We start from the raw sequence: 57,671 nt of genomic DNA on the forward strand, positions 1-57,671 counted from the left end.
GTTTTACCGTGGTCAACGTGGCCGATTGTACCTACGTTTACGTGCGGTTTCGAACGTTCAAACTTTTCTTTTGCCATTTTCAAAATTCCTATAAAGAAATTAAAGTCCGACCCGAAGATCGGACCGAACTCAAATTACTTAACAGCGCGAGCTGCAATAATTCCATCAGCCACATTTTTAGCCGCTTCTGCGTACTTGAGGAATTCCATCGAGTACGAGGCACGACCTTGTGTAGCTGATCGTAAGTCAGTTGCATAACCGAACATTTCTGAAAGCGGTACTTCGGCATTCACTTGTTTTAAGCCGCCTGGTGCCTCTTCCATTCCTTCGATCATACCGCGACGACGGTTTAGGTCGCCTACAACATCACCCATGTTTGCTTCAGGAGTGATCACTTCTACCTTCATGATAGGCTCTAACAACACGGGGTTCGCTTCAAGCGCGCCGTTACGCATTGCCATTGCACCTGCGATCTTAAAGGCCATTTCGTTGGAGTCGACATCGTGGAACGAGCCATCGAATAACGTCGCTTTAACGCCCAGAAGCGGATAACCAGCAAGAACACCTTGCTCCATCTGCTCGTGGAGACCTTTTTCTACCGCTGGAATATATTCCTTCGGTACAGTACCACCAACGATTTCGTTAACGAACTCGAATGTTGGTGCTTCTTCATCGCTAATATCAAGCGGTTCAAGTTTGACCCAAACATGACCATATTGGCCACGACCACCCGATTGACGAACAAACTTACCCTCAACCTTAACGGCTGAACGAATCGCCTCACGGTAGGCAACCTGAGGTTTACCAACGTTACATTCAACTTTGAATTCACGCTTCATACGGTCGACGATAATATCGAGGTGTAATTCACCCATACCAGAGATAATAGTCTGGCCAGATTCTTCGTCTGTTTGTACGCGGAAAGAAGGATCTTCTGCCGCTAGTTTACCTAGCGCGATACCCATCTTTTCCTGGTCTGCCTTGGTTTTGGGCTCTACCGCAACAGAGATCACCGGCTCTGGGAATTCCATACGCTCTAGCGTAATGATTGCATTCCCGTCACACAGGGTATCACCTGTTGTTACGTCTTTGAGACCAATCGCAGCGGCGATATCGCCGGCACGAACTTCTTTGATCTCTTCACGTGAGTTTGAGTGCATCTGGACGATACGACCGAAGCGCTCACGCTTTGATTTAACTGGGTTATATACCGTGTCACCCTGGGCAACTGTGCCTGAGTACACACGGAAGAAGGTTAGCGTGCCTACGAACGGGTCGGTAGCAATTTTAAAGGCCAATGCTGAGAAAGGCGCTTTGTCATCTGCTGGACGCGTGTCTTCAGTCTCGCCATCATCAAGAACACCTTGAATCGGTTTAACTTCGGTAGGTGAAGGCATGTATTCAATCACGGCATCAAGCATCGCTTGCACGCCTTTGTTCTTGAACGCACTGCCGCAACTCATCAGCACAATTTCGTTGCTTAGAGTACGAGCACGAAGGCCTTGCTTGATCTCAGCTTCGCTGAGCTCACCTTCTTCTAAATATTTGTCCATTAGCTCTTCATTGGCCTCAGCCGCCGCTTCCACAAGAAGTGAGCGGTATTCTTCGGCTTGGTCTTGAAGCTCTGCCGGGATCTCCTCAAATGTAAATGACATCCCCTGGTCCGCTTCGTTCCAGTTGATGGCTTTCATCTTGATAAGATCAATTACACCTTTAAAGTCTTCTTCAGCACCAATAGGCAGCTGAATCGGAACAGGAGTTGCACCCAGACGGGTTTTCACCTGATCTACAACCGACAAAAAGTCGGCGCCAATACGGTCCATTTTATTTACGAAGATCATACGTGGAACTTCGTATTTATTGGCCTGACGCCAGACGGTTTCTGTCTGTGGCTGTACACCTGATGAAGCACAAAGCACGACAACAGCACCATCAAGTACACGCAGTGAACGCTCAACTTCAATGGTGAAGTCTACGTGTCCCGGAGTATCGATGATATTGATGCGATGGTCGTCAAATTGCGCGTCCATCCCTTTCCAGAAACAAGTGGTCGCAGCAGACGTGATAGTAATACCACGCTCCTGCTCTTGCTCCATCCAGTCCATAGTTGCAGCACCATCGTGTACCTCACCAATTTTGTGAGATAGGCCCGTGTAAAAAAGTACACGTTCCGTCGTGGTGGTTTTACCTGCATCTACGTGAGCACAAATACCGATATTGCGGTAGCGCTCAATTGGAGTTGTACGTGCCATATAATCCTCTTAAAGGTTAAGGACAGATTACCAACGGTAATGAGCGAATGCTTTGTTCGCTTCAGCCATACGGTGAACGTCTTCACGTTTCTTAACCGCAGTGCCTTTGTTATCAGCTGCGTCGATCATCTCTTGAGCCAGACGAAGGCCCATAGATTTTTCACCACGCTTACGTGCAGCTTCAACCAACCAACGCATACCTAGTGCGTTGCGGCGAACTGGACGAACTTCAACTGGTACTTGGTACGTTGAACCACCTACACGGCGAGATTTAACCTCTACCTGTGGGCGAACGTTTTCAAGTGCAGACTCAAAGATTTCTAGGTGCGGTTTGCCTGATTTCTCAGCAGCCACGTCTAGCGCACCATAAACGATGTTTTCAGCAGTAGACTTTTTGCCGTCAAGCATTACTACGTTGACGAACTTTGCAAGTAATTCTGATCCGAACTTAGGATCTGGAAGAATTTTACGTTGACCTATTACGCGTCTTCTAGGCATTTTATCTCTCCGATTTCTTCAGGTCTGTTTTTTGAACAGATTCCCAAAACTAATATTTAATTAAAACTTAAGTGCTTGGCCTTACTAACGGAGAACCATTAGCCCTTAGGACGTTTTGCACCGTACTTAGAACGACCTTGTTTACGGTCATTTACGCCGGCACAGTCAAGTGCACCGCGAACAGTGTGGAAACGTACACCAGGTAAGTCTTTAACACGACCACCACGGATAAGGATTACACTGTGCTCTTGAAGGTTGTGGCCTTCACCACCGATGTAAGATGTTACTTCGAAACCGTTTGTTAAACGTACACGGGCTACTTTACGTAGAGCCGAGTTTGGTTTCTTAGGAGTAGTGGTATATACACGAGTACATACACCACGCTTTTGTGGACATGCCTTAAGCGCGGCTGAGTTACTAGTTGTAACCTTGCTGCGACGTGGCTTGCGCACTAGCTGGTTAATAGTTGCCATCAAATAGCTCCTGATGAAAAATTAAAGTTACTACTGAAATTAAAAATTCCGCCCAATTTACACACTGCGATAACACCAGCGAGTAAAAGGGTGGCGGAATTTTAATGAGCAAAGTTTAGCCTGTCAACCAAAACAACGCCGAGAGCGGTATTATACCGCCCTCAGCGTGACTTAATTATGAAATTAAGCGGTTATTCTTGGTCGCCAGACAAATCTGCATTAAGTGCATCAGTCAGTGCTTGGGTTGCTTCCTCGGCACTTACTGTTGGCTCAAGCAGTTCCTCTGCATTCTGTTTACGACGATTTTGGCGATCTTGGTGATACGCAAAGCCAGTACCGGCTGGGATCAAGCGACCCACGATTACGTTTTCTTTCAGACCGCGAAGTTCATCGCTCTTACCATTTACAGCGGCTTCAGTTAGGACACGTGTCGTCTCCTGGAACGAGGCTGCTGAAATGAATGATTCGGTTGCCAATGACGCTTTGGTAATACCCATTAGCTGAATTTCATACTTCGCTGGGATCTTACCTTCGGCTTCAAGTTCACGGTTTGCGATGCTTACGCGTGCAACTTCAACCTGTTCACCGGCTAGGAATTCAGTGTCGCCACCGTCGAGGATGATACATTTACGTAGCATCTGACGAATAACAGTTTCGATGTGCTTATCGTTAATCTTTACACCTTGCAGACGGTAAACGTCTTGCACTTCATTAACGATGTAGTTAGCAACATCGGTCACACCACGTAGACGAAGGATATCATGTGGAGACTCTGGACCATCGGCGATTACTTCACCTTTGCTCACTGTCTCACCTTCGAACACGTTAAGCTGACGCCACTTTGGAATCATCTCTTCGTATGCATCACCTTCCGCTGGGGTGATTACAAGACGCTTCTTACCTTTGGTTTCTTTACCAAAGCTTACCGTACCTGAGATCTCTGCTAGGATGGCTGGATCTTTCGGCTTACGCGCTTCGAATAGGTCAGCAACACGTGGTAGACCACCGGTAATATCACGAGTTTTCGAACCTTCCTGCGGGATACGTGCAAGCACATCACCTGGGTTCACCGTAGCGCCATCGCTCACCTCAATGGTGGTGAATGACGGTAGGCGAATCTCTTGCAGGCCGCGCTCTTCATTCTCAATGATAAGCTTAGGCTCTTTCGCATTCACCTTGGCTAGGTCTTTAACAACCACACGCGTTAGACCAGTCAACTCGTCGGTCTGAGCTTCGGTGTTAGAGTCATCGATATCGCTGAACGATACTTTTGACTCGTGCTCGATGATGATTGGGTGACTGTGCGGGTCCCACATCGCTACGATGTCGTTGCCTTTCACTTCGGCACCATCTTGTACCGTTAACACTGCACCGTAAGGTACTTTATAACGCTCTTTCTCACGACCATGCTCATCAATGATGGTGATCTCGGTAGAACGTGAAGTGATAACGATCTTGCCTTCTGAATTCAACACATATTTCGCGTTGTGAAGTTTCAGACGACCATTGTTTTTAACTTGTACGCTGTTCTCTGCAGATGCCCGCGATGCTGCACCACCGATGTGGAAGGTACGCATGGTAAGCTGTGTACCTGGCTCACCGATTGACTGTGCTGCAATAACACCGACCGCTTCACCTGGGTTGATGATATGGCCACGAGCCAAGTCACGACCGTAACATTTAGCACATACACCAAAGTCATTGTCACAGGTGATAACAGAACGAACACGTACTTCATCCACTGAGTGCTCTTCAAGTAGGTCACACAGCTTCTCGTCAAGCATGATGTTACGCTCAACCAACACTTCCTCAGTGCCTGGCTTAAGTACGTCTTCAGCAACTACACGCCCTAGTACACGCTCGCGTAGCGGCTCTACTACGTCACCACCTTCAATAAGTGGCTTCATAGTTAGACCATCTTCAGTGCCACAGTCGCTCTCATTGATTACCAAGTCTTGCGCTACGTCTACGAGACGACGCGTTAGGTAACCCGAGTTCGCTGTCTTCAATGCGGTATCGGCAAGACCTTTACGCGCACCGTGCGTTGAGATGAAGTACTGAAGTACGTTTAGACCTTCACGGAAGTTCGCGGTAATGGGCGTTTCGATGATTGAACCATCTGGACGAGCCATTAGACCACGCATACCCGCTAGCTGACGAATCTGAGCGGCACTACCCCGTGCGCCCGAGTCGGCCATCATAAACACTGAGTTGAATGAGTCTTGCTCTTCTTCGTTACCCTCAGCATTGATGACAGTGTCTTTCGATAAGTTCGCCATCATTTCGCGTGATAAGTTTTCGTTCACACGTGACCAAATATCGATAACTTTGTTGTACTTCTCACCCGCTGTGACAAGACCAGACTGGAATTGTTGGTTGATTTCGGCAACCTCAGCTTCCGCTGCATCGATGATCTCGGTTTTAACCGGCGGGATTTCCATGTCGTTGATGCCGATTGATACACCCGATTTCATCGCATAGTGGAAACCGGTGTACATCACTTGGTCAGCAAACACTACGGTGTCTTTCAAGCCTAGACGACGGTAACACTCATTAAGCATACCGGAGATTTGCTTCTTACCTAACGCACGGTTAACCAGTGAGAAAGGTAAGCCTTTAGGCATGATCAACGAGAAAATAGCACGACCAACAGTGGTATCGATAACGCCGGTCACTTCTTCAGTGCTACCGTCTTCTTCGATTACCGTTTCTGTCATCCGTACTTTTACTCGAGCATGTAGCTCGGCAGTACCAGTACGATAGGCTTTTTCAGCTTCTTTCGCGTCTTTAAATACCAGGCCTTCACCTTTGGCATTAATGCGGTCACGGGTCATGTAGTAAAGACCCAAAACAACGTCCTGTGAAGGTACGATGATTGGCTCACCGTTCGCAGGCGAAAGAATGTTGTTGGTTGACATCATCAACGCGCGTGCTTCTAGCTGCGCTTCTAGCGTTAATGGTACGTGAACCGCCATTTGGTCACCGTCGAAGTCAGCGTTATACGCCGCACACACCAATGGGTGCAGGTGAATCGCTTTACCTTCGATAAGTACCGGCTCAAACGCCTGGATACCCAAACGGTGAAGGGTGGGTGCACGGTTAAGTAGCACTGGGTGTTCACGAATAACTTCGTCTAGTACGTCCCAAACCTCTGGTACTTCGCGCTCAACCATCTTCTTCGCTGCTTTGATGGTTGTCGCCATACCACGGCGCTCAAGTTTGCCGTAGATGAAAGGCTTGAATAGCTCAAGAGCCATTTTCTTAGGCAGACCACACTGGTGTAGTTTCAGTGTAGGACCTACGGTAATTACAGAACGGCCTGAGTAGTCAACACGCTTACCAAGAAGGTTTTGACGGAAACGACCTTGCTTACCTTTGATCATGTCTGCAAGCGACTTAAGTGGACGCTTGTTAGAACCGGTAATAGCACGACCACGACGACCGTTATCAAGGAGCGCATCCACCGCTTCTTGCAGCATACGCTTTTCGTTGCGTACGATGATGTCTGGCGCGGCTAAATCGAGAAGGCGCTTCAAACGGTTGTTACGGTTGATCACACGACGATAAAGGTCGTTTAGATCTGAAGTCGCAAAACGACCGCCGTCTAGTGGTACAAGTGGACGTAGATCAGGCGGTAGCACTGGAAGAACGCTCATTACCATCCACTCAGGGTTGTTACCTGACTGGTGGAATGATTCCATCAACTTCAAACGCTTGGTAATTTTCTTACGCTTGGTTTCAGAGTTGATAGTTGGTAGCTCTTCGCGCATTTCTGCAATCAGCTGACCTAGGTCGAGTTCTTTAAGAAGATCAAGTACCGCTTCTGCACCCATCTTCGCTTCAAATTCATCACCGTGCTCTTCAAGAGCATCAAGGTACTCTTCTTCACCTAAAAGCTGACCACGCTCAAGCGTCGTCATACCGGGTTCGGTTACCACGAATGATTCGAAGTACAGCACACGCTCGATGTCACGAAGCGTCATATCAAGCATTAAGCCGATACGCGATGGCAGTGATTTTAGGAACCAAATGTGTGCCACTGGGCTTGCCAGCTCAATGTGACCCATACGGTCACGACGCACTTTGGTTAGCGTTACTTCAACGCCACACTTTTCACAAATAACACCACGGTGCTTCAAGCGCTTGTATTTACCACACAAACACTCGTAATCTTTCACTGGGCCGAAAATACGGGCACAGAATAAGCCGTCACGCTCAGGCTTGAAAGTACGGTAGTTAATGGTCTCAGGTTTCTTTACTTCACCATATGACCATGAACGCACCATGTCCGGCGAAGCAAGACCAATGCGAATTGCATCGAATTCTTCGGTCTTATTTTGTTGCTTCAGAAACTTAAGTAAGTCTTTCACCTTAGCTCTCCTGTCGGAGGTTAATCTCGAGGGCGGCAAGCCGCCCATTTATTTGTTCGCAGGTTTGGGCGCCTTGCGCCCGACCGGCTTATTCTTCTTCCAGCTCGATGTTGATACCGAGTGAACGGATTTCTTTCAACAATACGTTGAATGATTCTGGCATACCCGGTTCCATCTTGTGGTTACCGTCAACGATGTTCTTATACATCTTAGTACGACCATTCACGTCATCCGACTTCACAGTCAACATCTCTTGCAGGGTATAAGCCGCGCCGTACGCTTCTAGTGCCCAGACTTCCATCTCACCGAAGCGCTGACCACCGAACTGTGCTTTACCACCTAGCGGCTGCTGCGTTACTAGGCTGTATGAGCCAGTAGAACGCGCGTGCATCTTGTCATCAACAAGGTGGTTCAGTTTCAGCATGTACATGTAACCAACGGTTACTTGACGCTCAAACTGATCGCCAGTACGACCATCATACAGCGTTACCTGACCGCTTGATGGGTAACCACCGAGCTCCAACATTTCCTTGATTTCGCTTTCGCGAGCACCGTCAAATGCAGGAGTAGCAATCGGTAGACCGCCTTTTAGATTCTCTGCTAGGCGACGAACTTCGTCATCAGAGAAGCTAGCGATGTCTACTTGCTGGCGACATTCACCCAGTTCGTAAGCTTTCTTGATGAATTCACGCAGTTCGTGAAGCTCACGCTGCTCTTTCATCATTTCTTCAATACGCTCACCGATACCGCGTGCCGCAAGACCCATGTGAGTCTCTAGGATCTGACCGATGTTCATACGCGATGGTACGCCCAGCGGGTTCAATACGATATCAACGGTACGGCCTTTCTCATCGTAAGGCATGTCTTCTACAGGTACGATAGTCGAGATAACACCTTTGTTACCGTGACGACCCGCCATCTTATCACCTGGCTGGATGCGACGTTTAACCGCTAGGTAAACCTTCACAATCTTCAATACGCCTGGTGCTAAGTCATCACCTTGAGTGATCTTGCGACGTTTCGTTTCAAACTTCTTATCGTACTCAGCTTTTAGCTCATCGTACTGCGCTGCTAGTTGCTCAAGTTCTGCTTGCTTGCCTTCATCAGCTAGGCTTTGTGTTAATAGTTTATCAGCAGCGAGGCCTTCAAGGCTGGCTGCATCCATGCCTGCGCCGGTCAATAGACCACGAGCACGGCTTAACACACCTTCTTCAAGGATCTTGAACTCTTCGTTGAAGTCTTTTTTCGCTTCACGAAGCTGCATTTCTTCGATTTCAAGCGCACGTTTGTCTTTTTCTACACCGTCACGGGTGAAGACTTGTACGTCGATTACGGTACCTGATACTGAGTTTGGTACACGTAGCGAGCTGTCTTTAACGTCAGACGCTTTCTCACCAAAGATGGCACGCAGTAGCTTCTCTTCTGGCGTAAGCTGAGTTTCACCTTTAGGTGTTACTTTACCTACTAAAATGTCGCCGCCTTTCACTTCTGCACCGATGTAAACAACGCCAGACTCATCTAGCTTGCCCAGTGCAGACTCACCCACGTTCGGGATATCAGCAGTGATTTCTTCCGGCCCAAGCTTAGTATCACGAGCAATACACTGAAGCTCTTGGATGTGGATAGTCGTTAGACGATCTTCTTTTACAACATTCTCTGAAAGGAGGATTGAATCCTCGAAGTTGTAACCATTCCAAGGCATGAATGCCACGCGTAAGTTTTGACCCAACGCCAAGTCGCCAAGGTCTGTTGACGGACCATCAGCAAGTACGTCACCACGTACAATTGGCTCACCAACCATACAAGTTGGCTTTTGGTTGATACAGGTGTTCTGGTTAGAACGGGTGTACTTAGTTAGGTTGTAGATGTCGATACCCGCTTCGCCAGGTACACGCTCATCTTCATTTACGTTGATAACGATACGGCTCGCATCAGCGTAATCAACCACACCACCACGCTTAGCAACGATAGTTACACCTGAGTCTTTCGCAAGGGTAAGCTCGATACCTGTACCTACTAGTGGCTTATCAGCACGTAGTGTTGGTACAGCCTGACGTTGCATGTTCGATCCCATCAATGCACGGTTCGCATCATCGTGCTCTAGGAATGGGATAAGCGCAGCAGCGACTGAAATAACCTGTTGTGGCGAAACGTCCATATACTGGATGTCATCACGCGGCATCAAGGTCGACTCACCTTTGTGACGACAAGTAATCAGTTCTTCTACAAATCCGTTGTCATCGTTTAAGTCAGCATTTGCCTGAGCAATAACGAACTGACCTTCTTCGATAGCAGAAAGGTAATCAACCTCGTCGGTAACCGCACCATCAACCACTTTACGGTAAGGTGTTTCTAGGAAACCAAAGTCATTGGTACGTGCATACGTAGACAATGAGTTAATTAGACCGATGTTTGGACCTTCAGGCGTTTCGATTGGACATACGCGACCGTAGTGCGTTACGTGTACGTCACGTACTTCGAAGCCTGCACGCTCACGCGTAAGACCACCCGGACCTAATGCAGAAATACGACGCTTGTGCGTAACTTCTGATAGCGGGTTGTTTTGGTCCATAAATTGAGAAAGCTGTGATGAACCGAAGAACTCTTTCACCGCTGCCGAAATTGGCTTGGCGTTGATAAGATCTTGCGGCATGATGGCATCAAGGTCACCAAGGCTTAGACGCTCACGTACAGCACGCTCAACACGAACTAGACCGACACGGAACTGGTTTTCTGCCATTTCACCCACAGAGCGGATACGACGGTTACCAAGGTGGTCGATGTCATCAACATCGCCTTTACCGTTACGGATATCGATAAGCACTTTCATCACAGCCACGATGTCTTCTTTAGACAAGGTGCCTGGGCCTTCGTCGGTGTCATAACCAACGCGGCTGTTGAACTTCATACGACCTACGGTTGATAGATCATAGCGCTCATCGGTAAAGAATAAGTTTTCAAATAGCGCTTCTGCAGCTTCTTTTGTCGGCGGCTCACCTGGGCGCATCATGCGGTAGATTTCTACCAAGGCCTCAAGGCGATTTGTAGTTGAGTCGATACGAACGGTATCTGACATGTAAGAGCCGCTGTCTACTTCATTGATATATAAAGTAGCAATTTCGGTGTGACCTGCTTTAACAAGCTCAGCCATTAGCTCAAGCGATAGTTCATCGTTGGCATTGGCGATTACTTCACCTGTTGACTCATCAACATAGTTTTTCGCTAATACTCGACCGATGACGTACTCATGCGGTACTTCTAGCTGCTTGATGCCTTTTTTCTCGATGCTCTTGATGTGACGCGCAGTAATACGACGGCCTTGTTCTACCAAGACTTCGCCATCTTCGCCTTTAATGTCAAAGGCTGCGGTTTCACCACGTAGACGCGCAGGCACAAGTTCCATGAGAACTTTACCGTCACTCACCTCAAAGGTAGTGGTTTCAAAGAAGATATTAAGAATTTCTTCTGTTGAGTAATCAAGCGCGCGCAAAATGATCGACGACGGCAACTTACGGCGACGGTCGATACGTACGTAGAGATTATCTTTAGCGTCGAATTCAAAGTCGAGCCATGAACCACGATAAGGAATAACGCGAGCGTTATAAAGCACCTTACCAGAGGAGTGCGTTTTACCGCGGTCGTTATCAAAGAATACACCAGGTGAACGGTGTAGCTGAGAAACGATAACACGCTCAGTACCATTGATAACAAAGGTACCTGTGTCAGTCATGAGCGGAATTTCGCCCATGTAAACTTCTTGCTCTTTGATGTCTTTAACTGTGCCAGGTGCTTCTTTGTCCATAAGCACAAGACGAAGTTTTACGCGAAGTGGAGCAGAATAAGTCACACCGCGGATTTGACATTCTTTAACATCGAACACTGGCTCACCAATACGATAACTTACGTATTGAAGCTCAGAGTTGCCCGAATAGCTTTTAATCGGGAAAACGGAGCGGAAGGCAGCTTCCAAACCGAAATCGCCGTCAGCGTCCGGAGTTAAGAATTTTTTAAACGATTCTAACTGCATTTGCAGTAAGAAAGGTACGTCCAAAACCTGTGGACGTTTACCAAAATCCTTACGGATACGTTTCTTTTCAGAATAAGAGTAAGCCATGGGGTTCCTCAGCTTGCTGATCTTTGACCCTACCTGTTCTTGTAAGAACAGACATAACTGGCATCTATGCCAATATTTACAACATTTAGAATTGTTGTTCCTAAATGTCACTGCTATTGCCAATGAAGTTATGTAACCAATTGAAAATAAAAGTGAAATTTAGGTTTAGAGCACCCTGGAGCAAATTTTCGCTCTATAGCGCAAAAGGGCCGGTGATTAAATAATCACCAGCCCTTGCCTGATTACTCAGGCAGCGAACCTAGCATACGCTAGATTACTTGATCTCAACTTCAGCACCAGCTTCTTCAAGATCTTTCTTAAGTGCTTCAGCTTCTTCCTTAGAAACACCTTCTTTGATAGGTGCAGGAGCTGATTCAACAAGTGCTTTAGCTTCTTTAAGGCCAAGACCTGTTGCGCCACGTACCGCTTTGATAGCAGCAACTTTGTTACCGCCAGCGCCAGCTAGGATTACGTCGAACTCAGTCTTCTCTTCAGCAGCTTCAGCAGGACCAGCAGCAACAACAGCAGCAGCAGCAGTTACGCCGAATTTTTCTTCCATTGCTTCAACTAGTTCAACAACTTCCATTACTGACATTTCAGCAATAGCGTCAAGGATTTGGTCTTTAGTTACAGACATTATAAATTTCCTAATATTCTCGAACCCGAGGGTTCATTAAATTCATTACACCGATAAAGAACAATAGCTTATAAATAAAAATTAAGCAGCTTGTTCTTGTTTCTGGTCGCGAACTGCAGCAAGAGTTTTTGCCAACTTGCCTGCAGAAGCTTCTTTCATAGCGCTCATTAGACGTGCAACTGCTTCGTCGTATGTAGGTAGCTTAGCTAGCATATCTACATCTACGATTTCACCGTCAAATACAGCCGTTTTAAGCTCAAATGCTTCGTTACTCTTTGCGAAATCTGTGAAGATACGCGCTGCAGCACCTGGGTGCTCAGAAGAGAAAGCGATTAGGCTAGGGCCTACTAGTGAATCGTTAAGACACTCGTAATCAGTCCCTTCGATAGCGCGTTTAGCTAGCGTGTTACGAACGACTTTCATCCATACACCTGCTTCACGAGCTTCTTTACGAAGTGAAGTGATAGCGTCAACAGTTACACCACGAGAATCTGCAACTACTGCAGATAGAGCACCTTTGGCAGCTTCGTTGACTTCAGCAACAATTGCTTTTTTGTCTTGAAGATTTAAAGCCATGGGTGTTACTCCTGGTTCAGTGAGATACCGAAATACCTCAGTTTTACTCTACTCCATCATCATGACGGAGCTGCTTGTTACGGCGAGAGCCAGAAGATTAGGAAAAATCTAGCTGGGATTCACACCGTCTACGTAGGAAATTAAGCAATACGTGACTGCACCTACGGTCTTGGACGGAAGCCAACAACGTTGGCTTCAACCCGAATTCGTTGATTGTTGAGTGCAATACTCAACAAAATGGCGCGAAATTATAGTATAAAAATCGCGCCACGTAAACTCCTAAATTACGCTACTTGCGTGCTTAGTGAGTTTTGGTCAACAGCAACACCTGCGCCCATAGTAGTCGAGATGCTTACTTTCTTGATGTAAGTACCTTTTGCTTGTGAAGGCTTAGCCTTCTTAAGCGCTACGATAAGAGACTCAAGGTTTTGTTGTAACTGTTCAGCAGTGAAGTCAACTTTACCAATGGTAGAGTGAACGATACCGTTCTTGTCGTTGCGGTAACGAACCTGACCCGCTTTCGCGTTTTTAACTGCTTCAGCAACATTAGGTGTTACAGTACCAGTTTTAGGGTTAGGCATAAGACCACGTGGACCTAGGATTTGACCTAGTTGACCAACAACGCGCATTGCATCTGGAGAAGCAACAACAACGTCAAAGTCCATCTCGCCAGCTTTTACTTTGTCAGCAAGATCTTCCATACCTACGATATCCGCGCCAGCTTCTTTAGCTGCATCTGCATTAGCACCTGAAGTGAATACAGCAACGCGAACGTCACGACCAGTACCATTTGGAAGTACAGTCGCACCACGTACGTTTTGGTCAGATTTACGTGCATCGATACCAAGGTTAACAGCAACGTCAACACTTTCAACGAACTTAGCAGTTGCTAGCTCTTTTAGAAGTGCAACAGCTTCGTTGATTTCGTAATCTTTAGTGACATCCACTTTTTCGCGGATAGTACGCATACGTTTAGTTAATTTTGCCATTATCTTAGTCCTCTACGTTCAAGCCCATTGCACGCGCAGAACCTGCGATAGTGCGTACCGCAGCGTCCATATCAGCCGCTGTAAGGTCAGGTTTCTTCATCTCAACGATCTCTTCAAGTTGAGCACGAGTAACTGTACCCACTTTTTCAGTGTTAGGACGGCCTGAACCAGACTTAATGCCTGCAGCTTTCTTAAGTAGGTAAGCAGCAGGTGGCGTTTTCATGTCAAACGTGAAAGAACGGTCATTGTAAACAGAGATGATTACAGGAACCGGAGCGCCTTTCTCTAGAGATTCTGTACGAGCGTTGAACGCTTTACAGAATTCCATGATGTTTACACCGTGTTGACCTAGAGCAGGACCTACTGGTGGACTAGGGTTAGCCATACCAGCAGCAACTTGTAGCTTGATTAAAGCTTCAACTTTTTTAGCCATGATTATACCTCGTTAGGTGGGTCTTAGCCTCGTGCGCGCGAGGACGCGTACTCAAACGGCTTCCCAATTAATAAAAAACCTATTTTGCAGCCAGCATTTTCAGCTGCTACAAAAAGGCCGCTGATTATAAGTTAGTCAGCGGCCTTTTTCAACATTAGTTTGCGTGTTTTACGAGCAACTTACTTGTCTTGTTCAACCTGACCAAATTCAAGTTCAACAGGGGTAGAACGACCAAAGATAAGTACCGATACTTTCAAGCGGCTTTTCTCGTAATCCACTTCTTCAACCACACCGTTGAAATCAGCAAATGGGCCATCAATAACACGAACCACTTCACCTGCTTCAAACAAGGTGGCTGGCTTCGGCGCTTCAGCATTTTCTTCGAGACGATTAAGAATGCGGTCGGCTTCGCGCTTGCTGATTGGTGCTGGACGATCAGAAGTACCACCAATGAAACCCATCACGCGAGGAGTGCTGTTCACTAGGTGCCAGCTCTCATCATTCATGTCCATTTCTACCAGTACGTAACCTGGAAAAAATTTACGTTCTGATTTGCGCTTTTGACCGGCGCGCATTTCCACTACTTCTTCAGTTGGCACCAGCACCTCACCAAAGCTATCTTCAAGGCCTTGGATTTTGATGTGCTCTTTGATGGTTTGCGCAACACGCTTCTCAAAACCTGAGAAAGCCTGGATTACATACCAACGTAATTTCTTTTCTTTGTTCTCATCCGTCATGGGATTAGATCTCCAATCCAGTTAAAAAGCCCACTAGGCGGAATAAAATTCCGTCCAATCCCCACAAGATAAGCGCCATAATCACTGTCGCGATCATCACGATAAATGTTGTGTGTGTGGTTTCTTGGCGTGTTGGCCAAACAACTTTGCGTACTTCGATGCGAGCTTCTTTCGCAAACGAGATGAAGGAGCGACCTTTGCCTGTCGTTGCCGCAATACCCAGGGCAACGGCGATTGCAGCAACCACGCCAATAGCTCGAATTAACGCAGACTCTTCACCATACATGGTGTTGCCTACTACTGCTGCTGCCAGCAACGCAATGGCGATAAGCCATTTTACCAAGTCCATCGGGCTTGACGAGTTTTCTACATTTGCACTCATAATCCTAATACCTTAAATACAGACACAACAACCCCGTCACACGACAGGGTAAATCTATCCAAATCTAACCTTAAAAACATGCTTTAAAACAGATTTTTAGACTTAGACTTGTCTGTGAAAAGTGGCAGGGGCGGAGAGATTCGAACTCCCAACCGTCGGTTTTGGAGACCGCTGTTCTACCAATTGGAACTACGCCCCTGCAAAGTGGATGCCCATTATACTGACCAGTGACGCTAAAACAAGAGCAAAACAAAGGCCACCGAAAATTAATTTAGAGGTAGTGGCTGTGATTTATTTAGCGCTATAAAGCTGTAATGGCTCATGCGTGCCTTGCCAGTCGGTTAATAGCCAAATTTGTTCGAATGGATGACCTGGTGCAAGGACCAACTGCGGCTTTACTTCAAGAAAGTCTTGATGATGCCAAAGCGTGCTAGCATTACGAATTAGCAGCCATACGCGCTTGCTGTCATAACGTTTGGCGGCCTTGGCACTGAGTAGTTTAGAGAGTGCATAGCGCAGCTGCTCTGTATCTGGGTTTAGTGCCAACTGCGCCAGCTGGCGTTGTATATCAAGGCTCAAAGGTCGACCAAGCACGGCCATCGCTTCATGCTCGTTGGCATACAAATGCGCAATCTCGATATCTAAGCGCTCACTTTCCATGTAGCAACTGACATCGGGCTTCGCTGGTTGATTGTGCCAAATATGGCGCATCGGAATATGATAATAGCGCTCATAGGCGCGCAGAAAGCGTCGCGCAGCATCATGCTCTAGCGCTATTTTTTCCGCTTCACTGTCACTCATAACACGTTGTACAACTCACCCAGTAATGATGATGCCCCGAAACGAAAGTTAAAAGGCGTCAACCATGCTCCACCCATAGTGTTTACCGCCATATCCAGATATAACTGCGCTTGGCTTAGGTTTTTTACGCCACCAGAGACTTTAACACCCACTGCTCGTTCACCGTGCGCAACTTCGTCAAAAATCACCGCGACGGCCTCTGGCGTCGCATTAATAGCCACTTTCCCGGTGCTGGTTTTAATAAAGTCGGCGCCGCCAGCTATGGCAATGCGACTGGCAATGCGTACTTGCGACAAGCTCAATTCGCCACTTTCAATAATCACCTTTAGCTTCGCTTTATTGGCACAGAGTTCACGGCTTTGACATACATATTCTAAAGCTTTTTGCTCGTCGCCCTGCTGCAACGCTCGATAAGGTAGCACCAAGTCAATCTCATTGGCGCCCAATTGCAGCGCTTCACGCGTCTGCGCCAAAACAGTGGCCAAATCCTCGTCACCAGTTGGAAAGTTCGTCACTGTGGCCAACGGAACTTGTTGTAAGTTGCGATTATTGAGCTCGCGACGTGTTAGCTGCAACCATTGTGGGTAGACGCACAGCGCTGCGGGCAGTGCATAGGCGGTATTAATTTGCGCCACAAATTGACACATTGCATCCTCACTGTCGTGCTCTTGCAATCGGGTGTAATCTAAACAAGCGAGCGCTAACTGCGCATCGTGAACGTCACTCATGGTCATCTCCTAGTCCTGCGCTTAGTGATTATATCGCCGTTATCGCTTTCAATTTCATCACTTTAATCTACTTAAAATAGCGCCTTAATATTGATTCTTATTGCCTTAAGCCATTTCACAAGTCGGCATATAACTTTTAGCTATATAAGCTTGGAACAAATTATTTTTTAACCGTTAATGCTGCCTATATCCTTGCATTCTCTAAGCTCAATAAAACATTGTCGCTTTCGGTGTTAACAAATTAGGTGGTGCGTGGTGCAATATTTACCCATTTTTACAAAACTTGATGACAAGCCGGTACTCGTGATCGGCGGCGGCGAGGTCGCACTGCGTAAGTCACAAGCTTTCCTCAAAGCACGCGCTAAAGTTACGGTTATTGCCCCCGAGTTTTGTGCTGAACTTGAAGCCCTTGAAAAGCAGCAAAAATTAACGTTGCAACGAGCTTATTTTCAGCCAGAGCAAGTGCTTGGCTATATGTTGATTATTGCTGCTACTGATAACGATACCGTAAATACCCAAGTATTCGAAGCCGCTGAACAGCATAATATTTTCGTCAATGTTGTCGACGATCAACCTAAATGCCGGTTTATTTTCCCCTCTATCGTGGATAGAGATCCAATCACCATTGCTATTTCCAGTGCAGGAACTGCGCCGGTATTGGCTCGCCGACTACGGGAAAAGTTGGAAACGTTAATTCCTCAGCATATAGGCGCATTGGCCAAATTAGTAGGTAGCTTCCGAAAACAAGTAAAGCAACGTTTTACAAGCTTTGACGATCGCCGTCAATTTTGGGAACGGGTGTTTGATTCCAATGTCGTAAGCACCGTGCAAAAAGGCAACATCGAACAAGCCAGTGACCAGCTCACCACCATGCTTGATGACAACCTACCCCCTCAAGGCGAAGTGTATGTGGTTGGCGCAGGCCCTGGCGACCCTGAGTTATTGACCCTCAAAGCTCTGCAATTGATGCAGCAAGCCGATGTGGTGGTATATGACTACTTGGTATCAGATGAAATTATGGAGCTTGTGCGACGCGACGCTGAGCTCATTTGCGTGGGCAAACGCGCAGGCGACCACAGTGTGCCACAAGAGCGCACTAATGAGCTGCTCGTTGAGTTGGCACAACAAGGTAAGAAAGTGTGCCGCATTAAGGGTGGTGACCCCTTTATTTATGGTCGTGGTGGTGAGGAAGTACAGGTGCTGGCCAGTCACGGTGTAAGCTATCAAATTGTACCAGGCATCACTGCAGCAGCAGGGTGCAGCGCCTATGCAGGTATCCCGCTGACACATCGCGACCATGCTCAGGCCATCCAATTTGTCACCGGGCACTGCAAAAAAGAGGGTCAAGAACTGGATTGGCCCTCTTTGGCTAAACCCAATCAAACTTTGGCTATCTATATGGGTGTGATTAAGTCACCGCATATTCAAAGCCAGCTGCTGGCTCATGGGCGCAGTGCTACTACTCCTGTGGCGATAGTAGAAAATGGCACGCGCAAAGATCAGCGTGTAATCACAGGGCAGCTGGCGCAGCTCAGCGAACTAATCGAAACACATGCGATTCAATCCCCAGCATTATTAATAATTGGCGAGGTCGCTTCGCTACATCAGCAACTTGCATGGTTCGGTGAAACAACGCAGACTAGCAGTTTTGCTCAGCCTCTCACTGATGTGGCCTAACCCTTGGTATTAACAGGTTTATCTAGAAATTAGTAGGACGGAAGCTATGGCTTTAACCCATCTTCAGCAACTTGAGGCTGAAAGTATCAAAATCATCCGCGAGGTTGCGGCTGAGTTTGACAACCCGGTGATGCTTTACTCCATTGGTAAAGACTCATCGGTGTTACTCCATTTAGCACGTAAGGCGTTTTATCCAGCCAAGATCCCCTTCCCTTTGCTGCATGTAGACACTAACTGGAAGTTTCGGGAAATGATTGCCTTTCGCGATCGCATGGCCAAAGAATATGGCTTTGACTTGTTAGTGCATAAAAACCCTGAGGGCTTGGCAATGAATATCAGCCCCTTTGAGCACGGTTCGGCCAAGCACACTGACATAATGAAGACTCAAGGTTTGAAACAAGCCTTGAATCAATACGGGTTCGACGCCGCCTTCGGTGGCGCTCGCCGTGATGAAGAGAAATCGCGTGCGAAAGAGCGAGTTTATTCATTCCGTGACAAGCATCACAGATGGGACCCAAAAAACCAGCGTCCAGAACTATGGAGCACTTTCAATGGTGAAGTAAACCAAGGTGAAAGTATTCGTGTATTCCCACTTTCAAATTGGACTGAGCTGGATATTTGGCAATATATCTATCAAGAGAACATCGAGATTGTGCCGCTGTACCTAGCAAAAGAGCGTCCGGTGGTCGAACGTGACGGCACCCTAATCATGGTGGACGATGAACGTATGCCTCTTAATGAAGGTGAACAGCCACAAATGAAGTCGGTGCGTTTTCGTACCTTAGGCTGCTACCCTCTGACTGGAGCAGTCGAGTCGACGGCTGACTCACTAACGGGGATCATCGAGGAGATGCTGCTATCAACCTCATCAGAGCGTGAGGGTCGGGTCATTGACCATGATTCAGCAGGGTCTATGGAGAAGAAAAAGCGTGAGGGGTATTTCTAATGTCAGCAACTGCTAATGAAGTCAAAGAGCTAGGCATCGAAGCCTATCTAGCACGTCAACAAGACAAAAGTTTATTGCGTTTATTAACCTGTGGCAGTGTCGATGACGGTAAATCAACCTTAATTGGTCGTTTGCTACATGATAGTCACCAAATCTATGAAGATCAGTTAGCCGCACTGCATAAAGACAATGAGAAAGTCGGGAATGCGGGTGAAGAGCTTGATTTAGCGCTGTTAGTCGATGGCTTGCAAGCTGAGCGTGAGCAAGGTATTACCATTGACGTGGCCTATCGTTACTTCTCTACCGCCAAGCGCAAGTTCATCATTGCCGACACTCCAGGGCATGAACAGTACACCCGCAACATGGTAACGGGTGCATCAACCAGCGATCTTGCTGTCATTTTGGTTGATGCTCGCTATGGCGTGCAAGTACAAACCAAACGTCACAGCTTTATCTGTGATTCACTAGGCATTGAACAGTTCGTCGTCGCGATTAACAAAATGGATATTGTCGACTTTGATGAAACTGTTTATGAAAAAATTAAGGCGGACTACTTAAAATTTGCTGAGCAACTTAATGTTAAAGACATTAAGTTCGTACCGATGTCGGCGCTTAAAGGCGATAACGTGGTTACTCGCTCAGAGCATACTCCTTACTACACCGACAAACCGCTACTAGAGCTATTAGAAGACTCGCCTGCAGCAGCGACCGATAACGGCTTTGAGCCACGCTTACCGGTGCAATATGTAGTACGTCCGAACCTTGACTTTAGGGGCTTCCAAGGAACCATTACGTCAGGACAATTTAAAGTCGGTGATGCCGTAAAAGTACTGCCTTCAGGTAAAATATCCAGCGTCAAGGAGTTGGTCACTTTCAATGGTCACCTTGATCATGCTGAGGCAGGTCAAGCTATCACTATGACTTTGAACGATGAAATTGACGTAAGCCGTGGGGATGTCATTGTGCCCGCGCACTCAAGTGCGCAAGCAACCAACCAACTGCAAGCAAAATTGGTATGGATGCATGAGCAACCCTTAGAGTTGGGTAAAACCTATAATTTCAAGCTAGGTACTAAAAAAACCGCAGCGGTGGTGTCACGCATTGACCACACCATTGACGTCAATACTCTAGAAAAGGGTCAAGCTGAAAGCTTACAGCTCAACGAAATTGCCATCGTCACGTTGGAGTTGACCGAGCCGATGATGGCCGATATTTATCGTGATAACCGCGAAACCGGCGCCTTTATTCTTATTGATCGTCTCAGTAACCTGACTGTGGGAGCGGGAATGGTCGAGCAAGTGCTAGCGACTCAAACGTCTCAGCATAACGCTCAGTACAGCGATTTTGAAATCGAGTTCAATGCCTTAGTACGTAAGCACTTCCCGCATTGGCAAGCCATCGATATTAGCAAGTTGAAATAAACGATGGATGTGGTCTTTTATGCAGCGATTATAATCGCGTTGTTTGCCGGGTTGGTACTCACTCATGTACGCCCAGCAACACTCTTTTTCGCTGCATTATTAGGCTGCTATGTGTTGGGGTATATCGATACCCCAACATTACTTGGCAACTTTACTAATACTGGCTTAGTCACTCTGGTGTTGTTAATGTTGGTGTCTATCGCCTTGGAACGCACGTCGCTGTTACAGCACGTTGCTAAAGGTATCGTCAGCCCATCATTGCGAGCCAGTATTGTTAAAGTAAGCACCGTGACCGCTGCCGCTTCAGCTTTTTTGAATAACACCGCCGTAGTTGCTTCATTGGTAGGGCCCCTTACTCGCAATAAGTATCACGCACCTTCTAAGCTACTTATCCCGCTATCCTATGCTGCCATTTTAGGAGGGACAACCACGCTTATTGGTACCTCAACAAACCTCATAGTAAATAGCTTTACGCAGCAATATGATGGCTTCAACCTCGCCATGTTTAGCTTTTTACCCATAGGTATCGCAGTCACCTTAAGTGGAATAGCCGTACTGATTTTATGTCGGCGACTGCTGCCAAACTACCCAAGGGTAGAAGGTGAGCACAAAGAGTATCTCCTTGAAGCAAAGGTCAATGCAGACTCACCACTCATTGGTAAAACCATAGAAAAAAATGGCTTGCGTGATCTTGATGGTCTGTTTCTGGTTGAGATTGTCCGTGAGCGAAGGTTGATAAGCCCCGTACGGCCAGAGAACAAAGTGCGAGCTGGCGATAAGCTTATTTTTACCGGTCATGTGCACAGCGTCGCCGCCTTACAGCGCATCCCGGGCTTAACTTTATTTGCCGACAGCAATGGACTATTGAGCTCGAACCTACAAGAAGTGATTGTCACACACACCTCAACGCTTGTGGGACGAACCTTAAAGGCAACGGGCTTTCGTGCGAAGTTCGACGCCGCTGTGGTAGCTATTCATCGCAATGGTGAGCGCCTCTCCGGAAAGCTTGGCGAAGTGACAATCCGCCCGGGCGATCGCTTTATGCTCGCGGTCGGTCATGATTTTCATAATCGCTCCAACCTGGATAAAAACTTTTATTTCGTCAGTGAACATGAGGTTGATAAAACCTATGGCCGTAAAAGTGAAGCCACTTTATTGGCAGGGTTTGCCGCTGTTATCGCCCTGGCGGCGACGGGGACGATTGCCTTGGTGCAAGGGCTACTGCTGTTTATTGCCTTGCTGTTAGCCACTAAGGTGCTTGATGGCCAAGAACTCAAAAGGCGCTTTCCTTTTGAGCTAGTCATTATTATTGCCTCAGCACTGGGCTTAGCTCATGCTTTCAGCGGCTCCGGAGCAGAGCAAGCCTTACAACAATGGTTGGCTGGCTACAGCGCGCTCACACCGTTTGTCGCGCTGATAGTGGTGTATGTGATCACCGTGGTGATGACTGAGCTTATCACCAATAATGCCGCTGCGGCGCTGATGTTTCCATTGGCCTATGGCTTGGCCAGCTCCTTGGAGGTGAATTTGATGCCCTTTGCCATGGCTGTTGCTTATGGCGCTAGTGCCGCATTTATAAGCCCTTATAGTTATCAAACCAATATGATTGTAATGAATGCGGGGCAGTATCGCTTTGCCGATTTTGCCCGTATAGGCGTGATCATGTCTATCGCCTATGCGGTGGTAGTGCTCAGCCTCATTACTTATGTCTTTCCATTTTAATATCGAGACCGAGAAATGGACGAAAACATTGTGTGGCACCACCATGGTGTCGATAAAACCAAGCGCCAACAGCTTAACAAGCATAAAAGTTGCATTATTTGGTTTACTGGCTTTTCAGGCTCAGGAAAAAGTACCATTGCCGGGGCCTTAGAGTCAGCGCTTTATCATTTAGGTCATCATACTTACTTACTGGATGGTGATAATGTTCGCCATGGTTTGTGTGGTGATTTAGGGTTTAGCGATGCTGATCGTAAGGAAAATATCCGCCGTGTTGGCGAAAGTGCCAAACTCATGGTAGATGCGGGTTTGTTGGTACTGACCGCCTTTATTTCTCCCTTTCAAGCCGAGCGTGATATGGTTCGTAACTTAGTGCAAGAGCATGAGTTTATTGAGGTATACCTTGATACGCCATTGGCAACCTGCGAGCAGCGCGATCCAAAAGGCTTATACAAAAAGGCCCGTGCTGGAGAAATTGCCCACTTTACAGGCATTGACTCCGATTATGAAATTCCACAGCATCCCGAGCTCACACTAAATACCGCTGAGTTGGATGTACAAGCATGTGTCGCCCAGCTCATTGCTCATTTACGTACCCGAAATATCATAGGCTAGAGTATGAACCCTCCAGAGTTGCTAGAAAATATCCTCGACCTTGCTCGTGACGCAGGCCAAGCTGCGATGACAATCTATAATAAAGATTTCGCCGTGGAGTATAAGGATGATAAAAGCCCGGTCACTGAAGCCGATTTAGCGGCTCACAAGGTGATCGTCGCAGGGCTTCAAGCACTGACTCCGGAGCTTCCCATTCTCAGCGAAGAAAACGCGGGTATTTCATGGCAGCAGCGCCAGCAGTGGCAACGTTACTGGCTCGTTGATCCTATCGACGGAACCAAAGAATTTATCAAGAAAAATGGTGAGTTTACAGTCAATATTGCGCTGATTGACAAGGGTGAGCCGGTACTGGGTGTCGTTGATGCACCCGCTCTGGGAGTCAGCTATCTTGCTGCAAAAGAGATTGGCGCCTTTAAACAACAAGGCGAAGAGCGCATTGAGCTTAAAGTGACAGCAAAGCAAAACCAAGGGTTAATAAGAGTGGTCGGCAGTCGCTCGCACCCATCTGAGGAGTTAGCGCAATACCTTACTCAGTTCGATGAGGTTGATATGGTCGCTAAAGGCAGTTCGCTCAAGCTATGCCTAGTCGCCGAAGGAGAAGCTGATATATATCCACGTTTAGGGCCGACATCCCAGTGGGATACCGGCGCCGGGCATGCTGTTGCCGCAATTGCCGGAGCCCGGGTCACAACGATTGAAGGTGAGCCACTGCGCTACAACCAAAAAGACAGCTACCTTAATCCGTACTTCATCGTTAGCGCATTAAACGACTAATATCGTCTTTAATTCATATTAATAGCAACAAAGGTGCACTTGAATGCACCTTGTGTGCCTGGCAACGCTTTAAGTACATGCGCCGGGCGCTCACCCCGGTAGGTTATCCGCGTGGTACGCTCATAATGAAGGTGGGTATCAACGCCGCTATCGCTAGTTAAAACCACACGGTCACCTTGGCGACGCCAAGTACCAGCGAGAGGTTTTGAGACAAAATCATCAAGCTGCCATCGACCCTCTGGCGTTAGCATTAACGTGCGATAAGGGGTGCAATCCTCGCTCTCCACATACAAAGGCAACCTTTGCTCTTTAGGTAACAATAAATAGACACCGATGTGCCCTTCATAATAAAACTGTTGCTGCTGAGCGAAACGCAGTTCGTCCACCTTGTAATAACCTGCGCTGCGCAGCGCATCCTTTACTAAGCCCAATAACTTGAAGTCAGCAAATGTTGGGCTCATGGTGATGCTTGCCTCATTGAACTCGCTCGGGGCAAGCACTCCTTGAGCAAAGTTAACCTTCAAGTTTTGATCAGCAAAATGCTGTGCTAGCTGCTGCTTTTGCTGCTTATCAAAACTCGGCGCGACTATATGAATGCGAGCACTTTGGCAGCCTGCCAAAACGAAAATACCGATAAATAGTAATAATTCCTTCATTACTCACCAACTGATTACATTTGTAATCAATCAATTTACAGCAATTAAAAAAGCAGCACAAGGTGCTGCTCGTATATAAACTCATTGTTGTAGTGGCTAAAGGTTTACTGTGTTTACACCGTGATTCGCCAACCACTTATTGATGCTATCTTTATGATAAGTCACTTCTTTGAACAACTTATGGTGGCAATAAGTAAGCTCAGCTTCGCCACTGTGCCCTTGGTACAGAATGCGGTTATGATTGTCATTAAAACGAGATAACAAAGTGAAGAGCAACTCACGTTGTGGCGAATTAGCCTTAATAGCACGTGTTAACGATGTACGGACTTGCTCTGCACTGCAATGGTCTGCAAATTTACTACTTAAAAGCTCTTCGAATACAGCTTGTCTTGCGCCCATTTTCTTAGCTCCATTTGTTAAAGTTGGTGGGCCATTACACCTACCTGAAATATTTGGCTGGCACTTACCAGCAAATACTGCGCCAAAATCTCAAAGCGCTATTTTAATAGGCCTCAATGGCACTTTCATGAAGGTCACAGCAATTAGAGTGGTAAATTTTGCATGAGTTCAGTGCAAATTTTCTCATTGTGGTGCAGCCTATCGGGTATACTGTACGTAATAATGATTCGCTTTGGTTCAACTATGAATGACGACATGATTGAAGTGCAATTAGAGGAAGAGCCTATTGAGCTATGTAAGCTCTTAAAAGTGCTCGACTTAGCTGAAGGTGGTGGCCATGCTAAACTACTTATCGCCGACGGCTACGTAGGTGTTAACGGAGAGGTCTGCACACAAAAGCGCAAGAAAATGCGTGCAGGAGACACCTTGTATTTCAATGGCGAGCTATTTGCGTTAAGCGCGGCAGAGAATATGGTGCAACGACAACCTAAGCCCCATCCAGAAGCTAAAACTCACACTCCTGCAAAAAAACAAAAAGCCAAAAAGCCACAACGAGATGAGCGTACCGGACGCAAGCCTATTTCTTTTGGATAACTCTAAGACCCCTTGAAAACATCCTTTTCTACCCCACTTCTAATTTATGACTAAAATTTAGTCATAGTCAAGGGCATTATTCATGTTGGATCGCATCTTGCGTTACCCATGAAGGAATAATGGAAAAATAAAAGGGGTCACAATGAACAACAGCTTCAAAACGCTTGAACAGCTTACTGTTAATGCTGAGCAATATCATATCCACTCTCTTCGTCCGCTCGGTAATGCTGCGAAACGTTTACCATTTTCGTTGAAAATTTTACTCGAAAACCTCCTGCGCCATGAAGATGGCGAAAACATTACCAAAGACGACATTCAAGCTCTGCTTGATTGGGACCCTAGTGCCAAGCCAAGTAAAGAAGTCGCGTTCACACCCGCTCGGGTAGTGATGCAAGACTTCACTGGTGTACCGGCTATCGTCGACTTAGCAGCCATGCGCGATGCCATGGAGCAATTAGGCGGCGACCCCAGCAAGATTAACCCGTTATCGCCGGCTGAGTTAGTCATTGACCACTCGGTCCAAGTTGATAGCTATGGTAAAGACGGTGCCTTTGACCTGAATGCCAAACTTGAATACGAGCGCAATAAAGAGCGCTATGAATTTTTACGTTGGGGTCAAACTGCTTTTGATAACTTGAAAGTTGTGCCACCGGCAACCGGTATTGTTCACCAAGTTAACCTCGAATATTTAGCACGTGTGGTATTTACCAAAGAGGACAATGGCCAGCGCGTAGCGTACCCCGATAGCCTCGTGGGCACCGATTCACACACCACCATGATTAATGGCCTAGGTGTATTAGGTTGGGGTGTGGGCGGTATCGAAGCCGAAGCAGCGATGTTAGGCCAACCAATAAGTCTACTGATCCCACAAGTGATTGGTTTCAAACTCAAAGGCGCGCTCCCCGAGGGCACCACCGCTACCGATTTAGTACTCACAGTGACGCAGATGCTCAGAGAGAAAGGCGTTGTAGGTAAATTTGTGGAGTTCTACGGTGACGGCCTGGCAGACTTGCCGCTCGCTGACCGCGCGACTATCGCTAATATGGCACCAGAATATGGCGCCACCTGCGGTATTTTCCCGATTGACCAAGAAACTCTCGAGTACCTTAAGCTCACAAATCGCAGCGATGAGCAAATCGAACTCATTGAGTCTTACGCCAAACATCAAGGCATGTGGCGAGAGCCAGGCGACGAACCTATGTACACCGACACCTTGGAGCTCGACTTAGGTGACGTTGTACCCAGCTTAGCAGGGCCAAAACGCCCACAAGACCGCATTCCGCTCAATGAAGCGGGTGACACCATTACCAAACATCTGCGCGGCTTCCAAGATGAACGCGCAGAGAAGAAAGCATTGGAAGTTGAAGACGAAGCTCGTATCGTTTCCGAAGGCGGACAACCGAAGCAGTCTAAAACTGAACCTGAGGTCACCGGTGTTGCCAAAGTAAACTACAAGGGTGAAGAATTCGAGTTAAACGATGGTGCCTGCGTCATCGCCGCGATCACTAGCTGTACCAATACTTCCAACCCCAGTGTCATTCTTGCTGCGGGCTTGGTCGCGAAAAAAGCCAAAGAGATGGGGCTAAACGTTAAGCCTTGGGTGAAGACGTCTTTAGCGCCAGGCTCTCAGGTGGTCACTGATTACCTGAAAAAAGCTGAATTAATGGACGACTTGGAAGCCCTTGGCTTTAACCTAGTAGGCTACGGGTGTACAACCTGTATCGGTAACTCTGGCCCGCTACCTGATGAAATTCAAGAAGCCGTTTCTCAGCACAAACTCGTGGTAAGCTCGATTCTTTCCGGTAACCGTAATTTCGAGGGTCGTATTCACCAAGATGTGAAGATGAACTTTTTGGCCTCGCCGCCCTTAGTCGTCGCTTATGCTATTGCCGGGCGCACCGATATAGATGTATACAACGAGCCCCTGACGCAAGATAGCAATGGCGAAGATGTCTATCTAAAAGATATTTGGCCATCGGTTAGCGAGGTGGCTGATTTGGTGAAATCGACTGTCACCAAAGAAATGTTTGCCAAGAGCTACGCCGACGTTTACAAAGGCGACGAACGCTGGCGCAATATTAAGGTGCCAGAGGCAAAGCGTTACGAGTGGAGCGACGACTCAACCTATATCCGTAAAGCGCCTTTCTTTGACAACATGAGTAAGGAAGCCCCAGGTATTCCAACGATTGAGGGCGCGCGCTGTCTTGCCAAGTTAGGCGATTCGGTAACGACCGACCATATCTCACCAGCAGGTGCCATCAAAGCCGATGCTCCCGCAGGCCAGTATTTACTTGAAAATGGCGTAGCTAAAGGCGACTTTAACTCCTACGGCTCACGTCGCGGTAACCACGAAGTAATGATGCGTGGCACCTTCGCTAATGTCCGTCTGCGCAATCAGCTTGCCCCCGGCACCGAGGGCGGTATTACTCGCACTCAGCCCGAGGATGACATTGCCAGTATTTACGATGCTGCGATGCAGTACCAAGAGCAAGGCACGCCATTGGTCGTGCTTGCTGGCGCAGAGTACGGCACAGGCTCGTCGCGTGACTGGGCTGCAAAGGGCTCTTTATTGCTAGGCATAAAAGCCGTGATTGCAAAAAGCTACGAGCGTATACACCGTTCGAACCTAATCGGCATGGGCGTGCTCCCCCTGCAATTTAAAGAAGGCGAAGGGCACGAAGAGCTGGGGCTAACTGGCAAAGAAACCTTCGATATTAATGGCCTATTCGATAAAGCCGATGAACTTGAGATTATAGCCACCGACGAGGATGGCAATAAAACCGAGTTTAAAGCCGATGTAAGGATAGACACGCCCAAAGAGTGGGATTACTACAAGCACGGTGGAATCTTGCAATACGTGCTGCGACAAATGGTCGCTTAAATGCATCAAGCCGCGCATTATGCGCGGCTTTTTATTGCCTCAACTTTATTCACAAAGCGCTGAAAAAGCAGCTGCGAATCTGCCAAGCTAATATTGATCTGCAGTTGATTGCTCAGCAAACAGTGCAAATGATCAACACTGCGTATAGCCTGCTGGTGTTGTTGCCATCGTCCTTGTTTTAGCTCAAAGTGAGTAAAGCTGTCATTGCGCAACAACCACCGTTGCTCAGCAGTAATACGAGACACCACCAGGTTATTGACGAACGCCGCCTTATCATGCCGGTGGCTATAAAAGTGAGCGACTTCACAATCCTGTTCGTAAAATCTCGCCAAAGAAACCTGATATAAGCACACTTGCTCGGGAGCAACCTGCCATACTAAATATTCACCATCTCGTACCTCTACACGATACTGCCGTCCAAAGGCGGACTGTATAGCAGTGTTATCCAGCTCTATTGCTACAGCCGGCGTCAGTACGCCAAAGCCGACATCAACTAGAAAGTTTTTTTGCTGCCACCGTAATACGGTTAAGCGATGGGAACGGGGATTGTCATTGCGACCATTAACCATGACCCTGGCAATCACTGGACGAACCTCATAACCCAAGCTCTGAAGTAACGTGTACATCAGCTTATTGTGCTCGAAGCAGTAGCCTCCTTGGCGCTTGATAACCACTCTTTCGGTTAAATCATCAGGCGCTAAACTCAGCGTTCTACCGAGTAGCGAATTGATGCTGCTAAAGGCAAATTGCTGTAAATGAGAGCGGATCAACTGGTTAACTTGCGCGAATGAATTCTCGTAGTTGCGAACACTTAGTGCCTGTAGATATTGGTTCATAGGGGTCATGCTTCAGTTCCTTTACTATCAGTGTGATAGCGAAACTGTAAAACCTGAACCTAGCTTAAGGTCAAGCGCTTAATACACTAATTCAGATAATTCTTGTGGTGTGAGCCAGTATTTCGGGTCCAGCGTGGGTGTACTATCGGGAAGGAGCGGATTATCCAAGCGAATAAACTCGCGATCAGAGAAGTTAAGCATACGCAACGCATTAATATGGTGTGGGTTATTGAGAATCATAGCTTTTAGCTCGCCGCTTTGCAGCATGGCCACCAGACCATACTCTAAGCGCTGCGCTAATGAGGCATCTTCATGACGCACAAAAAAATAGCTTGCGGCGGGGTAATGAAGCACCCATTTGGAGTCTATAGTCAGCGCATAGGCCGCTAACCCTTCCCCCTCAGCGCCAATTTCAAGGACGCCCCGAGGAAAATAATCAAACTTATCTTCGGCCAGTAATTTATACATACTTTGATGCCAACTTACGCCACGCACTTTAAAACCATTACTACTCATAATTTCCGTATCCGGCCAATCATGGCCTTGCAACGCAAGTAGTTGCTGTAGTTGTGCTTTGCTAGTTAATGTGGCAAAGCGATGGCGATCTCGCTGCTTAATAACAAAGACGCGATAGCCAATGAGTCCCATTGTAAGTGGTATGCGAATAGGTCGGGCGTCAAGCTCACGGGCACGGGACGTCATCGACCACAATACGTCAATATCGGCGCGCGACAATGCGCGAAATTGCCTTCCTTGCAACATAGGTGTATCTATTGCTTGCGCAGAAATTGCACCAAACTTGGCCTCTGACAAACTCAGTGCACGTTTGAGAACTTGGATATGAAAACTGTTATCACTGGTCGCATCGCCAAAAAAGGGCTCGATATATCGCACCGTCTTGGCACTGGCGCTGCCACAGAGCAAAAACAGGATTAAAAAAATAGGTACTGCACTTTTCATCTACACGACACAGCTGTGATTGATAAACTCAGTTTAGAAGTACCATGGCATAATGCCAAGTTAAGCGATATCTGAGGCTATGTCGTCTCGACGCTTTTTGTTCAGGTTAACCACTGTAACTTGCCAGTATCGACAAGTTCGGCAACATAACGCTGCTCTAAGTCCCAAGGGTGCCGCTTCCAACCCTGAAAACCAAACCCGGTGATAGTAACGCGGTGGCCTTGCTGTAAGAAGTGGTCAATCGCTAAGGTACCCGAGCTCGGACAAACTGGCTTATATTGCGGTTTACCATAAGTATGTAAACGCTTTAGTAACTGCTTGCGAGTCTCTTTACTAACACGCCAACCAGACTGGCTTTGGGCGAACTTAGCCAGCAGTGCCGCACCATGATCATACTTTCCTTGACGACGGATCAGTCGAAATAGTGATTGCATAACAGGCTGTGCAGGCGGGTCAGTGATCACCACATTTTGTAATCGCCCAAGGTCTACAGCGATAGGCTGTTGCAACAGTTTTGCAGCCTGACGTCCGCGTCCAGTTAACCATAAGTCAGTGCACTTGCTACCCAAATTTACGGGCATTCCGGCACAAAAGTTAAAACGTACTACGCGCTCAAAGGCATCGACCTGCGCAGCTAAATTGTCTTTGATTGGCGCATTGCCAAGGATTAATACGTCTTGTATTGAGGTGCTCATTGCGGCCCCTTTTTCGAGCTGGGCTAGAGAAAACTAGGTAAGTGAACCCATTATGACACCAAGGTTTAAGGTCGCCAACAACAAAAAGCCCCAGCATATGCCGGGGCTTTTCAGTCGTCTAATCAAACTTAATAAAATTAAGCTTTCTTAGGACGCTCAACAACGTCTACCAAAGTCCAAGACTTAGTCTTAGAGATAGGCGCACATTCACGAATAGTAACTGTATCGCCTGTTTGAGCAGTGTTGTTCTCGTCATGCACGTGCAACTTGGTTGTACGCTTCATGAATTTACCGTATACCGGGTGCTTCACGTAACGTGCCACAGCAACAGTGAAAGACTTGTCCATCTTGTCGCTAATTACACGGCCTTGTAGAGTACGGATCTTCTCGCTCATTATGCACCTGCCTTCTGGTTGATAACCGTTTTAACACGCGCGATATCGCGACGTACTTTACGTAGCATATGAGATTGAGCTAGCTGACCAGTGCTTGCTTGCATGCGCAGGTTGAACTGCTCACGAAGAAGCTCGATAAGTTCAGCGTTAAGCTCTTCTACGCTTTTGTCTTTAAGTTCGCTAGCTTTCATTACATCACCGTCCGAGTTACAAAAGTGGTTTTGAAAGGTAATTTACGAGCAGCTAGGTTAAATGCTTCGCGAGCAAGCTCTTCTGAAACACCTTCCATCTCGTAAAGTACTTTACCAGGCTGAATTTCAGCAACCCAGTATTCAACAGAACCTTTACCTTTACCCATACGAACTTCAAGCGGCTTTTCAGTGATTGGCTTGTCTGGGAATACACGGATCCAGATTTTACCTTGACGCTTGATGTGACGTGTCATAGCTCGACGAGCTGCTTCGATTTGACGTGCAGTCATACGACCACGGCCAGTGGCTTTAAGACCGAAAGTACCGAAGCTTACTTTGTTACCGTTTTGTGCAAGACCACGGTTGCGGCCTTTGTGCACCTTACGGAATTTTGTACGTTTTGGCTGTAACATTACTCGCTACTCCTACTTAGCACTTTTCTTGGCTTTCTTCGGTCCGCGTTTAGCAGGCTTCTCTTGCTCAGCGTTTAGTGGAAGACCACCAATTACTTCGCCTTTGAAGATCCATACTTTAACACCGATGATGCCGTAAGTGGTTGAAGCTTCAGAAGTTGCGTAATCGATATCAGCACGTAGAGTGTGTAGAGGTACACGACCTTCACGGTACCACTCAGCACGTGCGATTTCTGCGCCGCCTAGACGACCGCTTACTTCAACTTTGATACCTTTTGCACCTAAGCGCATTGCATTTTGTACCGAACGCTTCATTGCGCGACGGAACATAACACGACGCTCTAGCTGTGAGGCAATGCCGTCAGCAACTAGTTGTGCATCAAGTTCTGGTTTACGTACTTCCGCAATATTGATTTGCGCAGGTACACCAGCGATTTTAGTTACAGCTTGACGTAGCTTTTCAACGTCTTCGCCTTTTTTACCGATAACAACACCAGGACGAGCTGTGTGAATTGTTACACGGATTGATTTAGCTGGACGCTCGATAACGATTTTAGCCACAGAAGCGTTCTTAAGTTCCTTAGTAAGGAAAGAACGTACTTTGTGATCGCCAAAAAGCTGTTCAGAGAAATCTTTTGTATTCGCGTACCAGGTAGAAACCCAAGGTTTAGAGATACCTAGGCGAATACCAGTAGGATGAACTTTTTGTCCCATTACTTATATCTCCTAGCTATCCGAAACCACAACAGTGATGTGGCTTGTACGCTTAAGGATGCGGTCTGCGCGTCCTTTAGCACGAGGCATAATGCGTTTCATTGTAGGACCTTCGTCTACAAATACTTTCGCTACTACAAGCTCATCAATGTCAGCACCTTCGTTGTGCTCCGCGTTCGCGATAGCAGACTCAAGTACTTTTTTAACTAACACAGCCGCTTTTTTAGGGCTGTACGCCAGGATTTCTAGCGCGCGATCGACCGGTAGTCCACGGATCTGATCAGCAACTAGACGTGCTTTTTGCGCCGAACCAGAGGCGAATTTGTGTTTAGCTAATGCTTCCATCTTCAACCCCTTAACGTTTCTTCGCTTTCTTATCAGCAGCATGGCCGCGATAAGTACGTGTAGGTGCAAACTCACCTAGTTTGTGACCGATCATTTCGTCTGTGACAAACACAGGAACGTGCTGACGACCATTATGGACAGCGATGGTCAATCCGATCATGTTAGGTATGATCATTGAACGACGGCTCCAAGTTTTAATTGGCTTCTTGTCACCGCTTTCCAACGCTTTCTCTACCTTCTTCAGCAAGTGCAGGTCAATAAAAGGACCTTTCTTGAGAGAACGTGGCATGGCTATTCCTCAACTATTATTTAGTACGACGACGTACGATGAACTTATCAGTACGCTTGTTCTTACGGGTCTTGTAACCTTTAGTAGGCGTGCCCCATGGAGATACAGGGTGACGACCACCAGAAGTACGACCTTCACCACCACCGTGTGGGTGATCTACCGGGTTCATGGCAACACCACGAACGGTCGGACGAACACCGCGCCAGCGGTTAGCACCAGCTTTACCTAGTGAACGTAGCATGTGCTCAGCATTACCTACTTCACCTAGTGTAGCGCGACAGTCTGACTCAACTTTACGAACTTCGCCTGAACGAAGACGTAGAGTCACGTATTGACCTTCACGTGCTAGGATTTGTACGTATGCACCTGCTGAACGTGCCATCTGGGCACCTTTACCAGGCTTAAGCTCTACGTTGTGTACAGTCGAACCAACCGGCATATTGCGCATAGGCAATGTATTACCAACCTTGATTGGTGCATCTACACCAGATTGGATTGAATCACCGGCCTTAAGACCTTTTGGAGCGATGATGTAACGACGCTCACCGTCTGCATAACAAACCAACGCGATGTTCGCGCTACGGTTTGGATCATACTCTAGACGCTCTACTTTAGCTGGGATGCCATCTTTAGTGCGTTTAAAGTCAATTACACGATAGTGATGCTTGTGACCACCACCGATATGACGAACCGTGATACGACCTTTGTTGTTACGACCACCAGATTTAGAGTTTTTCTCTAGAAGCGGAGCGTATGGCTTACCCTTATGTAGATCAGGGTTTACCACTTTAACGACGTGACGACGACCCGCAGAAGTTGGTTTACACTTTTGAAGTGCCATAATTCTAACTCCCCTTATTACTCGGCGCCGCCGACAAAGTCTAGCTCGCTACCTTCTTTAAGAGTAACGTAGGCTTTCTTCCAGTCGCTGCGGCGGCCGAAACGCATACCAGTACGCTTTGATTTACCCTTAACATTCAGTGTGCGAACACCAGTTACTTCTACTTCGAAAAGCTTCTCTACAGCTGCTTTAACTTCAGCTTTAGTTGCATCTTTTGCTACTTTGAAAACAATGGTGTTGTTTTCTTCAGCAGATACAGTGCTCTTCTCAGAGATGTGTGGAGCAAGGATTACTTTTAAAAGACGTTCTTCACGGATCATGCTAGCGCCTCCTCAAGTTGCTTAACAGCACCCTTAGTAATAAGAACCTTATCGAATGCGATTAGGCTTACAGGGTCAATGCCAGCTACATCACGGACGTCAACCTTATAAAGGTTACGTGCAGCAAGGAATAGATTTTCTTCTACTTCCTCAGTCACGATAAGCACGTCTTTAAGCTCAAGCTCTTTAAGCTTAGCTACAAGCTCTTTTGTCTTAGGAGCTTCAACAGCGAAGTTCTCAACGACAACTAAACGCTCTTGACGAACAAGCTCAGACAAGATGCTCTTAATCGCACCGCGATACATCTTACGGTTAACTTTTTGGCTGTGATCTTGCGGCTTAGCTGCAAAAGTCACACCACCGCTGCGCCAGATTGGGCTGCGGATTGTACCAGCACGAGCACGGCCAGTACCTTTTTGACGCCATGGCTTCTTACCGCCACCGCTTACTTCAGAACGTGTCTTCTGAGCTTTAGTACCTTGACGAGCACCTGCTGCATAAGCAACAACTACTTGGTGTACTAAGGCTTCGTTAAACTCACGTCCAAAAGTAGCTTCGGAAACTTCAAGAGCGCCTGACGCGTCTTTAATTGCTAATTCCATCACTAAATCTCCAGGACTTATGCTTTAACAGCAGGTTTAACGATAACGTCACCGCCGATAGCGCCAGGTACTGCACCTTTAACTAGAAGCAGATTACGCTCAGCGTCAACACGTACTAGCTCAAGGTTCTGAGTTGTGGATTGCACATTACCCATTTGACCAGCCATTTTCTTACCTTTAAACACCTTACCAGGTGATTGGTTTTGACCGATTGAACCAGGAGCACGGTGAGAAATTGAGTTACCGTGAGTCGCGTCTTGCATGGAGAAGTTCCAGCGCTTAACACCACCTTGGAAACCTTTACCTTTTGAAGTACCAGTAACGTCTACTTTTTTCACTTCGTTGAATACATCAACAGTGATTTCGCTACCTACTTCAAAGTCGCCTTCACCGCCATTAAGACGGAATTCCCACAGACCGCGACCCGCTTCAACACCAGCTTTAGCGAAGTGACCCGCTGCTGGTTTGTTTACACGGCTAGCTTTTTTCTCGCCTGCGGTTACTTGAAGCGCGTTATAACCGTCTGTTTCGTCAGATTTGATCTGCGTAACACGGTTAGGAGTCGCTTCGATAACTGTCACAGGGATAGATACGCCATCTTCAGTGAAGATGCGAGTCATACCCACTTTACGACCGACTAGACCTAATGCCATTTTCCTAAAACCTCTCTAATCTTCCGATTAACCCAGGCTGATTTGAACATCAACACCAGCAGCAAGGTCTAGGCGCATAAGTGCGTCTACAGTCTTGTCAGTTGGCTCTACGATGTCGATCAGACGTTTGTGGGTGCGGATCTCGTACTGATCACGCGCGTCTTTGTTAACGTGCGGAGAGATCAATACAGTGAAACGTTCTTTGCGTGTAGGAAGTGGGATTGGACCACGTACCTGAGCACCTGTGCGTTTCGCAGTTTCCACAATTTCCGCCGTTGATTGGTCAATCAAACGGTGGTCAAAAGCTTTTAGGCGAATGCGAATGCGTTGATTTGACATTCTAAAACCTCAATTAAAAGAGCATTTAAAAAGAGCATAAAAAAACCGCCGAAGCATCCCTAATATTTTAAGGAGTCGGTTGTTCTCTTATATCTACGTTGAGTTCCAAATCGGAACTCCTGTTTATTGCTTGAAATCCAAGCCTATATTTAACTTCCTTCTACCTAGGCGAGCCTATGGCAAAGAAAGTCTGCGTATTATAGAGAGATTGGTGATAAATGCAACAACTATTTGCATAATAAAAGAAGTACGTTAGACAAGAAGAAGTACGCCTACAGAGCAAGGGTGCTGCTGCTATGCAAACGCCCTCTTCATGTCCTTCGTAACGAGGTAATCAGTCCCAGGGATACGACTTATTACCTAGCCTGATGCTTGATGTAAGCGCCATTGTTCGTATTATCCATTTTGGGAACTGACAACAAGCTTAAAGCCAGGTTATTTTATAATCAACGCATTAGTAACCCCTTATTAGAAAAGCTAACGTGAAGATTTCTAATATGAATAGCCTTCAGCTTCCTGCCCAAAAATGGTCAGTCCAGTGATAACTTGGTATCCTATCGCACTATTTTGTGTTTTCTTATCCATTGCCGATGGTGGCAAAGTGATAAAGTGCTTTAGTGAGTGACCCATTCCATGAAAGTGTTAAGCCGTGGTATCGATTTCTTAGCGCGCATCCTCAACGCCTTGAGCGTGAACTCCAAGGTGCTCCCCAAGGAGCCTGTGACGGAGTACGAGCTTGATGTTAACGTACCGACCTTTTATATTGGTCGACTCAATTCGCGCACCGATATCGCCGCCTTAGCCAAGGTATGTCGACGCCTAAACCTCCCAGATCCAACCAAAGAACAATTGCTGGCTTCAAAGTCGTTACCACGCTTTATTGGTATCCAAAACCCGCCGCCATTGTTCGGCTCAACGAGTAAACCCAGTGACGCCACCGAACAAGGCAAGCGTATTTTCGCTGCGTTAGAGCAAGCTCCAGAGCAGAAAATCCAAATAATACCGGTGACCATTTTATGGGGCCGTAATCCAGGAAAAGAAAAGCCTGGTTTAGGAACGTTAATTTCTCACTCGCTCACACCGAGCTGGTTTCGCAAAATATTTGTGGTGCTGTTTTCCGGGCGAGATAACTTTATTCGCTTTAGCCAACCGCTGGATTTAACCCAACTAGTGCATGAAAAAGGGGATAAAGACGAGCTACCTCACAAACTTATTCGCGTGGCGCGGGTGCACTTTCGCCGTCAAAAGTTGGCCGCTACGGGGCCTAAACTCCCCTCGAGAGAACAGCTTTTTAACTCACTGTTGGCCTCACCGACGATCAAAAAGGCCATTGCTGATGAAGCCAAAGCGAAAGGCTTAAGTCATGAAGAAGCACGACAAAACGCCTTACGTTTACTCGATGAAGTTGCTGCCAATTATTCTGATGCCATGGTTCGTGTTGCCGATAGAATCTTAACTTGGCTTTGGAACAAGCTGTATAACGGTATTGATGTACGTTACGCCGAACAAGTGCGTGAGCTCACCGACAAAGGCCACGAAGTCATTTATGTCCCCTGTCATCGCAGCCATATGGATTATCTACTGCTCACGTATGTAATTTATCATCAAGGCTTAGTACCGCCGCATATTGCCGCCGGCATTAATCTGGATTTTTTCCCTGCAGGGCCGATATTCCGTCGCAGTGGTGCGTTCTTTATTCGTCGCTCGTTTAGCGGTAATAAACTCTACTCAGCGGTATTCAAAGAGTACCTCAGTCAACTCTTTATTAAAGGCTACTCGGTGAAGTTTTATACCGAGGGTGGACGCAGCCGTACTGGCCGTTTACTTCCCCCAAAAACCGGAATGCTGGCAATGACATTGCAAGCGATGCTAAGGGGGATTGACCGCCCAATTTCTATTGTACCGGTGTATATTGGTTACGAGCACGTCATGGAAATTAACACCTACCTAAAAGAATTGGCGGGTAATAATAAAAAGAACGAATCGGTCTTTGGGGTATTTAAAGCCATCAAAAACCTGAAGAACTATGGCCGTGGTAATGTGAATTTTGGCGCCCCCATTAACGTTAATCAATTCCTTAATGAGCAACAGCCCGATTGGCGCGACGCCATTCACCCTACCGATGTACAAAAACCAGCATGGCTAGGCTCTCAGGTAAGCAAGCTAGCCGATGAAATTATGGTCAATATTAACAGTGCTGCCGCCATCAACTCGGTCAACCTATTAGCCACCATTTTATTAACTAACGACCAGTTTGCGCTCAGTAAGGTGCAGCTAATTGAGCAAATGAACTTCTATCTGCGCATGCTCAGCGATGCGCCATTAAGCGAACAAATAACCTTGCCCGAACAAAACGCCGAGCAATTACTGGAACATGCACTGACACTCAACAAGTTTGATGTGCTTAAAGATCAATTCGGCGACATCATTGCCATCACCGAAAAAGAGCGCACCTTATTTAATTACTACCGTAACAATGTGCTGCACTTATTTGCCGTGCCTAGCGTTATTGCACAACAACTGTTTAACAACCATCGAATTACCCGCAGCGAATGCAAAGCCCAGGTTAAACGTCTATACCCGCTGTTTGCCAAAGAATGGTTCTTACTGGAGCTAAAAGATGAGTATATCGACAATATTCTTAGTAGCTTTGTTGACCAAGGGCTGATCCGCGAACAGGGCGACCAGCTTGAAGTACTGAAAGACGGCGATAACCCAGCAACGCTTGAAATGCTGGGTAAAGTGGTACACCACACCTTGATGCGCTACGCCTTAGTCATTGGCTTACTCAGTGAAGACAAAAGCTTGAGTCCAGCAGAACTGGAAAAAGAAAGCACCGCCGTGGCGCAGCGTTTAGGCACTTTGCATGGCATTAAGAGCCCCGAGTTCTTTGACAAAAAAGTGCTTTCCAGCTTTATTGCCAACCTCAGCGAGCAACAATTAATCAGCAAACAAGATGACAATAAGCTAATACACAGTGATGCCCTGCTTATTCTCAATGAAGATTTACATCAGCTGTTGCCCGCACGGATTTGGCAATCGATTAGTGATACAGTGGCGGCAACACGCTAACGAAGAGTCACGTGCAGCCTGTGTTATTAAGGGGGAAGTGGACACCTGACTGCCTTGCTTGAATGAATACTTGTAGGTCGGTGCTCTGCGCCGACAAAGGTACTATTTTTAGCTCTGGCTTTGCCGCATTAGCCAAGCGTTGTAGGTCAGGCTTTAGCCTGACAACTCAGTGACACAGTTTAGATCTTGTCGGGCCGCCGACAACGGGTTAGAGGAAATGCGCGCCCATTTCCTCTAACAACTCCTAGGGCGCCCGTGATTCGCCAATGCTTACGAACTCAGGTTTTTGTTAAACGCTCCGCTTAGCTTTCAACACGGTTTAACTCGTCGTCCTGACTCGATAAACCTAACTTCGCATCCATGCTCAGTTGTTTTAAGCACACTCCACAACAAAAGCCAATTTCTCCAGCGCGAATCATAACGGGATTAGGTGATACCTGTAGATCAGGCTTTGCCGCCGCCAAAGAAGCCGGTAGCAGGGTGTAGCAGGGTAACACAGGAGCTGTTACCTAGTAGCCTGCCCGTCATATCTGAATTAGTTATCTGTGGGTCAGGCTTTAGCCTGACAACTCAGTGAAATAGTTTAGATACTGCTGGCGACCTGACGATCTCGAGATTTTCTTACACAGTTTTCAGGCTAAAGTCTGACCTACAACTCGTCGCATCCTATATGGGACATGCCCTATAAAAAGTAACTGCGATCATAGACATCGCAGTATCAAAAGGTGCCAGCCTAGGGCTTCACCTATAATAATCTAAACCCCGCATAAAAATAGCGCCCTAAAGCTGCTGGTTGTACATATAGCACTTAATCCGCCGCAAGAGAGCCCTGCTACCAACGCAAATAGATATAAAAGATAGCTCTAGGTTTAATATTTATTAGGGTATAGTACTGACATACCCCCTACTTATATACGAAAGGACTTCGCCACCTATGAAAAAGTTAGCATTTTTACTGTCATTTTTTCCATTGGTATCTACCGCTAGTGACTATAGCTGTGAACAGGAATTTAATTGGCTAAAGAAAACTTTTGAGAACAATGATGCGGGCTTTCAGTATGCGCTATCTCAAAAAGGCGAGAAAAACTACCTCGAACATAATAAAGCATCTCTTAAGGCTATCAAAAATGCCGACGGCATAAGTGACTGCCACCAAAAGCTTCAACAATGGTTGTTATTCTTTCGTGAAGGCCATATAGGACTCAGCCTCAATGTAAAAAAAAAAATAACTCTTCTGTGCACAACTTTAATAAAACAGAGTTTCAACAGCATTTAAATAATAAAAGCAAAGAGGATATAGAAGGCATATGGCGCTTGCCGAGCTATACAGTTGGACTAAAAAAAGAAGGCAGTAATTATAATGGCTATGTGATTGAGTCGACAAATTCAAAGTGGCAACCAGGCCAACTGAAACTTATCCTCAATGAGGAAAATGATGGTACTTATAAAGCCATCTATTATATGGCTGACCATTCTATACGTCATGTAGATTCAGTAGACTTTATAGATCAAAACCATCTTAGTTTGGGGAATAATTGGCTAACCTTATCAAGACAGAACCCCAAAGAAGAGAGCAAAGCTGAAGTTCTTCAATATGTTCAACTTATGGCGTCCAAAACACCATTGGTTAAAAAATTAAGTAAGGAAACGGCCTTACTTAGAATTCCATCATTTTCATATACCGAGAAAAAACATATTGATACCGTCATTAGAAACAACCTAGAAACCATTCTAAATACTGAAAACCTTATCATAGATATACGCGGCAACGGCGGTGGTAGTGATATCAGTTATGAAGAAATATTACCTATCATCTACACCAACCCTATACGCAATGTAGAAGTCGAATTTTTATCAACACCGCTGAATAATTCAAGAATGCTAAAGTTTATCGACGATGAGAATTTCAGTGATGACGATAAAAAGTGGGCCAAAGAGGGTTATAAAACGCTGCAACAACGCCTAGGCCAATTTGTTAATTTGGATGCACAATCAGTTAGCGTAAAGAAGTTAGAAAACGTTAACCCTTTGCCAAAGAAGGTGGGTATTTTAATCGATGAGAGTAATGGCAGCACAGCTGAGCAGTTTTTACTTGCCGCAAAACAAAGCTACAAAGTGAAACTATTAGGTGCTACAACGCGTGGTGTTTTGGATATATCCAATATGCACCAAGTCGATTCCCCAAGTAAGAATATAACGCTGCACTACAGCCTTAGTAAAAGCCTGCGAATTCCAGAAATGACAATTGACGGTAAAGGTATTCAACCTGATTTCTATCTTGATGCAAGTATTCCCGCTTACCAATGGGTTTCTTACACGCGTGGCATGTTAGAAGAGATGTGATCTTTCCCACCTTGATTCGCGCTCAGGTAACTGCTCCTGCGTTACCCGAGTACGGCCGTCCTTGGCGGCAAAGGCCGACCTATAGGTAACCTGTTCGGATAGATTGTCAGGCTAAAGCCTGCCCTACAACGAGTGCTTCCTACAAGAGGCCATCAACGTCGACGGCCCAACAATCATTGTCAGGTTGAAACCTGACCTACAGGCACGCCGTGGACTTTGAAGCGATTTTTAACGCTGCGCTGATGAGCGCAGCAGTTTGATGCCTAGCGCTCGCGCATCACCCCTTCTTGAATAGTCGAAGCTACGAGTTCGCCAGCACGGTTAAAGAACTGCCCACGCACAAGACCGCGTCCGCCGCTAGCGCTGGGGCTGTCAACGCTATACAGCATCCACTCGTCCATACGAAATGGGCGGTGGAACCACATGGCATGATCGATGGTCGCCACTTGCATGCTGGGGTGCATAAATGATTTACCGTGGGGCTGGAGCGCCGTAGGTAGAAACTCGAAGTCAGAAGCGTAGGCTAGCAGATAATTGTGAATACGCTGGTCATCTGGCATCTCGCCATTGGCTTTAAACCAAATGTGCTTCACTGGCTCTGAAACTTCTGGCTTAAAGGGGTTTTGGAAGTTCACCGGGCGCATTTCAATGGGCTTTTCACTGATAAATTTATTGCGGATTGGCTCAGGGATCTGATGAGCGTGCTCTTGATAAAATTCAAGTGCTGGGCGTAGCCCCTCAGGTGCTGGCACATCCGGCATGGCGCTTTGGTGTTCAAGCCCTTGAGATTCACCAGAGAATGACGCCGTCATGTAGAAAATGGGCTTACCATACTGAATAGCGCTGACGCGGCGCGTGCTTAGACTTCGACCATCGCGAATATTTTCGACATCGTAAACAATAGGGCGAGAGGCATCGCCAGGGCGCAGGAAGTACGAGTGCAATGAGTGAACAACGCGCCCTTCTGGCAAAGTTTCCTTCGCAGCCGACAGCGCTTGGCCCATTACTTGGCCACCAAATACCGCTTTAAAGCCAAGGTCTTGGCTGGCACCACGATAAAGACCGAGTTCGATTTCTTCTAACTTGAGTAAGGAAAGTAATTTATCTAATGCTTGGCTCATTGCGTCCTCATTACCACATTGCAGCTAATACAATGATAATACTATACAATGAACCTGATTACCTAGTTCAGCACAGGATAGAGCATGGCTTACTGGTTATTAAAAACAGAGCCCGACGCGTTTTCGTTGGCAGACTTACAAGCCGCCGAAAACGGCACTACGGTATGGGACGGGGTACGCAATTACCAAGCCCGTAATTTTATCCGCGATGGCATGCAAGTGGGTGACAAAGCCTTTATCTATCACTCTAGTTGCAAGGTGCCCGCGATTGTCGGCATCGGTGAAGTGACACGAGGCCCCTATGCCGACCCCACGCAGTTTGATGCCAGTAGTGATTATTATGACCCTAAGGCCACACCAGAGTCGCCACGCTGGTTTAGTGTCGATGTGCAATACCGACAAAGCTTTAAGCAGCCGATAACCTTAAAAGCAATTAAGGCAGACCCCGCCATCGCCGAGCTGGCTTTAAAAAAGTCAGGGCGTTTATCGGTCATGCCGGTGAGCGAACAAGAATGGCAATACCTGTGCGGCATTGCCAAACCGTAATCCAGCTGAGCCCTTAGTCACCGTCAATAAGATCGCCAAGGCCACCTAAGATAGAGCCTTCACCTTGGCGCGAACCGCCAGCTCTCGGGGCATGCTCTAGCACGCGGTCGGCAAGTCGGGAGAATGGTAAACTTTGCACCCACACCGTGCCATGGCCTCGCAACGTGGCTAAAAATAGCCCCTCGCCGCCGAAGAACATTGACCTAAGTCCTTTCACACGCTCAATATCAAAGTCGATATCGCCGCTAAAGCCGACTACACAACCGGTGTCTAAGCGCAGGGTTTCGCCATTTAGACGCTTCTCAACTACCGTGCCCCCGGCATGGGCAAAGGCCATACCATCCCCTTTGAGGTGCTGTAAGATAAACCCTTCACCACCAAAAAAGCCCGCTCCTAGGCGGCGCTGAAAGGCGATATTCACCTCGGTGCCCATCGCCGCACACAGGAATGAATCCTTTTGCAGATACACTTGCTCGCCTAGCTCAGCCATATTTAAAGGAATGATGGAGCCGGGAAAAGGCGCCGCGAAAGCCACACGTTTTTTGCCCTCTCCTTGGTTGGTAAAGTGGGTCATAAACAAGGACTCACCACTGATCATGCGCTTACCCGCACTGAACAGCTTACTCATAAAGCCCTGGTTTACCTGCGAGCCATCGCCCATTTTCGCCTCGTAGCTGATCCCTTCTTCGAGGTAATTCATGGCGCCCGCTTCGGCAATAACTGTTTCACTGGGATCCAGTTCGACCTCCACCATTTGCATCGATTCGCCGATAATTTCGTAATCAATTTCATGACATTGCATTGCACTTTCTCCTTTGCATTAACTGCTTTAGCATGCCGCAAAATACCGCCTTATGCAGCCATGAAAATGTAAGTAAGTTTTACGCCAAGGTCATCTCTGGCACTTCATCGGGGCAGACTAACTGACCCTGAGTCTTGGCTTTGATTTCTTCCACGCTCACACCCGGTGCGCGCTCTAGCAGATGAAAGGCTCCATCTTTTATTTCTAGTAGCGCTAAATCGGTGATCACCTTGTTTATACAACCTACACCGGTTAGAGGAAGCGCGCATTGCTTTAGCAATTTCGAGTCACCATGCTTGCTGGCATGGGTCATAGTACAAATAATGTTTTTAGCACCGGCAACTAAGTCCATGGCACCGCCCATGCCCTTTACCAACTTCTTGGGGATCATCCAGCTAGCAATATTGCCATTTTGGTCCACTTCAAAGGCTCCGAGCACGGTTAAATCGACATGGCCACCTCGGATCATGGCAAAGCTTTCAGCGGAATTAAAAATAGCCGCACCGGTGCGCGCAGTCACCGTTTCTTTACCCGCGTTTATCATATCGGCATCTACTTCTGCCGCAGTTGGGTATTCACCCATTCCCAGTAAGCCGTTTTCCGATTGCAGCATCACATCAATGCCTTGTGGCACATAGTTGGCAACCAAGGTAGGAATACCTATGCCTAAGTTTACATAGTAGCCATCGCGTAATTCCTGAGCCACGCGCTGCGCCATTTGTTCTCGCGTTAATGCCATGCTGTTATCCTCTTACCGTGCGTTTTTCAATGCGCTTTTCAAATTGCCCTTTGATCACCCGCTGCACATAAATACCTGGAGTGTGAATCTCACTGGGCGGCAGCTCACCCGGCTCAACAATTTCTTCCGCTTCAACCACAGTGATTTTACCTGCCGTTGCCGCCATAGGGTTGAAGTTCATCGCCGTATGGCGGTATACACAATTACCATAGCGGTCTGCCTTCCATGCTTTAACAATGGCAAAATCACCGACAATACTCGGTTCCAGCACATAGTCACGGCCATTAAATTGCTTAATCTCTTTCCCTTCGGCCACCACAGTGCCCACCCCAGTAGCGGTGAAAAAGGCGGGAATGCCGGCGCCACCGGAGCGCATCTTCTCCGCTAGGGTGCCCTGCGGCGTTAATTCCACAGCCAATTCACCGCTGAGCAATTGCTGCTCGAACAGTGCATTCTCACCCACATAGGAGGCCACCATTTTTTTAATTTGTCGGTCTTCCAGCAAAATACCTAAGCCAAAACCATCGATGCCACAGTTATTGGAAACCACAGTGAGTCCAGTTGTGCCTCTTTCTTTAATTGCTTTTATCAGACCCTCGGGAATTCCACATAAACCAAAACCACCGGCAATCACGGTCATGTCATTTTCTAACCCTGCCATTGCTTCTTGGTAGCTGCTTACAACTTTATTAAAACCTGCCATGTGCTCTCCTATTGCGCGGTCCAACCGCCATCAAGGGCGATGGCTTGAGCGGTGATATTGCGCGCCGCGTCGGCCATTAAAAAATCAACGGTATGGGCTATTTCATCTAAACCAATAAAGGCCTTTTTCGGCATCGGCGTGAGCATAATGGTATCGATCACTTGCTGCTCGGAAATGCCATGCTGTTTAGCTTGGCTAGCGATTTGCGCCTCCACCAGCGGTGTTTTCACATAGGCAGGACAAATGGTGTTTACGGTAATATCCACATCTCCTGTTTCCAATGCCAACACTTTGCCGAGGCCAATCAAACCGTGCTTGGCAGCCACATACGCCGACTTATACTTGGACGCCACTTGAGCGTGAATAGAGCCAATATTAATGATGCGGCCAAAGTTTTGTTCGCGCATAGCCGGCAACACCGCCTTGGTGAGCATCGCTGGGCCATTAAGCAGCACATCTTGCAGGAGCTGCCATTTATCTAAAGGATAATCCTCTAAGCGCTCCACATGCTGAATACCCGCATTATTAATTAGCACATCAATTGTTGGCTGACTGGCGATAAAGTGCTCTAACGCTGGTAAGTCTGCAACATTCAAGGCGAATCCTTGGGCTCGGATACCTTGCTCTTGCAACACTACTGCTTCAGTTTGGGCACGTTCGCCATCAAGGTCAGTTAACAAAATCTCATGCCCTTGGTTGCCAAGGTGTTCGGCAACGTAGCGGCCAATGCCACTGGCCGCGCCGGTAATTAAAATTCGCTTATTCATGGTTACTCCGCTAAAAACTCGGCAATGACAGGCGCTTTTGTTTGAATCGAGAAAATGCCGTCAAGGTGCCCCCAAATACCGTCTATTTCTTCTATTTTTACGTTCTTTCCTTGTGCTTTTAGCAATTGAGCAAACGCTCGTACTGGGCCTGGGCGCAGCAGTAAGTCATTGCTCGCCGGCATCAATAAAATATCTGCTTTGATTTTTTGTGCAGCAGCACTTAAGTCTTCTTGCATACCGGCACTGTAGAGCTGAGAGGCGCGTACCAAGTACAAAATATGGTTAGCATCTTGGGTCTGAGCGCGAGCAGCGGCCCGTTGATATAAGGTTTGGCTAATGGCCGGTAAAGTACGAATATCTTGCTTAGCACCTTCATCCTGCACTTTAAAATTAGGGAAGCTCGCTTGGTAAATTTTTGGATGCATGGCATCTTGGGTGATATTCAACATGGTGGCCGTCACCCCAGCCAGTGGGCGTTCTCCGTCGTAGTAATTGCCGTTGTTCCAATGGGCGTCAAGGCGAATAGGCAATGCCCACTTCTCTAATGCAGGGACCGTCCAAGCATCCATTTTTGCAGCGCCAATGACATGCACCAACCGCTCGACCATATCGGGGTAGCGCACCGACCACTCTAAGGCTTGAAATGAGCCCATTGACGCGCCTATAACGGCGTGTAATTTGTTAATCCCCAAGCTATCCAACAGACGCTTTTGTACTTCCACAAAATCGCCAATGGTTACCACCGGGAAGTCTAAACCATAGGGCTTTCCGGTTTTAGGGTTGATAGACGCCGGACCGGTGGTGATCACCTGTTCGTTATGCCAATTGGCGTTTACCAAGGTATCAGAGCTGATCACATAATATTTGTTGGTATCAATGGCCTTGCCTGGGCCAATAATCGCATCCCAATACCCGGGCTGGGCATCATCAACACTGTATTTACCGGCAGCATGAGACGTCCCCGAGAAAAAGTGGGTGATGAGAATAACGTTGTCTTTGGCTTCGTTAAGGGTGCCATAGCTTTCCCAACCGACCTGCACCTCGGGCAGGGTCTCGCCCGATTCAGTGGTGTAGTTGGTAAAGGCAAAGCGCTGCTTTTCCACTAGCATAGGGTCGCTTTGCGCACTCGCCCAATGACTGACAATAATTAAAACAACGCCAATGACTTTTAGCATGGACATGGTGTTCACTCCTTAAAATAAGATAAATAAGGCCAGCGCTAGCGCCACGCCAATTAATGGGATCACCGCTGTCAGTGCCGCCATTGACCAGTACGCGCGTTGATGGGTTTCTTTACAAATCGCGCGGATGGTGGTGACCACATAGCCATTATGCGGCAGGGTATCGAGCGCCCCTGAACTGATTGCCACGACACGGTGTAATTGTTCAGGATTGACGCCAGCATCAAGGTAATGAGGAGCGACTAAAGGTAAGGCGATGGCCTGCCCACCGGAGGCGGAACCGGTCAGCCCAGCAATCACGCTCACTGCCACAGCTGCACCTAATAACTCATTACCTGGCATATTAGTCATGACTTCGACCGCCAATTGGAAGGCCTCGGTGTTTTTCGCCACCGCACCAAAACCAACCACGGCACTGGTATTACCGATAGCCATCAGCGCGCCGGTCGTGCCTAAGTTGATAGCACCGCTGAGGTTGTGAAAGTGTTTAAAGTTGATAATCAGCAGTGCGAGTACACCGCCGAGTAATGCCACTATCAAAGCACTTTGCTGTAGGACATCGTGCAAGCTAAAAGACAGCGCGAGCACCACTAGCAAGGGAATAACACCGGTAATGGGGTGCGGATAGTCACGCTCTGGTATTTCCGGGTCATCATCACGACTTTCAAAGCGCTCGCCATTATTTACCGCTTTGGTGATCATCCGTTTCAGCCACCAGTAGCCAGTGATGGCCATAAACACGGCAATCACTAAACTGACTTCCCATGCGGCGTAGGGTGAGGTGCCGAGGTACTTAATGGGGATCCAGTTTTGGATCTCTGGTGAACCCGCCGAGGTCATGGTAAAGGTCACCGAGCCAAACGCGAGCGTAGCGGGAATAAAGCGTCGTGGTAAGTCGGCATCTTTAAACAAGCTAAGCGCCATTGGATAAACCGAAAAGGCGACGATAAATACACTGACGCCACCATAGGTTAACACCGCACAGGCAATAACCACGGCCAAGACCGCGTGCTTCATACCCAGTTTATTCACTATGGCACGGGCAACGCTGTCGGCTGCACCGCTGTCTTCCATAAACTTACCGAATAACGAGCCCAGTAAGAACATGAAAAACCAGGCGCTTAAAAACCCTGCGAAGCCACCCATGTAGGTGCTGACAAAATCCAGCTCAACACCACTGCTAGGAAACAACGCCATATTGCCACTTAGAGCAACAAGCAGCGCACACAGAGGCGCGGCGATAAACAAGTTCATGCCACGCAAAGTCAGAATTATAAGTAAAACTAAGCCACCGATTAGGCCAACCATACTGAGCATAAATGCGCTCCTTCGTTATTATTTTTCTATTAACTGCATCCAGCATAGCACCTAGATGTGCTAACAAAGCTAGTCCCAGTCTGGCTAGAGTGTGCCATAAAATACATAGTACTAAGGTTATAGAAAGACGCCAGGCCTTGATCTATAAGGGCTAGAAGCGCATTAGTACTAAGGTACTAACCCCAAGGAGATGTTTTTCCCCTACATTCACAGTTAATTGACATTTTGCCAACAACCCATAGGGTGAGCACAGCCACCCATAACGACAACAACAGGGGACACAGGATGAACACACTAACTTTAAGGCATTCAAGCATCGCCTTAGCCATTAGTACCGCACTCACGAGCACCACAGCACTGGCTGGCGGTGGTGGCGAAAAAGCTGAGTTGGAACGCATTGAGGTGACTGCGCGTAAATCGGTGGAAAACTTACAAGAGGTGCCGGTGGCGGTTACCTCCATCGGTGAGACCGAGTTATTAGAAAACGGCATTTCGGTAATGACAGAAGTGCAACAATTCTCACCCAATACCACCTTACAAGCTAGTCGCGGCACTAACTCAACAATTACCGCATTTATTCGTGGCGTCGGTCAGCAAGACCCGTTGTGGGGTTATGAACCTGGGGTCGGTATTTACATTGATGATGTGTACGTGGCCCGCCCACAAGGCGCCGTTTTAGATCTCCTTGATGTACAACAAATTGAGGTGTTACGCGGCCCCCAAGGCACACTTTACGGTAAAAATACCATTGGCGGTGCGATAAAATACGTTACCAAAGAAATGACTGGCGATATGACCTTTGATGTTGAAGGTACGGTAGGCAGCTATAATCAGCGCGACTTGAAGATCACCGGGCAACTGCCTTTAGTGGATGACACGCTTTACCTCGGCTATGGCTTTGCCACCTTAAACCGCGATGGTTTCGGGGAGTTCTTAACCTCAGCGCAGCCCGACCAAGACCGTGAGAACTACAACAAAGACCTAACTGCAGCTCGGGTGACCTTAGAGTATCGCCCTAGCGACGATTTGTTCTTCCGCCTCGCTTGGGATAAAACCGACGATGAGTCGAACTCCAAAGGGGGCTACCGCTTACTGCCCAGCCTGCTCACCGATGCTCCCGTGCCAGATAGCGTTTATGATTCTTACACCAGCTTACCAACATGGAATAAGGTTGAGTTAGAAGGTTACAGCCTTACCGCGCGCTGGTATCTCAATAACAGCACTTCATTAAAGTATATTGGCGCGCAGCGCGATAGCTACTCGCCGACCAATATCGACTTTGATAATACCTCAGTGCGCATTTTTGACGTGCCGGCCATCTATGATGACGAGCAAACCACCCACGAATTGCAGCTCAATCACGAAGGCGACAATTACAAGCTTGTTTCCGGTCTCTATTACTTCGATGGTGAGTCTTGCGGGCAATTCCAGGCCATTTTGGAGGTACTTGGACAAAGCTTAGGAGCACCGGGGCTCACTCGTGAGGTGAGTGGTTGCAACAACTCCACCAGCAAAGCGGCTTATATTCAAGGCAGTGTGGATTTAAGTGAGCAGTGGTCGATGACCCTCGGAGCGCGCTACACCCGCGACAGCAAAGAAGCCATTGTTAACAACGGCCTGGTGTTCGACACTGTGTACCCTGAGTCTGGCTGGATCCCAGGCTATGTGCGCCCAGAAGGGCAGCTGGTGCCGACAGTGCTCGATGATGACAAAGATTGGTCACGGTTTACTCCTCGGGTAGGCGTAGAGTATCAATACAATAACGATATTATGTTCTTTGCCAGCTATGCGCAGGGCTTTAAATCGGGCACCTTTAACCCGCGAGCCAGCACCGCCGAGCCAGCCGCTAACCCGGAGATTGTTGACTCCTTTGAGCTCGGTATGAAAAGCGAATGGAACAATAACCTGCGTGCCAATGTCACCTTATTCACCTTAGACCATGAAGATCGCCAATACATTTCGGTACTCCCAGGAGACACCTCTGCCGATTTAAATCAGCGCTTAGGAAATATTGGTAAATCGTCTGCAAACGGTGTGGAGCTCGAGCTTAACTATGTAGCCACCGATGCACTGAGTTTTGATGCCTCACTGGGCTATATTGATGCTGACTTTGAAGAAGTACTCGACACGGATCCAGAGACCGGTGAAGTGTTTGATAAGTCAGACCGCTTTAGTATTTCTAACACCCCAGACTTAACCTTTAATTTAGGCGCGACTTACCGCCTTTACAGCGAGCATGGCGACTGGGTCATAAACGGTAACTATTACCATCGTGGTGACTACGTACTGTTCGAAGAGGACAGCCTGCTAAGCCAAGACAGCTATGGCTTGCTCAACCTAAGCGTTAATTGGTATAGCCCAGACGGCCAGTGGCGAGTGGGTCTGCATGCTAAGAACTTAACTGACGAAGAGTACATGATTGGCGGCTATCAGTTTGTTACGCCTGATCCCACTGACCCCAGTGATGTGAGCAAATACACGCCAGGCTTAGGCGGTGATAATACATTGATCGGTTACTATGGTGACCCTCGCACTGTATCGTTAACCGTTGGCTATCGCTTCTAATGTTCAGCTAGTACAGGTGGCCGGCCTTCCCCCGGTCATGTGGCCACCTTTTTATTCTTAGTCACTCACCGTATGCTCTTGCTGCGGAAGGAAAAATCCCCTATAACGAGGAACACGGAGTTTATATAGGATGTCCAGTGTGCAAGCAATTATTGCCGATGACCACCCGTTATTTCGCAGCGCCTTAAAGCAAGCCGCAGCGCAAGCCATGGCTGATGAGCCCATTTTAGAGGCCAGCGACCTTGATGCACTGTTTAGCGCTTTAGCAAAGCACCCAGAAATAGAACTGGTGTTTCTGGATTTAACCATCCCCGGAGCCCAAGGGCTGGAGGGTCTTGCTCGGCTGCGTAATCAATACCCAGATATTTTGGTGATTATGGTTTCTGCCAACGAGCAAGCACAGATTATTGAACAAGCCATGGCAATTGGTGCCAGTGCTTATATTCCCAAGTCGTCGTCTTTGGATGTGATCAGTGAAGCTATTGCCCAAGTAATTGAGGGGGAAAACTGGCTGCCACCACAAGCCGACATTTGCACCGACAGTAATACCGAACAAGCCCAGTTTGCTCGTAACTTAGAGAAGCTAACCCCGCAACAATATCGAGTATTGAGTATGATTGCCGATGGCATGCTGAATAAACAAATCGCCTATGCGATGTCGATTCAAGAAACCACCATCAAGCAACATGTCTCAGCAATCCTAAAAAAGCTTAACGTGTACAATCGCACTCAAGCGGGTATCTTATTTAAGCAAATGGCCACAGTGGCAGATAATATGGAGAGCTAATCATAGTGCAATCGTCAGCTTCCATACTCTTTAAGCTGACGCACCGTTTCTTTAGTCATAACCTAAATGCGAGCTAATAAAGCATGAACAAATGACGCGAAGTTATCCCCGATAGCCATATCAAAATCCATTAGGCCCCCTTTTCCAATACAACCTTAACTCCCTTTGAAGGTACACTATGCAAAAGCTATTTCGGCTTTAAGCGTTTCAGCATCCGTTTAAGCGCGGGCGTTTTCAGTGGTTTGTAAAGCAGTGGATAACCGCAGTCGCTCACTTGCTCACGAATATTCTCATCGTGATTAGCGGTGTTAATCACAATAGCCATAGTCGTTAAATTCAGCGCACTGATCACCTCTAAGCCGGTGACACCATCGTCAAGTTGATAGTCAGCAATTAAAATATCGGCTTCGCTATGAGCTTGCACATCACGCAGCTGCGCTTGATTACGCGCCACTTGTACTTTGCAGCCCCAGTTCTCTAGCACTTGTGAGAGCGCACTGAGTACATTGTCATCATTATCTAATAGCCAAATACGCAGCCCTTCAAGCTGGTTATCGACATGCCGCGTCTCCACCGGGGAGGAGGTCTCTAAGCCAGTCAGCTCAAAACAAGGTAAGGTAAGAGTAAATTGCGTGCCCTTACCAAGTTGCGAGCCGAGTGTGAGGTTAATGGCTAATACCGAGCAAATGCGCTTACTAATAGCAAGGCCCAAGCCTAACCCCTGCGCCTGCTCTTTGCCTTGCAGTTGTTTAAATTCCTCAAAAATAAGTTCTTGATCTTGCTGAGCAATACCGGAGCCAGTATCTTCCACCATAATCGACAGCTGGCCTTGATGACTTTCGCACAGTAACCGTATTTCACCCTGCTCAGTGTAACGAATGGCATTGCTAAGCAAATTACCCAATACCCGTTTAAGCAAGGCTTTATCAGTCTTGAGCATTACTTCAGCGCCTTGCACTTGAAAGGCGAGCCCTTTGTCTCGGGCTAGAGCACCGTATTCATTGGCCAAAGGTTGCAGCAAGCTCGAAAGAGAGAAATCACTACTATTAACCTTAAAAGAGCCGGACTCTAGCTTGGTTAGCTGCAATATGCTTGATAACAGGTCTTCCGCGCTTGCCAATGAGCTGCGTATATTATTGGCTAGCTCGCTCAGCTCTGTATTGCTGGCTTTTTCACTCATCAACGAGCAGAACAAACTTGCGGCATTGAACGGTTGCAGCAAGTCATGGCTGGCGGCAGCAAAGAAACGCGTTTTGCTCTCGGTGGCTTGCTCGGCCTCGCGTTTTGCCTCTGCTAGGGCATGATTAGTCGCCACCAGTTGCTGGGTGCGCGCTGCAATTTTTTCTTCTAGATTTAAGTTGGCTTGCTCAAGCTCACGCTGCTGGTTTATAAAATCGGTAATATCGGTGTACGTGGTCACAAAGCCGCCACCGGGTAATGGGTGACCCTGCATTTCAAATACCCGTCCATCATTGTGCTGACGTCGATACTTGTAGGCGCTGCCGCGACGCAAGTGGGCTATGCGCTTCTCAACCTCAGTATCAATATCTTGATAGGCGAATAGTCCACGCTCGGCATTAAAACGGATCAACTCGGCAACCGGGCGACCAACGACCAGTGAGTCGTCAGGATACGAAAACATACTTTGATAACCTTGGTTCCATGCAACCAACTTAAGGTCACTATCAACCACACTGATCCCCTGCTCGATGTTTTCGATAGTCGCTTGCAGTAAATCACGGTTAAATCGCAGTACTTGGGAGGCTTCGTCAACGAAATCGGCGACTTGCTCAAAAGGCTGACGTTTCTCATCCTTGGCCACATCGAGTATAAGCCGTGCTGATGCGCCTCCAACTAACGCCGACATCTCGCGTTCAACTCGTTGCTCAATATGTTCTGGGGCTTGTTCTTTCCAGCGACTGGAGCTTGCAGGGAAATAATGGCTTACCAGTGCTTTAGCTCGTTCTGGCTCACTAAAGCGCTGCAACAGCAGCGCCAAGTCTTGATAACTTAGGGCAATATGCCCGCTACGCTGTGGGCTTGCTGTGATGATAAATTTATTACTTTGTAAGCGCTCGGCAAGCTGCGCTGAACTCAGTAAAGGCACACTAATGTATACCAGCGTATTCACCCCAAGAGATAACAATACCGCCTGGCTAAGCTCATCGAGCCCCAATGCAAATAAATCTCGCGGCGCCAACCACTCTATGCCCCAGGGCCCAGTTGATAGCCACAATGCCTCGCCAAACAATGCGGCGTACAAATTGGGTAACAGCAAGGTGTAAAACCAAATTGCAAAACCCGCGATAATCCCCCACTGCGCTCCACGACATGACGCTTTAGACCACCACAAGCCGATAATCATCGCTGGCGCAAACTGCGCAACGAGCGTGAATGACATCAGGCCCATATTGGCTAGAGTATTGCCCTCCGCCAATACCCGGTGACTGGCGTAGCTTAGTAATAACACCGCGACAATCACGGCCCGCCGTGCTTGCAGTAGCTTAAACTTCGAGAGACCGCGATGAGATGAACTTAGTTGTGAGCGCCGTAATAAGAATTGGTTAATGAAGTCGTTGGTGATCATAATCGACAAAACAATGGTAGAGACAATCACCATACTGGTCGCAGCAGAAAACCCACCTAGAAAGGCCAACAATGAGAAACTTGGCGACTGCACTGCAATAGGCAGTGCTAATACAAAGGTGTCATAGCCCACACTCTGGTCTTGAAAATAAACTAAGCCAGCGTAGGCGATGGGCAGAATAAACAGATTAATCAACAACAAATAAATCGGAAATAACCAGCGAGCAGTAACGAGTTGATGTTCATTGTCGTGCTCAATAAAGGCGGTATGAAACTGACGGGGTAAGCACAGGGTCGCTAAAAATCCCAGGCCTACATGTACCCAATACACGTAGGTAGGGCTTGCTGTCGCCGCAACCTGGGCTGAAATATCTTGCTGCTGAGCGGCCGAGTACAGGGCGTGTGGAGAATCGAAAATCTCAAAACAAATAAACAGCCCCACTCCTAAAAAAGCCAACAGTTTAACCACCGACTCAAAAGCAATAGAAGCCATCAACCCGGGGTTATGCTCACTGGGGCGTACCCGGCGAGCACCGAATAAGATGGCAAAAAGCGCCAACAAGGCGGTAATAAAGAAGGTGCTATCTTGCCAAAAATAACCGCCTTGTACCGGCCTATCGGTGAGCATAGCGATACTGGCACTGGTTGCGTTAAGTTGCAACGCAATATAAGGCACGATGGCTATTACCGAGATCAATGACACTAACCCGGAGAGCTGCGACGACTGACCATAACGGGTGGCAAGAAAATCGGCCAAGGAAGTCAGCTGTTGCTGCCGACAAACATGAGCAATACGGCGGTAGATGGCCCAACCAAAGGTGAACAACAAAATGGTGCCGGCGTAGGTCGGTGCTAACCACCAACCATTGTTAGCGGCCTGAGCAGTGGTGCCATAAAAAGCCCAAGAGGTACAGTACACCCCCAACGAAAGGCCATAAATCCAACCACTCGAGTGATTCTTTGTGTGCTTATCGGCATACCAAGCAACAGCAAAAAGCACGCCTAGGTACGCCAAAGCAATCAGGCTAATAACACCAATCGAAAACATCAGAGATCATTTTTTATTATTTTCTGATAGCATAACGATATCTGCTTATAAAAACATCACTGACTTTAGTGCTACCCCCTGCAGGCTACCCACCTAGCATCATGGATGTATGCAACTGAGAAATTATAATGATAAGAATACTGCTTTTATGCTGGCTATTAGCCTGCACCCTTACCCCTAATACGGCCTTAGCCAACTATCAGATAACGCCTGCAGCTGATTGGGTTGCCCCAGCTAAACTGCCCCCTTTGGTTGCAGAAACAATTCCCACAGAGCAACTCTCTGATGGTACTTACTATCGCCTGTTGGAAGATCAGATTCAGGTCCCAGGCGATAACCCCGATGCCGTCAGCCACTACATCCGCTATGTTATGCACGCCACCAACCAAAGCGGTGTCGAGAACATCTCTCAGCTGAACTTGGATTATGATCCCAGCTACCAGCGCATTGAGCTTAACCACCTCCGAGTGATACGCGATGGGCAAGTAATAGATAAAATCCCTACAGCTCAATTAAAAGTGTTGCAGCGAGAAACTGAAGCGGAGCAACTAATTTATGATGGTACGCAAACACTGAATATTATTGTTGATGATGTGCGTCCAGGTGACTCTTTGGATTATGCTTTCACGCGCATTGGTCGTAATCCTATCTACCAAGGCCGCTTTAGCTATTCAGCGCAATTAGACTGGAGTGTGCCGGTCGCCGAGCAATATATCCGTATCGATTGGCAAAAACCACAACCATTACATATTCAACAAAACAATGGCGATGCCCAGATAAACGTAACAGATACGGCGAACGGCAAAGAGTATAATCTGTATATCGCTTCCCCAGACATGCAGCGCTATGACTCGCAAACACCGTTATGGCACGACCCTTATCATATGGTATTTTTTAGCGAGTTTAATCGTTGGCAAGAGGTCGTAGACTGGGCGTTGCCAATGTATCAGCAGGCGCTCTCCACAGGCGATGATATCACTGCCATTGCTGAACAAATACGCCAACAGCACCCTACTTTGCCAGCGCAGATTGGTGCAGCATTAAAGTATACACAAGATGAAATTCGCTATTTAGGCTTGGAAATGGGCAGCAACTCTCACCTGCCAACTCCTGCCCAAGAAACTCTGCAAAACCGCTATGGCGATTGCAAAGACAAAACCGTACTATTAATAAGTATACTGCGCGCACTGGGAGTGGAAGCTCACCCTGCGCTTGTAAACACACAATTAGATAAAGGCTTAGCCGAGACATCCCCCTCATCGGCACGCTTCAACCACGTTTTGGTTACGCTGGAGCACGATGACGAGCGCTACTGGCTTGACCCGACCACCAGTTATCAAACTGGCTCACTGTTAGCATTGAGTGAGCCCGACTTTGGTTATGCGTTAATCGTCAAACCCTCGCAAAATACTCTCACCAGCATGCACAAACCGGTAGAGCGTATTCACCGTGACATCACCGAGCGCTACGAGCTTCCTAATGCCAACGAACCATTGGCACTATTCAGTGTAAAAAGCATATTCAGCGACGCCGATGCCATAAGTAAACGCCAAGAGCTGGCAACCACGGCATTGCAAACGCTCCAAGAAAACTATACCAATTACTACCAAGACTACTTTGCTGGCACCCAGCAAACTCGGCTACCGCAAGTTCGCGAGCACCCACAAAAGGGAGCAATAGAAGTCACTGAGTTTTATCAAATTGACGACTTTTGGAGTGATGAGGAGAATGGCCAGACAGCTTACTTTTACGCTGATGATATTCAAAACGCAATCTATCAACCCGATACTAAAACCCGTATCAGCCCGCTTTATCTGCAGCACCCTTAT

General features: G+C 47.4%; 53 protein-coding genes, 1 tRNA gene and 1 pseudogene (1 of these 55 running past the window's edge). 15 read left to right on the plus strand and 40 right to left on the minus strand.

The window, feature by feature from the left end:
• From EXT46_RS04260 to deoC, 15 genes and pseudogenes are all read right to left on the minus strand, one after another.
• Window positions 1–77 (minus strand): annotated as a pseudogene (locus EXT46_RS04260) (elongation factor Tu); the annotation flags it as partial.
• 57 nt (window positions 78–134) lie between these two features.
• Complete coding sequence (fusA, locus tag EXT46_RS04265) at window positions 135–2,252, minus strand: elongation factor G (protein ID WP_022944283.1); 2,118 nt, start codon at window positions 2,250–2,252, stop codon at window positions 135–137.
• A 27-nt stretch (window positions 2,253–2,279) separates the two neighbouring features.
• Window positions 2,280–2,750, minus strand: coding sequence for a 30S ribosomal protein S7 (gene rpsG / locus EXT46_RS04270; protein ID WP_022944284.1), 471 nt, complete (start codon window positions 2,748–2,750; stop codon window positions 2,280–2,282).
• 98 nt (window positions 2,751–2,848) lie between these two features.
• Entirely contained in the window at window positions 2,849–3,223 is a 375-nt protein-coding gene (rpsL, locus tag EXT46_RS04275; RefSeq protein ID WP_022944285.1) for a 30S ribosomal protein S12, read from the minus strand.
• Window positions 3,224–3,414: 191 nt separating this feature from the next.
• Entirely contained in the window at window positions 3,415–7,593 is a 4,179-nt protein-coding gene (rpoC, locus tag EXT46_RS04280) for a DNA-directed RNA polymerase subunit beta' (protein WP_022944286.1), read from the minus strand.
• An 88-nt stretch (window positions 7,594–7,681) separates the two neighbouring features.
• Complete coding sequence (rpoB, locus tag EXT46_RS04285) at window positions 7,682–11,707, minus strand: DNA-directed RNA polymerase subunit beta (protein ID WP_053911724.1); 4,026 nt, start codon at window positions 11,705–11,707, stop codon at window positions 7,682–7,684.
• A gap of 274 nt (window positions 11,708–11,981) precedes the next feature.
• Window positions 11,982–12,344, minus strand: a complete 363-nt coding sequence (rplL, locus tag EXT46_RS04290; protein WP_022944288.1) for a 50S ribosomal protein L7/L12 — start codon at window positions 12,342–12,344, stop codon at window positions 11,982–11,984.
• An 81-nt stretch (window positions 12,345–12,425) separates the two neighbouring features.
• The gene (gene rplJ, locus EXT46_RS04295; RefSeq protein ID WP_022944289.1) at window positions 12,426–12,920 is read right to left on the minus strand and encodes a 50S ribosomal protein L10; all 495 of its coding nucleotides are present in this window, start codon (window positions 12,918–12,920) and stop codon (window positions 12,426–12,428) included.
• Between the two features lie 284 nt (window positions 12,921–13,204).
• On the minus strand, window positions 13,205–13,909 hold the full coding sequence (gene rplA, locus EXT46_RS04300) for a 50S ribosomal protein L1 (RefSeq protein ID WP_022944290.1): 705 nt from the start codon (window positions 13,907–13,909) through the stop codon (window positions 13,205–13,207).
• A gap of 4 nt (window positions 13,910–13,913) precedes the next feature.
• Window positions 13,914–14,342 (minus strand): 50S ribosomal protein L11, encoded by a 429-nt coding sequence (rplK, locus tag EXT46_RS04305; RefSeq protein ID WP_022944291.1) that lies wholly within the window; start codon window positions 14,340–14,342, stop codon window positions 13,914–13,916.
• 179 nt (window positions 14,343–14,521) lie between these two features.
• Window positions 14,522–15,079, minus strand: coding sequence for a transcription termination/antitermination protein NusG (gene nusG, locus EXT46_RS04310; protein ID WP_022944292.1), 558 nt, complete (start codon window positions 15,077–15,079; stop codon window positions 14,522–14,524).
• Between the two features lie 4 nt (window positions 15,080–15,083).
• The gene (secE, locus tag EXT46_RS04315) at window positions 15,084–15,461 is read right to left on the minus strand and encodes a preprotein translocase subunit SecE (protein ID WP_022944293.1); all 378 of its coding nucleotides are present in this window, start codon (window positions 15,459–15,461) and stop codon (window positions 15,084–15,086) included.
• 122 nt (window positions 15,462–15,583) lie between these two features.
• A tRNA-Trp gene (locus EXT46_RS04320) sits at window positions 15,584–15,660 on the minus strand.
• 92 nt (window positions 15,661–15,752) lie between these two features.
• The gene (locus EXT46_RS04325) at window positions 15,753–16,262 is read right to left on the minus strand and encodes a hypothetical protein (protein ID WP_022944294.1); all 510 of its coding nucleotides are present in this window, start codon (window positions 16,260–16,262) and stop codon (window positions 15,753–15,755) included.
• On the minus strand, window positions 16,259–16,990 hold the full coding sequence (gene deoC, locus EXT46_RS04330) for a deoxyribose-phosphate aldolase (protein ID WP_205988207.1): 732 nt from the start codon (window positions 16,988–16,990) through the stop codon (window positions 16,259–16,261). The genes EXT46_RS04325 and deoC overlap by 4 nt, the downstream gene beginning before the upstream one ends.
• Window positions 16,991–17,245: 255 nt before the next feature.
• On the opposite strand from deoC, the gene cysG reads away from it, so the two are divergent.
• From cysG to cysQ, 6 genes are read left to right on the plus strand one after another with little or no spacing between them, the layout of a single operon-like run.
• The gene (cysG, locus tag EXT46_RS04335) at window positions 17,246–18,667 is read left to right on the plus strand and encodes a siroheme synthase CysG (RefSeq protein WP_130145478.1); all 1,422 of its coding nucleotides are present in this window, start codon (window positions 17,246–17,248) and stop codon (window positions 18,665–18,667) included.
• A gap of 46 nt (window positions 18,668–18,713) precedes the next feature.
• The gene (gene cysD / locus EXT46_RS04340; protein ID WP_045979801.1) at window positions 18,714–19,613 is read left to right on the plus strand and encodes a sulfate adenylyltransferase subunit CysD; all 900 of its coding nucleotides are present in this window, start codon (window positions 18,714–18,716) and stop codon (window positions 19,611–19,613) included.
• The gene (cysN, locus tag EXT46_RS04345; RefSeq protein WP_130145439.1) at window positions 19,613–21,034 is read left to right on the plus strand and encodes a sulfate adenylyltransferase subunit CysN; all 1,422 of its coding nucleotides are present in this window, start codon (window positions 19,613–19,615) and stop codon (window positions 21,032–21,034) included. Before cysD ends, cysN begins: the two co-directional genes overlap by 1 nt.
• Before the next feature lie 3 nt (window positions 21,035–21,037).
• The gene (locus EXT46_RS04350) at window positions 21,038–22,756 is read left to right on the plus strand and encodes an SLC13 family permease (RefSeq protein ID WP_130145441.1); all 1,719 of its coding nucleotides are present in this window, start codon (window positions 21,038–21,040) and stop codon (window positions 22,754–22,756) included.
• A 15-nt stretch (window positions 22,757–22,771) separates the two neighbouring features.
• The gene (gene cysC / locus EXT46_RS04355; RefSeq protein ID WP_053911718.1) at window positions 22,772–23,368 is read left to right on the plus strand and encodes an adenylyl-sulfate kinase; all 597 of its coding nucleotides are present in this window, start codon (window positions 22,772–22,774) and stop codon (window positions 23,366–23,368) included.
• Between the two features lie 3 nt (window positions 23,369–23,371).
• Entirely contained in the window at window positions 23,372–24,142 is a 771-nt protein-coding gene (gene cysQ / locus EXT46_RS04360) for a 3'(2'),5'-bisphosphate nucleotidase CysQ (protein ID WP_130145443.1), read from the plus strand.
• A gap of 8 nt (window positions 24,143–24,150) precedes the next feature.
• Here cysQ and EXT46_RS04365 read toward each other — a convergent pair whose 3' ends face one another.
• Together EXT46_RS04365 and EXT46_RS04370 are read right to left on the minus strand one after the other, a co-directional pair.
• Window positions 24,151–24,798, minus strand: a complete 648-nt coding sequence (locus EXT46_RS04365; protein WP_022944302.1) for a hypothetical protein — start codon at window positions 24,796–24,798, stop codon at window positions 24,151–24,153.
• A gap of 96 nt (window positions 24,799–24,894) precedes the next feature.
• Complete coding sequence (locus tag EXT46_RS04370; RefSeq protein WP_022944303.1) at window positions 24,895–25,197, minus strand: hypothetical protein; 303 nt, start codon at window positions 25,195–25,197, stop codon at window positions 24,895–24,897.
• A 243-nt stretch (window positions 25,198–25,440) separates the two neighbouring features.
• On the opposite strand from EXT46_RS04370, the gene EXT46_RS04375 reads away from it, so the two are divergent.
• Both EXT46_RS04375 and acnA read left to right on the plus strand, forming a co-directional pair.
• Window positions 25,441–25,791, plus strand: coding sequence for an RNA-binding S4 domain-containing protein (locus EXT46_RS04375; RefSeq protein WP_045979796.1), 351 nt, complete (start codon window positions 25,441–25,443; stop codon window positions 25,789–25,791).
• Between the two features lie 142 nt (window positions 25,792–25,933).
• On the plus strand, window positions 25,934–28,672 hold the full coding sequence (gene acnA, locus EXT46_RS04380; RefSeq protein ID WP_022944305.1) for an aconitate hydratase AcnA: 2,739 nt from the start codon (window positions 25,934–25,936) through the stop codon (window positions 28,670–28,672).
• A 17-nt stretch (window positions 28,673–28,689) separates the two neighbouring features.
• Here the strand turns inward: acnA and EXT46_RS04385 are convergent, their stop codons facing one another.
• The 14 genes from EXT46_RS04385 to rpsJ all read right to left on the minus strand — a co-directional run bounded on the left by EXT46_RS04385 (window position 28,690) and on the right by rpsJ (window position 36,265).
• A complete protein-coding gene (locus EXT46_RS04385; protein ID WP_130145445.1) occupies window positions 28,690–29,517 on the minus strand; it encodes an arylamine N-acetyltransferase in 828 nt (275 codons plus the stop codon).
• A gap of 69 nt (window positions 29,518–29,586) precedes the next feature.
• Window positions 29,587–30,468 carry a hypothetical protein gene (locus EXT46_RS04390; RefSeq protein ID WP_130145447.1) on the minus strand — a complete coding sequence of 294 codons (882 nt, stop codon included), beginning with the start codon at window positions 30,466–30,468 and terminating at the stop codon, window positions 29,587–29,589.
• A gap of 101 nt (window positions 30,469–30,569) precedes the next feature.
• Window positions 30,570–31,163 (minus strand): hypothetical protein, encoded by a 594-nt coding sequence (locus EXT46_RS04395; RefSeq protein WP_130145449.1) that lies wholly within the window; start codon window positions 31,161–31,163, stop codon window positions 30,570–30,572.
• Between the two features lie 137 nt (window positions 31,164–31,300).
• On the minus strand, window positions 31,301–31,558 hold the full coding sequence (gene rpsQ / locus EXT46_RS04400) for a 30S ribosomal protein S17 (protein WP_022944309.1): 258 nt from the start codon (window positions 31,556–31,558) through the stop codon (window positions 31,301–31,303).
• Window positions 31,558–31,749 (minus strand): 50S ribosomal protein L29, encoded by a 192-nt coding sequence (rpmC, locus tag EXT46_RS04405; RefSeq protein WP_022944310.1) that lies wholly within the window; start codon window positions 31,747–31,749, stop codon window positions 31,558–31,560. Before rpmC ends, rpsQ begins: the two co-directional genes overlap by 1 nt.
• Window positions 31,749–32,162, minus strand: coding sequence for a 50S ribosomal protein L16 (gene rplP, locus EXT46_RS04410; protein ID WP_022944311.1), 414 nt, complete (start codon window positions 32,160–32,162; stop codon window positions 31,749–31,751). Before rplP ends, rpmC begins: the two co-directional genes overlap by 1 nt.
• A 12-nt stretch (window positions 32,163–32,174) precedes the next feature.
• Entirely contained in the window at window positions 32,175–32,876 is a 702-nt protein-coding gene (gene rpsC / locus EXT46_RS04415; protein WP_022944312.1) for a 30S ribosomal protein S3, read from the minus strand.
• A 12-nt stretch (window positions 32,877–32,888) separates the two neighbouring features.
• Window positions 32,889–33,221: a 50S ribosomal protein L22 gene (rplV, locus tag EXT46_RS04420; protein WP_022944313.1), complete on the minus strand. Its 333-nt coding sequence runs from the start codon at window positions 33,219–33,221 to the stop codon at window positions 32,889–32,891.
• Window positions 33,222–33,231: 10 nt separating this feature from the next.
• Entirely contained in the window at window positions 33,232–33,510 is a 279-nt protein-coding gene (gene rpsS / locus EXT46_RS04425) for a 30S ribosomal protein S19 (protein WP_010367084.1), read from the minus strand.
• A 16-nt stretch (window positions 33,511–33,526) separates the two neighbouring features.
• Window positions 33,527–34,351, minus strand: coding sequence for a 50S ribosomal protein L2 (rplB, locus tag EXT46_RS04430; protein ID WP_022944314.1), 825 nt, complete (start codon window positions 34,349–34,351; stop codon window positions 33,527–33,529).
• A 17-nt stretch (window positions 34,352–34,368) separates the two neighbouring features.
• Window positions 34,369–34,671, minus strand: coding sequence for a 50S ribosomal protein L23 (gene rplW, locus EXT46_RS04435; RefSeq protein ID WP_022944315.1), 303 nt, complete (start codon window positions 34,669–34,671; stop codon window positions 34,369–34,371).
• Window positions 34,668–35,273: a 50S ribosomal protein L4 gene (gene rplD / locus EXT46_RS04440; RefSeq protein WP_022944316.1), complete on the minus strand. Its 606-nt coding sequence runs from the start codon at window positions 35,271–35,273 to the stop codon at window positions 34,668–34,670. Before rplD ends, rplW begins: the two co-directional genes overlap by 4 nt.
• A 17-nt stretch (window positions 35,274–35,290) precedes the next feature.
• Window positions 35,291–35,926 (minus strand): 50S ribosomal protein L3, encoded by a 636-nt coding sequence (gene rplC, locus EXT46_RS04445; protein WP_022944317.1) that lies wholly within the window; start codon window positions 35,924–35,926, stop codon window positions 35,291–35,293.
• 27 nt (window positions 35,927–35,953) lie between these two features.
• Window positions 35,954–36,265, minus strand: coding sequence for a 30S ribosomal protein S10 (gene rpsJ, locus EXT46_RS04450; protein ID WP_010376390.1), 312 nt, complete (start codon window positions 36,263–36,265; stop codon window positions 35,954–35,956).
• A 633-nt stretch (window positions 36,266–36,898) separates the two neighbouring features.
• Between rpsJ and plsB the strand changes: the two genes are divergently transcribed.
• A complete protein-coding gene (gene plsB / locus EXT46_RS04455) occupies window positions 36,899–39,337 on the plus strand; it encodes a glycerol-3-phosphate 1-O-acyltransferase PlsB (RefSeq protein ID WP_022944319.1) in 2,439 nt (812 codons plus the stop codon).
• A gap of 302 nt (window positions 39,338–39,639) precedes the next feature.
• On the opposite strand, the gene EXT46_RS04460 is transcribed toward plsB, so the two are convergent.
• The gene (locus EXT46_RS04460) at window positions 39,640–39,834 is read right to left on the minus strand and encodes a hypothetical protein (protein ID WP_130145451.1); all 195 of its coding nucleotides are present in this window, start codon (window positions 39,832–39,834) and stop codon (window positions 39,640–39,642) included.
• A gap of 437 nt (window positions 39,835–40,271) precedes the next feature.
• Between EXT46_RS04460 and EXT46_RS18975 the strand changes: the two genes are divergently transcribed.
• Both EXT46_RS18975 and EXT46_RS04465 read left to right on the plus strand, forming a co-directional pair.
• Complete coding sequence (locus EXT46_RS18975; RefSeq protein WP_240701083.1) at window positions 40,272–40,613, plus strand: hypothetical protein; 342 nt, start codon at window positions 40,272–40,274, stop codon at window positions 40,611–40,613.
• Entirely contained in the window at window positions 40,574–41,680 is a 1,107-nt protein-coding gene (locus EXT46_RS04465) for a S41 family peptidase (RefSeq protein ID WP_240701084.1), read from the plus strand. Before EXT46_RS18975 ends, EXT46_RS04465 begins: the two co-directional genes overlap by 40 nt.
• Before the next feature lie 263 nt (window positions 41,681–41,943).
• Here EXT46_RS04465 and tesB read toward each other — a convergent pair whose 3' ends face one another.
• Entirely contained in the window at window positions 41,944–42,801 is an 858-nt protein-coding gene (gene tesB, locus EXT46_RS04470) for an acyl-CoA thioesterase II (protein WP_022944321.1), read from the minus strand.
• 84 nt (window positions 42,802–42,885) lie between these two features.
• On the opposite strand from tesB, the gene EXT46_RS04475 reads away from it, so the two are divergent.
• Window positions 42,886–43,347 carry an EVE domain-containing protein gene (locus tag EXT46_RS04475; protein ID WP_130145453.1) on the plus strand — a complete coding sequence of 154 codons (462 nt, stop codon included), beginning with the start codon at window positions 42,886–42,888 and terminating at the stop codon, window positions 43,345–43,347.
• A 13-nt stretch (window positions 43,348–43,360) separates the two neighbouring features.
• Here EXT46_RS04475 and EXT46_RS04480 read toward each other — a convergent pair whose 3' ends face one another.
• The 6 genes from EXT46_RS04480 to EXT46_RS04505 form a co-directional block, all read right to left on the minus strand.
• Complete coding sequence (locus EXT46_RS04480) at window positions 43,361–44,149, minus strand: TIGR00266 family protein (protein ID WP_045979791.1); 789 nt, start codon at window positions 44,147–44,149, stop codon at window positions 43,361–43,363.
• A 79-nt stretch (window positions 44,150–44,228) separates the two neighbouring features.
• Window positions 44,229–44,888, minus strand: a complete 660-nt coding sequence (locus EXT46_RS04485; RefSeq protein ID WP_130145455.1) for a 3-oxoacid CoA-transferase subunit B — start codon at window positions 44,886–44,888, stop codon at window positions 44,229–44,231.
• A 4-nt stretch (window positions 44,889–44,892) separates the two neighbouring features.
• Window positions 44,893–45,591, minus strand: a complete 699-nt coding sequence (locus EXT46_RS04490; RefSeq protein ID WP_130145457.1) for a CoA transferase subunit A — start codon at window positions 45,589–45,591, stop codon at window positions 44,893–44,895.
• A gap of 8 nt (window positions 45,592–45,599) precedes the next feature.
• A complete protein-coding gene (locus tag EXT46_RS04495) occupies window positions 45,600–46,358 on the minus strand; it encodes a 3-hydroxybutyrate dehydrogenase (protein WP_130145459.1) in 759 nt (252 codons plus the stop codon).
• Between the two features lie 2 nt (window positions 46,359–46,360).
• Window positions 46,361–47,539, minus strand: coding sequence for a homoserine O-acetyltransferase (locus EXT46_RS04500; RefSeq protein WP_205988209.1), 1,179 nt, complete (start codon window positions 47,537–47,539; stop codon window positions 46,361–46,363).
• 12 nt (window positions 47,540–47,551) lie between these two features.
• Window positions 47,552–48,856, minus strand: coding sequence for an SLC13 family permease (locus tag EXT46_RS04505; RefSeq protein ID WP_130145461.1), 1,305 nt, complete (start codon window positions 48,854–48,856; stop codon window positions 47,552–47,554).
• A 285-nt stretch (window positions 48,857–49,141) separates the two neighbouring features.
• On the opposite strand from EXT46_RS04505, the gene EXT46_RS04510 reads away from it, so the two are divergent.
• Together EXT46_RS04510 and EXT46_RS04515 are read left to right on the plus strand one after the other, a co-directional pair.
• The gene (locus EXT46_RS04510; protein ID WP_053911703.1) at window positions 49,142–51,421 is read left to right on the plus strand and encodes a TonB-dependent receptor; all 2,280 of its coding nucleotides are present in this window, start codon (window positions 49,142–49,144) and stop codon (window positions 51,419–51,421) included.
• A 130-nt stretch (window positions 51,422–51,551) separates the two neighbouring features.
• Window positions 51,552–52,208: a response regulator transcription factor gene (locus EXT46_RS04515; protein ID WP_130145463.1), complete on the plus strand. Its 657-nt coding sequence runs from the start codon at window positions 51,552–51,554 to the stop codon at window positions 52,206–52,208.
• 187 nt (window positions 52,209–52,395) lie between these two features.
• Here EXT46_RS04515 and EXT46_RS04520 read toward each other — a convergent pair whose 3' ends face one another.
• On the minus strand, window positions 52,396–55,842 hold the full coding sequence (locus EXT46_RS04520; RefSeq protein WP_130145465.1) for a PAS domain-containing hybrid sensor histidine kinase/response regulator: 3,447 nt from the start codon (window positions 55,840–55,842) through the stop codon (window positions 52,396–52,398).
• 128 nt (window positions 55,843–55,970) lie between these two features.
• Here EXT46_RS04520 and EXT46_RS04525 point away from each other — a divergent pair, with 128 nt between their 5' ends.
• Window positions 55,971–57,671: the 5' portion of a DUF3857 domain-containing transglutaminase family protein gene (locus EXT46_RS04525; protein WP_130145467.1), read on the plus strand. 1,263 nt of this gene lie beyond the right edge of the window; the window shows 1,701 of its 2,964 coding nt (coding positions 1–1,701); it begins with the start codon at window positions 55,971–55,973; the stop codon falls past the right edge of the window.

The organism is Pseudoalteromonas sp. CO325X (assembly GCF_004208955.1).
Lineage (GTDB): Bacteria > Pseudomonadota > Gammaproteobacteria > Enterobacterales > Alteromonadaceae > Pseudoalteromonas > Pseudoalteromonas ruthenica.

What these genes read in the sequence shown, in the direction of transcription:
- EXT46_RS04370 (WP_022944303.1), bottom strand. Translation starts at nt 25,197, where the DNA reads ATGGGCGCAAGACAAGCTGTATTCGAAGAGCTTTTAAGTAGTAAATTT.
- cysN (WP_130145439.1), top strand. Translation starts at nt 19,613, where the DNA reads ATGTCAGCAACTGCTAATGAAGTCAAAGAGCTAGGCATCGAAGCCTAT.
- EXT46_RS04500 (WP_205988209.1), bottom strand. Translation starts at nt 47,539, where the DNA reads ATGTCCATGCTAAAAGTCATTGGCGTTGTTTTAATTATTGTCAGTCAT.
- fusA (WP_022944283.1), bottom strand. Translation starts at nt 2,252, where the DNA reads ATGGCACGTACAACTCCAATTGAGCGCTACCGCAATATCGGTATTTGT.
- EXT46_RS04485 (WP_130145455.1), bottom strand. Translation starts at nt 44,888, where the DNA reads ATGGCATTAACGCGAGAACAAATGGCGCAGCGCGTGGCTCAGGAATTA.
- acnA (WP_022944305.1), top strand. Translation starts at nt 25,934, where the DNA reads ATGAACAACAGCTTCAAAACGCTTGAACAGCTTACTGTTAATGCTGAG.
- EXT46_RS04375 (WP_045979796.1), top strand. Translation starts at nt 25,441, where the DNA reads ATGAATGACGACATGATTGAAGTGCAATTAGAGGAAGAGCCTATTGAG.
- EXT46_RS18975 (WP_240701083.1), top strand. Translation starts at nt 40,272, where the DNA reads ATGAAAAAGTTAGCATTTTTACTGTCATTTTTTCCATTGGTATCTACC.
- EXT46_RS04495 (WP_130145459.1), bottom strand. Translation starts at nt 46,358, where the DNA reads ATGAATAAGCGAATTTTAATTACCGGCGCGGCCAGTGGCATTGGCCGC.
- rplW (WP_022944315.1), bottom strand. Translation starts at nt 34,671, where the DNA reads ATGATCCGTGAAGAACGTCTTTTAAAAGTAATCCTTGCTCCACACATC.
- rpsJ (WP_010376390.1), bottom strand. Translation starts at nt 36,265, where the DNA reads ATGTCAAATCAACGCATTCGCATTCGCCTAAAAGCTTTTGACCACCGT.
- EXT46_RS04385 (WP_130145445.1), bottom strand. Translation starts at nt 29,517, where the DNA reads ATGACCCCTATGAACCAATATCTACAGGCACTAAGTGTTCGCAACTAC.
- rplL (WP_022944288.1), bottom strand. Translation starts at nt 12,344, where the DNA reads ATGTCTGTAACTAAAGACCAAATCCTTGACGCTATTGCTGAAATGTCA.
- EXT46_RS04350 (WP_130145441.1), top strand. Translation starts at nt 21,038, where the DNA reads ATGGATGTGGTCTTTTATGCAGCGATTATAATCGCGTTGTTTGCCGGG.
- EXT46_RS04505 (WP_130145461.1), bottom strand. Translation starts at nt 48,856, where the DNA reads ATGCTCAGTATGGTTGGCCTAATCGGTGGCTTAGTTTTACTTATAATT.
- EXT46_RS04490 (WP_130145457.1), bottom strand. Translation starts at nt 45,591, where the DNA reads ATGGCAGGTTTTAATAAAGTTGTAAGCAGCTACCAAGAAGCAATGGCA.
- plsB (WP_022944319.1), top strand. Translation starts at nt 36,899, where the DNA reads ATGAAAGTGTTAAGCCGTGGTATCGATTTCTTAGCGCGCATCCTCAAC.
- deoC (WP_205988207.1), bottom strand. Translation starts at nt 16,990, where the DNA reads ATGAGTGACGTTCACGATGCGCAGTTAGCGCTCGCTTGTTTAGATTAC.
- EXT46_RS04510 (WP_053911703.1), top strand. Translation starts at nt 49,142, where the DNA reads ATGAACACACTAACTTTAAGGCATTCAAGCATCGCCTTAGCCATTAGT.
- EXT46_RS04480 (WP_045979791.1), bottom strand. Translation starts at nt 44,149, where the DNA reads ATGCAATGTCATGAAATTGATTACGAAATTATCGGCGAATCGATGCAA.
- rplA (WP_022944290.1), bottom strand. Translation starts at nt 13,909, where the DNA reads ATGGCAAAATTAACTAAACGTATGCGTACTATCCGCGAAAAAGTGGAT.
- rplJ (WP_022944289.1), bottom strand. Translation starts at nt 12,920, where the DNA reads ATGGCTTTAAATCTTCAAGACAAAAAAGCAATTGTTGCTGAAGTCAAC.
- EXT46_RS04390 (WP_130145447.1), bottom strand. Translation starts at nt 30,468, where the DNA reads ATGAAAAGTGCAGTACCTATTTTTTTAATCCTGTTTTTGCTCTGTGGC.
- tesB (WP_022944321.1), bottom strand. Translation starts at nt 42,801, where the DNA reads ATGAGCCAAGCATTAGATAAATTACTTTCCTTACTCAAGTTAGAAGAA.
- rpsL (WP_022944285.1), bottom strand. Translation starts at nt 3,223, where the DNA reads ATGGCAACTATTAACCAGCTAGTGCGCAAGCCACGTCGCAGCAAGGTT.
- rpsG (WP_022944284.1), bottom strand. Translation starts at nt 2,750, where the DNA reads ATGCCTAGAAGACGCGTAATAGGTCAACGTAAAATTCTTCCAGATCCT.
- rpsC (WP_022944312.1), bottom strand. Translation starts at nt 32,876, where the DNA reads ATGGGACAAAAAGTTCATCCTACTGGTATTCGCCTAGGTATCTCTAAA.
- rplC (WP_022944317.1), bottom strand. Translation starts at nt 35,926, where the DNA reads ATGGCATTAGGTCTAGTCGGTCGTAAAGTGGGTATGACTCGCATCTTC.
- nusG (WP_022944292.1), bottom strand. Translation starts at nt 15,079, where the DNA reads ATGACGGATGAGAACAAAGAAAAGAAATTACGTTGGTATGTAATCCAG.
- cysQ (WP_130145443.1), top strand. Translation starts at nt 23,372, where the DNA reads ATGAACCCTCCAGAGTTGCTAGAAAATATCCTCGACCTTGCTCGTGAC.
- EXT46_RS04515 (WP_130145463.1), top strand. Translation starts at nt 51,552, where the DNA reads ATGTCCAGTGTGCAAGCAATTATTGCCGATGACCACCCGTTATTTCGC.
- rpsQ (WP_022944309.1), bottom strand. Translation starts at nt 31,558, where the DNA reads ATGAGCGAGAAGATCCGTACTCTACAAGGCCGTGTAATTAGCGACAAG.
- rplK (WP_022944291.1), bottom strand. Translation starts at nt 14,342, where the DNA reads ATGGCTAAAAAAGTTGAAGCTTTAATCAAGCTACAAGTTGCTGCTGGT.
- rpmC (WP_022944310.1), bottom strand. Translation starts at nt 31,749, where the DNA reads ATGAAAGCTAGCGAACTTAAAGACAAAAGCGTAGAAGAGCTTAACGCT.
- rplP (WP_022944311.1), bottom strand. Translation starts at nt 32,162, where the DNA reads ATGTTACAGCCAAAACGTACAAAATTCCGTAAGGTGCACAAAGGCCGC.
- EXT46_RS04395 (WP_130145449.1), bottom strand. Translation starts at nt 31,163, where the DNA reads ATGAGCACCTCAATACAAGACGTATTAATCCTTGGCAATGCGCCAATC.
- rplB (WP_022944314.1), bottom strand. Translation starts at nt 34,351, where the DNA reads ATGGCACTTCAAAAGTGTAAACCAACTTCTGCGGGTCGTCGTCACGTC.
- EXT46_RS04325 (WP_022944294.1), bottom strand. Translation starts at nt 16,262, where the DNA reads ATGAGTGACAGTGAAGCGGAAAAAATAGCGCTAGAGCATGATGCTGCG.
- cysC (WP_053911718.1), top strand. Translation starts at nt 22,772, where the DNA reads ATGGACGAAAACATTGTGTGGCACCACCATGGTGTCGATAAAACCAAG.
- rpoB (WP_053911724.1), bottom strand. Translation starts at nt 11,707, where the DNA reads ATGGCTTACTCTTATTCTGAAAAGAAACGTATCCGTAAGGATTTTGGT.
- EXT46_RS04365 (WP_022944302.1), bottom strand. Translation starts at nt 24,798, where the DNA reads ATGAAGGAATTATTACTATTTATCGGTATTTTCGTTTTGGCAGGCTGC.
- rplD (WP_022944316.1), bottom strand. Translation starts at nt 35,273, where the DNA reads ATGGAATTAGCAATTAAAGACGCGTCAGGCGCTCTTGAAGTTTCCGAA.
- cysD (WP_045979801.1), top strand. Translation starts at nt 18,714, where the DNA reads ATGGCTTTAACCCATCTTCAGCAACTTGAGGCTGAAAGTATCAAAATC.
- secE (WP_022944293.1), bottom strand. Translation starts at nt 15,461, where the DNA reads ATGAGTGCAAATGTAGAAAACTCGTCAAGCCCGATGGACTTGGTAAAA.
- EXT46_RS04475 (WP_130145453.1), top strand. Translation starts at nt 42,886, where the DNA reads ATGGCTTACTGGTTATTAAAAACAGAGCCCGACGCGTTTTCGTTGGCA.
- rpsS (WP_010367084.1), bottom strand. Translation starts at nt 33,510, where the DNA reads ATGCCACGTTCTCTCAAGAAAGGTCCTTTTATTGACCTGCACTTGCTG.
- rplV (WP_022944313.1), bottom strand. Translation starts at nt 33,221, where the DNA reads ATGGAAGCATTAGCTAAACACAAATTCGCCTCTGGTTCGGCGCAAAAA.
- EXT46_RS04520 (WP_130145465.1), bottom strand. Translation starts at nt 55,842, where the DNA reads ATGTTTTCGATTGGTGTTATTAGCCTGATTGCTTTGGCGTACCTAGGC.